Here is a 55,839-nt window from a genome sequence, read left to right as displayed (position 1 = left end):
GCGCGGCGCAGGCTGTCGGTGTAAGTCAGCAGGTCGTTGTAGCAAGGCGTCAGGTCCGCCTGGGCATTACTCTGATAACCCAGATCGCTCATCCGCAGGCTGGTGGCGTATGGCAGATACAGCGTTTCGGCGTCGAATTGCTCAAGCTGATGGGAGCGGCCCCGCAGGAAGCTGGCGTCAAGCGCCGGCGACGCGCCGAACAGGTACATCAGCAGCCAGCTGTAACGACGGAAGTTGCGAATCAGGCCGATGTAGCTCTCGGACTGAAAATCACGGTCATCGCCTTCGAATTTCGCGTCCTGCTTGAGCACGGGCCAGATGGCCTCGGGCAACGAGAAGTTGTAATGAATGCCGGCGATGCACTGCATGGTTTTGCCGTAACGCAGGGCCAGGCCCTGACGATAGACGTACTTGAGCTTGCCGATATTGGACGTGCCGAAATAGGCGATCGGGATATCCGCTTCGGCCGGCAGCGGGCACGGCATCGACGGGCTCCAGATGTATTCGCTGCCCAGTTTGCTGTACGCGAAGCGATGGATCTTATCCAGGCTTTCCAGCGTTTCAGCAGGGTTGGCCAGGGCCGGAGTGATGAACTCCAGCAGCGACTCGGAGTAATCGGTGGTGATTTGCTCGTTGGTCAGCGCCGCGCCCAAGGCTTCCGGGTGCGGTGTTTGCGCCAGACGGCCTTCGCCCGTAACGCGCAGGCATTCACGCTCGATGCCGTGCAAGCACTTCTCCAGCAGGGAGAGGTTGGAGTGCTCGCCAAGCAGAGTCAGGCGGCGGTTGAGAAGTTCGCTCAAGTTGGAATCCTTCACGCGTCAGTCGGCCCTATATGGGGGCGATATGGCGGTCTACAAGGGTGAAGAAAGGAACTGGCGTTTTCGCCTCGTCGATGGCCCTAACGCCGATGCCCGTCGCTGATCGTTCCTACAAGGAAATCAGATAATTTCGACACTGCTGAACAGTGCCGAAATTAACTCATAACGCTATCTGACAGCTAGACGATCGCGAACGTGCCCTGCGCTTTGGCCACCAGCTTGTCGTTCTGGCGAACGTCGGCTTCGACCACCAGCGTTCGGCGTCCGGCATGCAGCACCGTGCTGGTGCAGATGACCTCGCCCTCCGCCACGGCGCGCATGTAATTGATTTTGCATTCCACGGTGACACTTTGTTTGTCGAAGCCGTGGGCGCTGGAGCAGGCCAGCCCCATGGTGATGTCGACCAGACTGAACAGCGCGCCGCCATGCATGACATTGCCGCGATTGCGCAGGTGCGGCTCAAGCGGCAGGGCCACGACGGCGACACCCTCGTCCAGTTGCACCACCCGGCAGCCGAGCGTCTTGAAGTAGGCGCTCTGGGTCAGTTCATCAGGGATATCCATCAGCGCTTCTTCAATTGCTTGGCGTTGGCGAACAGCGACGCCATCGGATTGTTGCTTGGCGCCGGGGTGGCGGCTTCCTTGCGAGGGGCGTTGCCTTGCTGCTGACGCGGCGCCGAACCAGGACGGGCACCGCGAGCGCCGTCGACTTTCTCGCCCGGCGTGTCGCTCATGCGCATTGACAGACCGACGCGCTTACGCGGGATGTCCACCTCCATCACCTTGACCTTCACCACATCGCCAGCTTTGACCGCTTCGCGAGGGTCCTTGATGAACTTCTCCGAAAGCGCAGAGATATGCACCAGACCGTCCTGATGCACGCCGATATCAACGAACGCACCGAAGTTGGTGACGTTGGTGACCACGCCTTCGAGAATCATGCCCGGCTGAAGATCCTTCAAGTCTTCAACACCGTCCTGGAACTCGGCGGTCTTGAACCCCGGACGCGGATCGCGGCCCGGTTTTTCCAGCTCTTGAAGGATGTCGGTGACGGTAGGCAGGCCGAAGGTTTCGTCGGTGAATTTCTTCGGGTCCAGACGCTTCAGGAAGCCTGCGTCGCCGATCAGCGAACGAATATCACGATCGGTCTGGGCGGCAATGCGCTGCACCAGGGGATACGCCTCAGGGTGAACGGCTGACGAATCCAGCGGGTTGTCACCGTTCATGACGCGCAGAAAGCCTGCGGCCTGTTCGAAGGTTTTCTCGCCCAGACGCGGGACTTTCTTCAGCGCCGCACGGGTCTTGAACGCGCCGTTCTGGTCGCGATGGGAAACGATGTTCTGCGCCAACGTGGTGTTCAGGCCGGAAATCCGCGCCAGCAGGGCCACGGAAGCCGTGTTCACATCCACACCCACGGCGTTCACGCAGTCTTCTACCACCGCGTCGAGGCCGCGGGCCAGTTTGAGCTGCGAGACGTCATGCTGATATTGGCCGACGCCGATGGACTTCGGGTCGATTTTTACCAGTTCGGCGAGCGGATCCTGCAAGCGGCGGGCGATGGAAACAGCGCCGCGGATCGAAACATCGAGGTCCGGGAATTCCTTGGCGGCGAGTTCCGACGCCGAGTACACCGAGGCGCCGGCTTCAGAGACCATGACCTTGGTCATCTTCAGGCCTGGATACTTTTTGATCAGATCGCCGGCCAGCTTGTCGGTTTCGCGGCTGGCAGTGCCGTTGCCGATCGCGATCAGGTCAACCGAATGCTTGGCGCAGAGGGCTGCCAGCACGGCGATGGTCTGATCCCACTGGTTTTTCGGTACGTGGGGGTAAACCGTGGCGTAGTCCAGCAGCTTGCCGGTGCTGTCGACGACGGCGACCTTGCAGCCCGTGCGCAGGCCCGGGTCGAGGCCCAGCGTGGCGCGTGGCCCCGCGGGTGCGGCCAGCAACAGGTCGTGCAGGTTGTGAGCAAATACGTTGATCGCTTCGGTTTCGGCACCTTCGCGCAGCTCGCCGAACAGGTCGGTTTCGAGGCTGGAGTACAGCTTGACCTTCCAGGTCCAGCGCACGACTTCGGCCAGCCACTTGTCCGCAGGTCGGTTCTGATTCTGCAGGCCGAAGCGCTCGCTGATCATCATTTCGCAGGGGTGCAGAGTGCCGGGCAGCTCTTCGCCGACTTTCAGCGCCGAGCTCAGCACGCCCTCGTTGCGACCCCGGAAGATCGCCAGCGCACGGTGCGACGGCATGCTCTTGAGCGGCTCGTTGTGTTCGAAGTAATCGCGGAACTTGGCGCCTTCTTCCTCTTTACCCGGCACTACACGGGCACTGATCACGGCTTCGTGCTTGAGGAAGCTGCGCAGCTTCTCCAGCAGCGTCGCGTCTTCAGCGAAGCGCTCCATCAAAATGTATTTGGCGCCTTCGAGCACGGCCTTGACGTCGGCGAAGCCTTTTTCGGCATCGACGAAGCGCGCGGCTTCGGTTTCCGGGGCCAGGGTCGGATCGTTGAAGATGCCGTCGGCCAGCTCGCCCAGGCCGGCTTCCAGCGCGATCTGGCCTTTAGTGCGGCGCTTCTGCTTATACGGCAGGTACAAGTCTTCCAGGCGGGTCTTGGTGTCGGCGAGCTTGATGTCGCGCGCCAGTTCAGGGGTCAGCTTGCCTTGCTCTTCGATGCTGGCGAGGATGCTGATGCGGCGCTCGTCGAGTTCGCGCAGGTAGCGCAGGCGCTCTTCCAGATGACGCAGTTGCGTGTCATCGAGGCTGCCAGTGACTTCCTTGCGGTAGCGAGCGATGAACGGCACGGTTGAGCCTTCATCCAGTAGCGCGACGGCCGCTTCGACCTGTTGCGGGCGGACGCCGAGTTCCTCGGCGATGCGGCTGTTGATACTGTCCATAAAACCACCTGGCAAATGTGTGTGCATAAAATCAGCGGCTGGCGAGCCGCCTTGAACGAGCGTTGCCTGACCTTGAAGGCGGCGCATTATACCCAGTGAGCCCTCAATAGGGGATCGGCCCGTCGACACGCCGGTTTCAGCCCGCGCAGCCGCTGTGAATCGCCTTCAAGTGACTGAGCGAGAGCACCCATGTAGATTCAGGAAAAATCTGCTAACAATGCACACGGTGCGCATAACTGCAGCTACGCCATAATGCGCGCCGAGATCAAAGGAGCTTCCAATGAGCAGCACTGCACAAACGGCTGAAGGCGAAAAAATCCTCATCGTTGACGATGACCCGGGCTTGAGCAGCCTGCTAGAACGCTTTTTCAACAGCAAGGGCTATCGCGCCCGGGCTGTGCCCAACGTGGAGCAAATGGATCGGCTGCTGGCGCGCGAAGTGTTCCACCTCGTGGTGCTGGACCTGATGCTGCCGGGCGAAGACGGCCTGTCCGCCTGCCGCCGTCTGCGCGCCGCGAACAATCAAGTCCCCATCATCATGCTCACCGCCAAGGGCGACGAGCTCAGCCGCATCAAGGGCCTTGAGCTCGGCGCTGATGACTACCTCGCAAAACCTTTCAACCCTGACGAACTGATGGCCCGCGTCCGCGCCGTGCTGCGTCGTCAATCCGCACCCGTCCCTGGCGCGCCTGCCACGGAAGACGAAACCGTCACCTTCGGCGATTACGCTCTTTCGCTCGCCACGCGCGAGCTCAAGCGTGGCGATGAAGTGCACATGCTCACCACCGGTGAATTCGCCGTGTTGAAGGCGCTGGTCATGCACGCCCGTGAGCCGCTGACGCGGGACAAACTGATGAACCTGGCCCGTGGCCGCGAGTGGGACGCGCTGGAGCGCTCCATCGACGTCCAGATATCCCGTCTGCGTCGTCTGATTGAAGTGGACGCTGCCAAGCCGCGTTACATTCAGACGGTCTGGGGAGTGGGTTATGTTTTCGTGCCGGACGGCGCCAACAAGCAGTAACAGCAAGTTCGACGGTAACCTGCCGGGCCTGTTTTACGCCCGCCTCCGTTAGCCAGTCACCTCGATGTTCGCGAAAGCGGCCATTGGCGTGACTGGTTTTTGCTGTGTCATGTGTTCCGCAAATTCGCGAGCCCGGCTCGCTTCCGCAAAGTGTGTAGCTGCTGTTATGAAGACACCGCTCTGGTTCCCGCAAAGTTTTTTCTCCCGCACCCTGTGGCTGGTGCTCATTGTCGTGCTGTTTTCGAAGGCGCTGACCCTCGTCTATCTGCTGATGAACGAGGATGTTCTGGTTGATCGCCAATACAGCCACGGCGTTGCACTCACTTTGCGGGCTTACTGGGCGGCCGATGAGAGTGACCGGCAGACCATCGCCGACGCCGCCGGGCTGATCCGCGTGGTGGGCGGCGGTGTGCCGGAAGGCGAGCAGCACTGGCCATACTCCGAAATCTATCAGCGGCAAATGCAGGATGAGCTGGGCGCGGACACTGAAGTGCGCCTGCGTGTCCACGCGCCCCCGGCGTTGTGGGTGAGGGCGCCGAGTCTCGGCGATGGCTGGCTGAAGGTGCCGCTGTACCCGCATCCGTTGCGCGGGCAGAAAATCTGGAGCGTGTTGGGCTGGTTCCTGGCGATCGGATTGCTGTCGACGGCCTCGGCATGGATCTTCGTCAGCCAGCTCAATCAGCCGCTCAAACGGCTGGTTTTTGCCGCCCGCCAGCTAGGTCAGGGACGTAGTGTTCGCTTGCCGGTGGGCGACACGCCCAGCGAAATGACCGAGGTGTACCGCGCGTTCAACCAGATGGCCGAAGACGTTGAGCAGGCAGGGCAGGAGCGTGAGCTGATGCTGGCCGGGGTGTCCCACGATTTGCGGACGCCGCTGACCCGGCTGCGTCTGTCGCTGGAATTGATGCCGGCCAACAATGAGTTCATGGAAGGCATGGTCCGCGACATCGAAGACATGGATGCCATCCTCGATCAATTCCTGGCATTTATCCGGGACGGGCGCGATGAAGAGGTCGAAGAAGTCGATCTGGTCGAACTGGTCCACGAGGTCGTCGCGCCGTACAACAACCCGGTGGAGCAGGTCCGGCTATGCCTGGAGTCGATTCCGCCTTTCCCGCTGCGACGGGTTTCCATGAAGCGGCTGCTCAATAACCTCATCGGCAATGCCATGCACCATGCCGGTGACGGCGTTGAAGTGGCGGCCTATGTTTCTGGCGACAGCGGTGCGCCCTACGTGGTGCTGAGCGTGCTGGATCGCGGTATGGGGATTGATCCGTCGGAGCTGGAGGGCATTTTCAATCCCTTCATCCGTGGTGATCGTGCCAGAAGTGGCAAGGGGACAGGGCTTGGCCTGGCGATCGTCAAACGCATTGCGGCAATGCACGGTGGCAATGTCGAGTTGCGTAATCGTTCGGGAGGCGGGCTGGAGGCCAGGGTTCGGTTGCCGTTGGGGTTGCTGCTGCCACGAGACGCCGATTGATTCGTTACTGATTCTGCCTGGAGGCCACAGCCGAGCGACTTGCTCGCAGCGACGACCTCCTTGCAGAAACCCGCTTGCGCGTTAGCCCTTGCCCTTGGTGCGGGTCATGTGCGGGCCGCCGTTTTTCTCGATGTACTCGATTATTATCCCCGCGACATCCTTGCCGGTGGTGGTTTCAATGCCTTCAAGACCGGGCGATGAGTTCACCTCCATCACCAGAGGCCCGTGGTTGGAACGCAGGATATCGACGCCCGCGACACTCAGGCCCATGACCTTGGCCGCGCGAATGGCCGTCATGCGCTCTTCCGGGGTGATCTTGATCAGGCTGGCGGTGCCGCCGCGATGCAGGTTGGAGCGGAATTCCCCGGGCTTCGCCTGACGCTTCATCGACGCAATGACCTTGTCACCCACCACGAAACAGCGGATATCGGCGCCACCGGCTTCCTTGATGTACTCCTGCACCATGATGTCCTGCTTGAGCCCCATGAAGGCCTCGATCACGGATTCAGCCGCGGTCGCGGTTTCGCACAGCACCACGCCGATACCTTGCGTGCCTTCGAGCACTTTGATCACCAGAGGTGCGCCGTTGACCATCTGGATCAGGTCAGGGATGTCGTCCGGTGAGTGAGCAAAGCCGGTGACGGGCAAGCCAATGCCTCGACGTGACAAAAGCTGGAGCGAGCGCAGCTTGTCACGGGAGCGCGCGATGGCGACCGATTCATTGAGCGGGAACACGCCCATCATTTCAAACTGACGCAGCACGGCACAGCCGTAGAAGGTCACGGAGGCGCCGATGCGGGGTATCACCGCATCAAAGCCTTCCAGGGGTTTACCTCGGTAGTGAATCTGCGGCTTATGACTGGCAATGTTCATATAGGCGCGCAGGGTATCGACCACCACGACCTCATGGCCGCGCTGAATCCCAGCTTCGACCAGACGACGAGTTGAATACAGACGCGGGTTTCGCGAAAGCACAGCGATCTTCATGCAGCACCTGTGACAGAGAGATTTGAAGCCGGGAACACCGGCTTGTCCTGAATATATGTAACACCCGGATTGACCACCAATTGGCCGTCAATCAGGGCTTTGGAACCCAGCAGCAAGCGGTAACGCATGGCCTTGCGGCAGGCCAGCGTGAATTCCACCGGCCAGACACGATCCCCCAGCGCCAGCGTCGTGCGAATGACGTAGCGAACCTGGGCGTGGCCGTTGGAGCTTTTAATGGTTTTCATCGCCACCAGTTGAGCCTCACAGCGACGGTGACGCAGCTGCACCACCGTGCCCAGATGAGCGTTGAAGCGCACCCATTTCTCACCGTCCCGTTCGAACGGCTCGATTTCAGTCGCGTGCAGGCTGGAAGTGCTGGCGCCGGTGTCGATTTTCGCGCGCAGACCGGCGACCCCTAAATGGGGCAGCGCCACCCATTCGCGAAGGCCGATGACTGTCAGATGATCAAATGTTTTCAAAGCATATCCATTGGTTTACACGTTCTGCCAGGCGCCGGCTTCAATGTGCGCCAGCGCCTGGAATGCAGGCTTGGCGAACCAGTAGCCTTGCATGAGGTAAATGCCGCAGTCGGCGAGGAAGTCTCGTTCGCCAGCATCTTCGATGCCTTCGGCGATCACTGTAACGTTCAGGTCCGTACACATTGTGACAATGCCGCGCACGATGGCCTGCCGTGCGGGATCCAGATGGACGTTGCGCACCAGCGCCATGTCGAGCTTTATCAAGTCAGGCTGAAAGTCGGCGAGCAAGGTCAGCCCCGAGTGCCCGGCGCCGAAGTCGTCGATGGCGGTCTTGAAGCCAAACTGGCGGTACTCGCGAAGAATGTTGGTCAGGTGGCTGTTGCTGCACACGTGCTCGGTTTCGACGGTCTCGAAGATCAGCCGGTCCAGCGGAAAGTTGTGAGCGCGGGCCGCTTCAAGGGTGCTGCGAATGCACAGTTCGGGGCGATACACCGCATTGGGCAGGAAGTTGATCGACAGGTATTCGTCCATTCCCAACCGGGCGGCGGTTGAAATCGCGCGGGTTCGGCACAATTGATCGAAACGGTAACGGTTGGTGTCGTCAACCCGGCTCAGGACGGACAGCGCCCCCTCGCCGTTGACCCCACGTACCAACGCTTCATGGGCAAACACCGAACGGTCGCGGATATCCACGATAGGCTGATAGGCGAATTCAAATTCGAGATCCAGCGCGGAGCTTTCTCTGCAGCCCTGGCACCCACCAGTCAATGACGTTGGGAAGTCTGTCACGTCGTTCTCCTGATACCGGTGCTTTAGTCTTGGTGGGCAGTGTAAACGAGGGTGGCGGTTACTGCGTCCCCGGCGTGACGTAGTACGATTCTGACCATCACACGATTGAGGAATTCAGATGACACAGAAGTCAGACGAGGACGACAAAGTCCGTCTGGACAAATGGCTTTGGGCGGCGCGCTTCTTCAAGACGCGTGCGCTGGCGAAAGCGGCCATTGAAAGCGGCAAGGTTCATTGCCGCGGCGAGCGTTGCAAGCCGGGAAAAGAGCCGCGCGTAGGGGATGAGTTGCAGATCAGGGCGGGCTTCGATGAGCGGACCGTGGTGGTTCAGGCGTTGTCGATTGTCCGCCGTGGTGCCCCCGAGGCTCAGTTGCTGTACAGCGAAACCCCGGAGAGCCTCGCCAAACGCGAGCAAGCCGCCGAGATGCGCAAGGCCGGTAGCCTTGGCGTCACCACCGACGGCAGGCCGACCAAAAAGCAGCGTCGGCAGTTGTTTCATTTTCGCTCGAGTGACGACTGACGATCTCGCCGTTTTCCAGGGTCGCGAATTCGTCGACCCCGGACTGCTCAGTCGCGACAGGCAGCTTACAAATGAGAGCCCTGCTTCATGATGCTCAGGCATTTGAGTAACGGTAGGCGGCCCAGCACATTGAAGACGGGTGCAGTCAGTCGAAACAGGAATCCGCTAGCGGTGGCCACGAACGGGGTGTAGCAGCTCCAGGCCAGCGCGAGCAACGCGATCATCACGCCGCCAATGTAATCGTCCTGACCCCAATGTGCGCCGGCGACCAGGCGCGGCATCATGAACAGGAACGCCAGCGCCCAGATGACCACGCGCTGGCCTGCTGTGCGGCTGTAGACGCTCATGAACATCGCCCAGATCAACAGCACCGAGGCGTGGTCGCCCGGAAAACTCTGGCTGGAACGGTCCTTGAGCTGCCACTTGTCTTCCAGCTCCGGGAATATCTCGCTGAGCTTGATGGCATCAGGGATCATCACCGACGCGCTGTCATGTTGCAGCGCGCTGTGGTCGATGATCTTGGAAAACACCGTCCGGATGACCAGCAGCAGGATCAGCGTCAGCACAAAGCCGATCAGTGCGGCACGCGTTTGTAAGGATTTGAACACCCAGTCGCCCTTTATAAGCAGCGTGAGTAGAACCAGGCCGACGACGATATCGAAGGGCCGCATACTGGCAATCGTCCAGATCCACAGCCACGCTTTGTTTTGCAGGAGCGGGCGGTTCAGGAGGTGAAACAGGCCCTCGTCGAAGTGAGTGAAAGCCGCGTGGCCCGTGGGCCAGATCCACAGCAGCAGCAGTGCCAGCGCCCCCAGATTACACAGCAAGAATTTTTTGGCGTTCCACCTGGGTTGGAACAATGCGGGATAGTCCATAAAATGCCCCCATCGGCATGACAGTGCACCAAGCGGTGCGAAACCGCGCTTTATAGGCGCTTGTCATCATTTTGTCATCTATTCAGATACCTTCTCCTATGCCTGATTTTCCGGACACCGATTACACCCAGCGCTTTATCTTTGACGAGAGCGACGTTCGCGGCGAGCTCGTGGCCCTTGAGCGCAGCTACGCCGAGGTGCTTGCCAAGCACCCGTATCCCGAGCCAGTCGCTCAGTTGCTCGGCGAAATGCTCGCCGCCGCTGCGCTGTTGGTGGGCACGCTGAAGTTCGACGGTCTTCTGGTCTTGCAGGCCCGCTCGCCTGGACCGGTGTCGCTGCTGATGGTCGAGTGCTCCAGCGAGCGTGAATTGCGCGGCATCGCGCGCTACGACGAAACCCTGGTCACGCCCGACGCCACGCTGCTCGACCTGATGCCCGAGGGTGACCTGACCATGACCATCGACCCGCGTCAGGGCAAACGCTATCAGGGCATCGTGGGCCTGGACGGCGTCGACCTGTCGGCGTGCCTGTCCGAGTATTTTGTGATGTCGGAGCAGTTGCCGACGCGCTTCTGGATCAAGGCCGACGGCAAGCGCGCGCGCGGGCTGCTGCTGCAACAGTTGCCGGCTGAGAAACTGAAAGATCAAGAAGAGCGCGACGCCAGCTGGCAGCATGTCAATGTGCTGGTCGACACCCTGACCGCCGAAGAGCTGCTCAGCCTGACCAACGAAACCGTGTTGAAACGGCTGTTCCACGAAGACGTCGTGCGCATGTTCGACGTCCAGCCGCTGGTGTTCCGTTGCAGCTGCTCGCGCGAACGTTCTGGCAATGCGTTGGTCAGTCTTGGTCTGGAAGATGCTCAGCAGTTGGTGATCGAGCATCACGGTGCGGTCGAGATCGACTGCCAGTTCTGCAATCAGCGCTATCTGTTCGATGCAACCGATGTAGCGCAGCTGTTTGCAGGGGGAGGGGTCGATACCCCTTCCGATACCCGCCATTAATGTAGTGCGGGCTCTGCGCTGAAAGCTTTCCGCCCGGCCCGCTTGACTCTTCTTCATGTAGTTCTGACAGGAGGGCCCTACCTTTTTTGGGCTTTTCTGGCATAATCCGGCCACTTTTTAGCTGTAGTAGTGTTGGTTTTTCTACTACAAAACGTTTGGAGCACTCGGCCATCGAGCCGACGGGGAATCTCATGACGCAAGCCAATAACGCCGTTCACACCGATCTCAGTGTCGACGATCTGGTTAAAGAAGCCCTCAAACGCGAAGAAGGCGTGCTGTCCGATACTGGCGCACTCGTCGTGGAAACAGGCCACCGTACAGGCCGCTCGCCTGTCGACCGCTTCATCGTTGATGAACCGACCACTCAGGCCGCGATCGCCTGGGGCCCGATCAACCGCAAGTTCCCGGCCGACAAGTTCGACGCCCTGTGGGCGCGTGTCGAGGCGTTCAACAACGCCCAGGAACACTTCGTTTCCCACGTTCACGTAGGCGCAGCCGAAGACCACTACCTCGCGGTCAAGATGACCACGCAGACTGCCTGGCAGAACCTTTTCGGTCTCTGCCTGTTCATCAATCCGGCCCAGTACAACCCGGCCGGTCGTGAAGAGTGGCAAGTGCTCAACGTGGCCAACTTCGAGTGCGTGCCTGAGCGTGACGGCACCAACTCCGACGGTTGCGTCATCATCAACTTCGCCCAGAAGAAGGTCCTCATTGCCGGTATGCGTTACGCCGGTGAAATGAAGAAAGCCATGTTCTCGGTGCAGAACTTCCTGCTGCCGGCCTCCGACGTGCTGCCAATGCACTGCGCGGCCAACATCGGTGAAGACGGTGACGTGACGCTGTTCTTCGGTCTGTCCGGCACGGGTAAAACCACGCTGTCCGCCGACGAGACCCGTTACCTGATCGGTGACGACGAGCACGGCTGGGGCGAAGGCGTTGTCTTCAACATCGAAGGCGGTTGCTATGCCAAGTGCATCGACCTCTCCGAGAAGAACGAGCCGGTTATCTGGAAGGCCATCAAGCACGGCGCCGTTCTGGAAAACGTGGTGCTGGACGCAGCCGGTCATGCCGACTATGCCGACAGCAGCCTGACCCAGAACAGCCGCGCCGCTTACCCGCTTGAGCACGTTGAAAAACGCTCCGAGAAGAACCTGGGCGGCGAGCCAAACGCGGTGATCTTCCTGACCTGTGACCTGACCGGCGTGCTGCCACCGGTGTCGATCCTCAGCGAAGAACAAGCGGCCTACCACTTCCTGTCGGGTTACACCGCACTGGTCGGCTCCACTGAAATGGGTTCGGGCTCTGGCATCAAGTCGACGTTCTCAACCTGCTTCGGCGCACCGTTCTTCCCGCGCCCTGCTGGCGAATACGCAGAGCTGCTGATCAAGCGCATCCGCGGTTTCGGCTCCAAGGTCTACCTGGTCAACACCGGCTGGACCGGCGGCGGCTACGGTGTCGGCAAGCGCTTCAACATTCCGACCACCCGTGGCGTCATCGCGGCCATTCAGAGCGGCGCGTTGATCGGTGCAGCAACCGAGCACCTCGACACCGTCAACCTGGATGTCCCGACTTCCGTGCCGGGTGTTGAAACCGTACTGCTCAACCCACGTAATACCTGGGCTGACAAGGCGGCGTACGACGAAGCAGCCAAAGCATTGGCCGGCCTGTTCATCGAGAACTTCAAGAAGTTCGAAGTGAGCGACGCGATCAAGGCAGCGGGTCCGAAGCTGTAAGATCGGAGCCTGCTTAAAAAAACCGCCCTTCGGGGCGGTTTTTTGTTGGCGGGTGTTTATGCCGTCAGAAGTTTGGGGCATATGCACGCGGCAGTCTTGACACCAATCCCTTGTAGGAGCGCGCTTGCCCGCGATCACGGTGTATTTGCGACGAAGATGGAAGCTGACAGATTGCTATCGCGGGCAAGCGCGCTCCTACAGTAAATGCGGTTCAGTCAGCGAGTCGGGCTCTTGCCGTAGGCGAACAAGCACTGCGGACGGATAGATTTACCCTTCAGCCTTCGTGGTCACCGGAAAATCCTGGGTGATGTCGAAGCTGCCCTTCGCCACAACGCTCTTCGCATTACACAGCTTGGCGTCGAACCCCGGATGGCGTTCGCCGTGCTCGGCGGCGTACGCAGCGGCTTCCCGTGTGCATTCGTCGGTGGGTTGCTCAGGGGACAGCGCCGCGTTGAACTGAAACGTACCGATCAACCGGTAGCGGTCGAGCAGTTTGTTGGGGGAGCTGAGTTTCTCGATTTTGCTGAAGACGAGCTGGACGTTGCTGTTGTTGCCGCCCTTGTCCGCATCGAAATACTGATAGTACGAACCGGTGTCGTAGGAAGCGCTGTTTTCATCGTGGGCCACTTCGACGCGGCCACCCTGAAACATGATCGCTTTCTTCTCCTGATCAGGGTCGTCGAAAGAGAACCCAAGGATTGGCCCGATGCTGACTTCATTGCGGTCGCCTTCGGCTTCCTGGTCCGCGCTCAGGGTCAGCCAGTTGGAGCCGGGCAGTTTGCCGGGCAAGAAGCCAACGCCGACCTGATCCCCCGTCGCCTGGTAGTGCAGATTGAGCGCGCCGCTCACGTCCACCGTCATTGACTTCGACAAGCCACGCGCATCGGCAGTGGCCGGAGCGGGTTTGTCGGCGTCGTTGTCGCCGCACCCCGCAAGCGTGGCAATCGTGGCAGCGAGCAAAAACGGCAGGTAGCGGGTGTGAATCATGGGGTCTTCCTGAAGTGATCGGCGTGAAAGCCTCTGCTTGGCGAAGGGTATGACCATGAATTCGGAGGGAGGATCGCAACGTCGCATAAAAAGTTGCTAGCCCATGGGGTTGAAGCCGCTCGCTGCGCTGCAATAGCGCTGGTGGGAAGCGTCATCGCCGCCTTTGCGGCACTCATTCCGGAACCAGACCTTCGCGCCCTTGCGGCACTCACGGAACTCGATTGAGCCGCGCCTGAGGTTGGCGCAGACGCTGGTGCTGTCAATCTGATTATCCAGAACCAGCCATTGCGCGGTGTACCAGGCTTTGCCGTCCCACTGCTGGACAAGCCGTGTTTCGCTGACCTGCTCGTGCTGTCTGGCGACCCGCTGCTGGCCCGCTTTGAACTCTGCCATGTACGCCGCAGAAACCATTCCCTGCGCTTGCGGATTATCGCGGGGTTGAGGGTGTTGACCGAAGCGGCAGCGCACGACGGATTCGTCAATCACGTTGCCTTCCTTGATGCAATCCGCCAGAGGCTGCGGGACGTCCGCCCGGGATTGCGTGACAGGGCGGCGTGCTTCAAAGGTTGTTGGCGTGACCTCGATATCGCGAGGGGCCGGAGGCGCAGTCTGTTCGGGACGGCGCTCATGCAGGAAGAGGTAAACACAGCCGGCAAGGGCGGCCGTCAGCAGGAAAACATTGCGGTACAGCGTCGAGCCAGCAACGACGCGGCGGCGGGGCCGGAGATCGTCGTCAGCACTCAGACGCTCGCTGCGCGTCCAGTCGTCCGGGTCATGCTTCATCCGTTCTGGCCCCGTCAACCCAAAGACATGAGGTCACGGCTGATACGTCCGCGCGGCTTCGCAGTATTGCTCTTGGGCCAGTTTGTTCTTGTCACTCTTGTCTTTGGCGAGGCGTTTGCTCCAGTCGCTGCACATGTCTTTGAAGTACGGCGCAGCGGCGCGGCGGCATTCGCGGTGCTCCACGCTGTCGGCGAGAAAGTTCATGCACACGCTGCTGACCTCAACGTGGTTGTTGTAGATGCGATAGCGGGCTTCGTAGCGATTGCGGCCGTCGATTTCACGGATGAACACGCCTGCCACTTCATAGCGTCGCGCGGGCTCGGTTTTGGGCTTGGCGGCAACGGTCTTGTAGTTGGCAAGGTAGCGGTCTGAAACCATGCCTTGGGGGCGGGCGGCAGGGGCGTCGCTGGCCTGGGCGTCACCGAAGCGGCAGTTGATGACGTCCCGGTCGATGACGTTGCCGTCTTTCAGGCAGGTGTCGAGCGGCCGCGCGGTGGCGGGCTGCGAGACATCAGCCTTGGGGGCGATATAAACGACTTGTTCGACGTTACGCACTTGAGCAACAGGTTGTACCGGTTCGGGCTCACTGACGACTTCTGCGATGGGCGGCGCGGGAATGACCGTCGCTGCCGGCTTGGGTGTGCGAAACATCTGGGCGATAAGAAAGATAATTGCGATCAGCAACGCGAGGCAGATCAGAATGCTACTGAACGGCCAGTTGCCCTTGCCGGATGCGGCGGTTCGCCGGGCAGGATGAGAGCCAAGCACAACATCGAACTGACCGGGCGCCAGACGTTGCATGGTGAGCCCGTCATCCTCGGGCTGGGGTTTGGATTGCATAGCCTCTCCTTGGCGAATCTTGTGTTGTCGACCTGTTTGCAGTCGAACGGCGCTGCCTGGCGTGCAGCGGATTGATACGTCGCGCGAGATTAATCGTCGGAGTGCCGTTTTGCCAGCACTGCGCGCGGTGTTTGTGTCCGGGATGTATCCTGTCCGATATTTCTGTAATGGTTTAGGTGTATTGCGCCCAGACCCACCGCGCTATGGTTCACGCCCTTGCGACGGTCAAAGGAGTGGCAGCACATGCATCAAACCCTTGAGCAGGTTTTCGGTTATCGGCAGTTTCGCGACGGACAAGAGGCCGCCATCAGTGCGGTGTTGGCAGGGCGCTCCGCCGCTGCGATATTTCCCACCGGTTCCGGTAAGTCCCTCTGCTATCAGCTGCCGGCACTGCTGCTGCCGCACCTGACGTTGGTGGTGTCACCGCTGTTGGCGTTGATTCAGGACCAGCTGGCTTTCCTTCAGCGACATGGCATTGCGGCGGCGAGCATAGACTCCGCGCAAAGCCGCGACGACGTGGCGGATGTCATGGCCAGGGCCCGCTCCGGTGAGTTGAAAATCCTGATGATTTCCGTCGAGCGCCTGAAGAACGAGCGCTTCAGGCATTTCATCACGCAGGTGCCGATCTCCCTTCTGGTCGTAGACGAGGCGCACTGCATCTCCGAGTGGGGCCACAACTTCCGCCCCGACTACCTCAAGCTCCCAGACTATCAGCGCGAATTCAACATTCCCCAGGCACTGCTCCTGACGGCCACCGCGACACCTCAAGTCATCGACGACATGCAGAGCAAGTTCGGCATCGCGCCGGACGATGTGGTGACGACCGGTTTCTACCGGCCCAACCTTACCCTGCGGGTTGAACCGGTCCCGGGCCGAGACAAGCGCCGGCGTCTGGTGGAGTGGCTTGGCCAACGGGCCGGGCAGCCGAGCATTGTCTACGTCACGCTGCAGAAGACCGCCGAGTTTGTGGCGGCCCATCTGTCGCAGAACGGCATTCCGGCAAACGCCTACCATGCGGGCCTGCCCCACGATAAGCGCGAGTCGATCCAACGCCAGTTCATGGACGGGCGCCTGAACTGCATCGTCGCCACGATCGCTTTCGGCATGGGCATCGACAAGAGTGACATCCGCAACGTCGTGCATTTCGATTTGCCCAAATCCATCGAGAACTACAGCCAGGAGATCGGTCGTGCGGGTCGCGATGGGGCAACCTCGGAGTGCCTGGTCCTGGCCAATCGCGACAGCCTGAACGTGCTCGAGAACTTCGTGTACGGCGACACGCCGGAGCAGGAGGGCATCCTCCGGGTGCTGGAAGACCTGCAAAGCGCGCGAAACGACAGTCAGTGGGAGTTTCTGCTGGCGCCCTTGTCGGACCTCAGCAACATCCGCCAACTGCCGCTCAAAACGTTGCTGGTGCAGCTGGAATTGCGCGGGATCATTGCGCCGCGTTATTCGTATTTCGCGGAATACCGCTTCAAATACCTGATCGAGCCGCAGGTGCTGGTGCAACGCTTTCAGGGCGAACGACGTGAGTTCGTGCAGGCGCTGACCGAGACATCAAGCCGGGCGCGAACTTGGGCGACCGTAAACTTCGACGCGATGTATCAGCAGTATCAGGCCGAACGCGGGCGAGTGGTGACGGCGCTGGATTTCTTTCAGGAGAAAGGCTGGATCGAACTTGAAAGCAAGCAGATGACCGAGGTCTACAGCCTGATCGCAGCCGACTTCGACGCGCAGGCGCTGAGCGAGGCGTTGCATGACTACTTCGTCCATCACGAAAAGACCGAAGTCGCGCGTATCCACGCCATGCTCGAACTGTTCGCCAGTGATCAGTGCCTCAGTTATCGCCTGGCCCAATACTTCGGCGACGACCGTGCGCCTGAGCATTGCGGGCATTGTTCGGTGTGCGAGGGGCATGTGGCCGTGCTCCCCGAGCCGCCAGCCTTGACGCCTTGGAGCGAGCAGAACTTCCCGGACCTGTGCAGCGAGTTCGTCGGCAAGCACCTTGAGGCCCGAGGGCATGAGCCGGGTGCGGAGTGCCTCACGCGGTTTCTTTGCGGGATCAGCGTGCCGATGTTTACCAGGCTCAAGGCCCGGACCATCGGCGGGTTTGCGGCGCTGGAGGCGTATCCGTATGCGCAGGTGCGTGAATGGATTCAGCGCCAGATTCAATAGCTGTCGAAGACTTCATGAACGAAGAAACCCAACAGACACACCGGAGGGAGCCCCATGAACGACACCCCGCAGCGCGCCGACTACCGCCACTTCCAGCCGATCGTGACGCGCTGGCACGACAACGATGTGTACGGCCATATCAACAACGTCACGTACTACAGCTTTTTTGACAGCGCGGTGAATACCTACCTGATCGAGCAGGGCGGGCTGGATATCCATGACGGTGCCGCGGTGGGGTTTGTGGTGAGTTCGTCGTGCGACTATTTCGCGTCGATCGCCTATCCGGAGCTGATAGAAGTCGGGCTACGGGTTGGCAAGCTGGGCAACAGCTCGGTGCAATATGAGTTGGCGGTGTTCAAGGCGGGGGAAGACGAGGCGCGGGCGGCCGGGCGTTTCGTGCATGTGTTCGTGGATCGTGCGTCCAACCAGCCGGTGCCGATTCCGGCGGGGTTGCGGCAGGCGCTTGAGCGATTGCTGGTCTGAAAATGAAACCGGCCGCGTCATGGGCGGCCGGTGTTCATCGGGTCAGGTGCGCGAGTCGGACTCGACGGTGTCAGTCACGGTGCTTGCGATGACCGTACGCGTGGCCGCGACCGTGTTTGTAGTCGCGGCGATCGCCACGGTAGCCACGGCCTCGGTCGTCGTCACGGCGGCTTTCGTCGCCCATGTAGTTGCCGAGTGCGCCGCCTGCGCCGCCGCCTGCTGCAGCGCCGATCAGGCTGCCCGTGCTGCCGCCGACACTGCGGCCAATCACGTTGCCGCCAGCGGCACCCAGGCCGCCGCCGATTGCCGCTTCGGTACGGTTCCGGCGGTTGGCGCCCACTGCGCCACCGGCCGCGCCGCCAAGGCCGGCACCGATTGCCGAACCTGTGCTGCCGCCGACCTGTTGGCCAACGACGGAGCCGAGTACCCCACCCAATGCGCCGCCCACGCCGGCCGTCACGTTATCGCCTGCTGAGGCAAAACCGCTGACCAGTGAGAACGACAACAACAGAATCGAGGAATACTTCATGTAGGGATGCTCATAGGGATGACGCCGCGATCCTGCAAGTATGAAGAAAATGTCACAATCGAATTCCGACGAGTAACACGACCTGTATACAAAACGCTAACTTATTGTTTTGGCTTGGGAACCTAAGTCAGGTGGGTGAGTCATACGCTACTTGATAAAGGCCCGAATCTCGCGATTCGGGCCTTTTTTGTGCCTGACGAATACCTGAAATGCAGAAGCGCTTGCCCGATATATCGCCGTCGACTGCTAGCAACTCACACGTTTGAATCCATGGGGCTTGCTCGCGAACACAATCTTCGCAGCACCTTAACCTCGTCTGACCTACCGCGTTCGCCAGCAAGCCGGCTCCTATGGATCTTGGCACCACCTTCAACATAGATCTCGTGTGAAAGTGCGCTTGCCCGCGAGGGCGCTCGCTGCCAACAAATGGCAGCTGACACCCCTTGATCCGTAGGAGCCGGCTTGCTGGCGAACACAGTCTCCACAGCATCCAGAACGTTGCTTGACCAACTGCTTTCGCCAGCCCAGGCATGAATACCGTATCTCAGGCTGCACTGAAGTTGATCTGCCGACGTCTTCGCGGGCAAGCGCGCTCCTACAAGGGTTTTCAGCTCAGGATCAAAGGATCCGCGCCTTCTCCACATGCCGTTCCAGCTTGATCGCGACGAACTTGGACGTTGGCGTGCTGCTGCCGTCGCCCACGCTTTCCAGCGGTACCAGCGGGTTCACTTCCGGGTAATACGCAGCGGCCTGGCCGGCCGGGATGTCGAACGGCAGCAGGGTGAAGCCCTTCACGCGACGCTCGATGTCATCGCCCCAGATCGACACGATGTCCACTTTCTGACCCGGTACGAAGCCCAGACGAATGATGTCGGCCTCGTTCACGAACATCACGTCACGCTGACCTTTGACGCCGCGATAACGGTCGTCCAGTCCATAGATAGTGGTGTTGTACTGATCGTGAGAACGCATCGACTGCATGATCAGGTCCGGCACGATGCCTGTCCCGCGCACGCTTTCGTGCACCAGATCGCTCGGCAGTACGTTCGCCTTGAAGTTGGCCCGCGCACTTGGCGTGTTCCACCGACGGGAGCCTGCGGCGTTACCCAGATAGAAACCGCCCGGGTTCTTGATCTTCTCGTTGAAGTCCTGGAACGACGGAATGGTGTCGGCGATCAGGTCGCGAATGCGGCGGTAGTCCGCCACCAGCCACAGCCAGTCCACCGGCTGCTTGCCCAGCGTTGCGTTGGCGATGCCCGCCAGGATCGAAGGCTCGGAACGCATCAGCGGCGACAGCGGTTTGAGCTGACCGTTGGACGCGTGGACCATGCTGAACGAGTCTTCAACCGTCACCGCTTGCGGGCCTTCGGCCTGGATGTCGATGTCGGTACGGCCGAAGCACGGCAGAATCAGCGCTTCCTTACCGTGGGCCAGATGGCTGCGGTTGAGCTTGGTGCTGATCTGCACGGTGAGGTCGCAGTTGCTCAGGGCTTCGAAGGTGCGCGGGCTGTCCGGGGTTGCCTGGGCAAAGTTGCCGCCCAGACCGATAAAGACCTTTGCGCGGCCTTCGAGCATCGCGTGAATCGCTTCGACGACGTTATGGCCGTTTTCACGCGGCACCTTGAACTGGAAACGTTTCTCCAGCGCATCGAGGAAGAACGCCGGCGGACGCTCGTTGATGCCCATCGTGCGGTCACCCTGCACGTTACTGTGGCCGCGCACCGGGCAAAGGCCTGCGCCTGGGCGGCCGATGTTGCCGCGCAGCAGCATCAGGTTGGAGACTTCCTGGATGGTCGGCACCGAATGGCGATGCTGAGTGATGCCCATCGCCCAGCACATGATCACGTTCTTGCCCTTGGCGTACATGCGCGCGGCGAGTTCGATGTCAGTCAATGGCAGCCCTGACTGCTCGACGATGAACTCCCACGAGGTGTCGTCGATGGCGGCCAGGTATTCCAGTACGCCATTGGTGTGTTCGTTGAGGAAGGTGTGGTCGAACACCGACGGCGCGTTGTTCGCCTGGGCTTCACGTTCCCACTGCAGCAAGAACTTGGCCATGCCGCGCAGCAGGGCCATGTCGCCGCCCAGTGCCGGACGGAAATACGCCGTGTTGGTCGGCTCGGAGCCGTTGCTGAGCATTTCCAGCGGATGCTGCGGGTGCTGGAAACGTTCCAGGCCACGCTCTTTCAGCGGGTTCACGCAGACCACTTGCGCGCCACGCTGGACCGCTTCACGCAGCGGCTCGAGCATGCGCGGGTGGTTGGTGCCCGGGTTCTGGCCGAGGACGAAAATCGCGTCCGCGTGTTCGAAGTCCTCGAACGTCACGGTGCCTTTGCCGACGCCTACGCTTTGCGAAAGCGCAACGCCGCTGGCTTCGTGGCACATGTTCGAGCAGTCAGGGAAGTTGTTGGTGCCGTAGGCACGCACGAACAGCTGATACAAATACGCTGCTTCGTTGCTGGCACGGCCCGAGGTGTAGAACTCGGCCATGTTCGGGCTTGGCAGGTTGTTCAGGTGCTTGGCGATCAGCGCAAAGGCATCTTCCCAGGCGATCGGCTTGTAGCGATCGGTCTGGGCGTCGTAGACCATTGGCTCGGTCAGGCGGCCCTGGTATTCCAGCCAGTAATCACTTTGTTCGAGCAGCGAGCTGACGCTGTAGCGAGCGAAGAACGATGCATCGACGCGGCGCTTGGTCGCTTCCCAGTTCACTGCCTTGGCGCCGTTTTCGCAGAACTTGACCATGCCGCTTTCCGGCGAATCGCCCCACGCGCAACCCGGGCAGTCGAAGCCGCCGTTCTGGTTGGTCTTGAGCATCGTGCGGATGTTCTTCAGCGCGTTGTCGCTGGTCAGCCAGAAGTGGGCGACGCTGATCAATGCGCCCCATCCGCCGGCCGGGCCTTTGTAGGGCTTGTAGCGGGGGGTCGATACCTTGTCGGCTTCTTTATGCATGCTCACGCTTGATTCTCCAACGCAGGACTGTAAACCCGCGGCGCACTGTGTTTAGGCAGATGAATGAGGTTTAGGTTGTGGCGGCGAGCCCATTGCAGCGCCAGGCCAGTCGGCGATGACAGGCTGACAAGGGTCTGAATGCCGGCACGTAATACTTTTTGAATGAGTTCGAGACTGCAGCGGCTGGTGACGATGGCCAGACCGCCCGTGGTCGGAATGTCCTGGCGAATCAGCGCGCCGATCAGCTTGTCCAGAGCGTTATGTCGGCCGATGTCTTCGCGACCTAAAAGAATTTCGCCGCGAGCGTCCATGAACATCGCCGCGTGAACCGCGCCGCAGTGTTCGCCCAACGGCTGAAATGCGCCCATGCGCTCACGCAGACCTTTCAGCCATTCGGCGGGGGGAAGGGGCGCGCCGGGCAGCACGTTGAGCTCGGGCAAGGCCTGTTCGACGGCTTCGACGCCACACAGGCCGCAGCCGCTGGTGCCGGCCATTTGCCGACGCTGGGTCTTCAGGTTCCAGAAGGCACGGCTGGCGATTTCGACTTCGGCGGTCTGCGCAGAGCCACAGCCACCGAGCTTGATATCGTAGATCTCATCCGGTGATTCGATGAGGCCGCTGCCGATGCTGAAGCCGACGATAAAGTCTTCCAGATCGGTGGGCGTGACCAGCATGACCGCCTGACTGATGCCGTTGTAGGCAATCGCCAGCGCGACTTCTTCGGCAAGCACATTGGGCTCGCTGAGGTCGTGTTCGAGGTTCGAATAGCTGTAGGACTGGCTTGCGGCGGGCGCGGGCAATTGTTGTGCGGGCGCCGTGATATCCATGTGCTTGGCGTGCATCGAGAGTAACCGGCAGAGTAATTAGGCTTAAGCCTAGGCCTCCGGTCGGATTACGTCTAATCGCTAGTACTGATGCACCGATAGATGATGTCGATCAAGCCTCTTGCATCATGGTGTGATAGAGCGCCAGGCAGGCTTCAGCCAGTGCCGAACGCGGCGCTGAGCGACGCATGATCAAGCCGAGTCGGGCCAGGGTCTGCGCCTCTTCGATGGGTTGCAGCCGCAGGTGCTCGGTGAGTGATTCGAGGCCACCGTCCAACGGCATGATCGCGCAGCAGAAACCGCCATGAACCGCCTGCAGCAGCTGATGTACGGCGTCCGTCTGAATGATCGGCTGCGGATGAAGGCCGCGGCTGTGGAAATTGTGATCGATGGACTGCCGAAAGTGCATGCCGCTGGTGAGCAGGCCCAAGGGCAGTTCGGTCAGGCTTTCCCAGCTCGAAGTGGCTTCGGCAAAACTGAAATAACGCTTGTCGTACATCACGCCCATGCGGGTTTCGGCCAGTTGCAACGAGTCGAAGCGCTCGGAGTCCAGTCGGTCCAGATACGAAACCCCGAGGTCCAGGCGGTTGCTGGCGAGTTGATCGAGGATCTGCTCGGAGCTCAGCGATGAAAGCTCGAAGCGCATGTTCGGGTGCAGGGAATGCAGGCGTTGCAGCAAGGGCAGCGGATCGAAGTTGGACAGCGGCACCACGCCCAGCCGTAATGTGCCGACCAGATGCCCGCGACAGGCGGCCGCTTCAGCCTGCAAACCGTCGTAGGCCGCCAGCACCGTGCGCGCCCACGCCAGCACGCGCTCGCCCGGCGCGGTAAACCCTTCGAAGCGTTGGCCGCGATTGACCAGCGGCAGATCCAGCTCTTCTTCAAGGCTGCGCAAGCGCATCGACAGTGTCGGTTGCGTGATGTGGCAGCGCGCAGCCGCCTGCCCGAAGTGACGGGTTTCGTCGAGGGCGATCAGAAATTTCAGCTGTTTAATGTCCATCTTCATTCCTTGAGGCACAGGCTGGCCCGGCGAAGTCTATCGCGACCGAACGTCGAATGGCTTGAAACCTTGAGGCGCGGCATCGGGTCGGAGTTTTGTCGGGCAATGTCAGCGGATCCGATGTTGCGCGGGAAACCAAAACGACACTACAACGACACCAAGGAGAAACCCATGAGTCTGTTCAGTTTTGTGAAGGAAGCGGGCGAGAAGCTCATCGACCTGCTCACCCCAGGAAACGCCAACGCCAGCGATGAGCTGAAAAAGCACATCGAGTCTGTCGGGTTGGGCAATCCCAACGTTCATGCAACGGTCGAAGGCGACAAAATTACCTTGACGGGCGAAGTTGCCAGTCAGGAAGAGAAAGAGAAGATCGTACTGGCGGCCGGTAACATCGCCGGTGTTGGCAGCGTTGATGATCAACTGACCATCGCGGCTGGTGCACCTGCCGTCGTTGCTGCGACATTCGTCACTGTGCAGAAGGGCGATACCCTCAGCGCCATCTCGTTGCGCGTGTACCACGATGCCAACAAGTACCAGAAAATCTTCGACGCCAACAAGCCGATGCTGAAGGACGTGAACAAGATATATCCAGGTCAGTCTCTGCGTATTCCTGAATAAGGGCAGTCGCGCTGGTCGTACGGCAATCACCGTTCGCACTGGCCGTACGGTGAATTGTAGGAGCGCGCTTGCCCGCGAAAGATTCGTACATCCAACGCAGATGAGTCGGATGTGCCATTTTTTCGCGGGCAAGCGCGCTCCTACAGTTGTTTTGTGGTGCTCATAAACCTTGTATCAAAGTACGGTAGTCTTCGACCGCCTCGAATTCTTCGGTGTCTTTAGGCCCTTTGCGACTGTCCGGCTCACGCACTGCCAGCAAATGGCCGATCCCGTATCGCCCTGCACTGCGCAAGATCGGCAAGGTGTCGTCGATGAACAGACTGCGCGCCGGATCGAACTGGATGTCGTCCTGCAACGCGTCCCAGAACTGCGGGTTTTCCTTGGGATAGCCGTAGTCGTGGGAGCTGATCAAACGCTCGAAGTAAGGCGCCAGTTCCAGTCTTTCCATCTTCAGTGACAGCGAGTCGCGGTGAGCGTTGGTGATCATGATCACCCGTTTCCCGGCCTGCTTGATGGCGGCCAGAAAGGTCTCGGCGTCGGGGCGCAGGGCGATGAGGTGGGCGATTTCGACTTTCAAGTCTTTCACCGGCAGGTTCAGCTCCGAACTCCAGAAGTCGGTGCAGTACCAGTTGAGGGTGCCGGCGTTTTTTTCGAAGAGCGGCATCAGCTCCAGTTGCGCCATCGCCAGGCTGACCCCGTGCACTTCGGCATAGCGCTTGGGCAGATGCTCCAGCCAGAAGTGATTGTCGAAATGCAGGTCGAGCAGCGTGCCGTCCATATCCAGCAGAACGGTGTCGATATCGCGCCAGGGCAAAGAAGGCATACAGGTCTCTCGGCGTGGGATGAGTCGCGTGGGTTTGCGGCGAAGACATCCGCAAAAGCCACGGTATAGTAACCCGTCTACGCCAAGGAGCTCGTCATGCAGCAGAAACCTACCGTCCTCTCTCGCGAAATCGTCGCGAGCAGCCGTTTGTTCCGCGTTGAAGAAGTGCAGTTGCGCTTTTCCAACGGCGTCGAGCGTACCTATGAGCGGCTGGTCGGCAGCGGCAGCGGCAGTGGCTATGGCGCGGTGATGATCGTGGCCATGCTTGATGCCGATCACGCCGTACTGATCGAGGAATACTGCGGCGGCACGGATCAGTACGAGCTGTCGCTGCCCAAAGGTCTGATTGAGCCGGGCGAAGACGTGCTGGCCGCCGCTAATCGCGAGCTCAAGGAAGAGGCCGGTTATGGCGCACGGACCTTGGTGCACCTGACCGAACTGTCGCTTTCGCCCGGCTACATGAGCCAGAAAATACAGGTCGTGCTGGCCACCGATTTGTACGAGGAAACCCTGCCCGGCGACGAGCCTGAGCCGATGCGTGTGGACAAGGTCAATCTGCGTGAGCTTTCCAGTCTTGTTCAGAATCCGCAGTTCACTGAAGGGCGCGCGCTGGCTGCGTTATACCTTGCCCGCGATCTGCTGGCCGAGCGTGGGGACTTCCTGCCATGAACCCGACATTCGCCCAATTGCCGCACCCGTTGCTTGCCCCCGTCATCGAGCTTTGCCGCCAGGCTGGGGAAGTCACTCTGCCGTTCTGGCGCTCCGGCGTGGAGGTCACGGTCAAGTCGGATGACTCGCCTGTCACGGCCGCTGACTTGGCCGCCCATGAGCTGTTGGTGGCGGGCCTCCAGGCGCTGGACCCGAGCATTCATATCCTGTCCGAAGAGGACGCGAGCATCCCGTTGAGCGAACGCAGCCAGTGGCAACGCTGGTGGCTGGTGGACCCGCTGGATGGCACCAAGGAATTCATTGCCGGCAGCGAAGAGTTCACCGTCAACGTGGCGCTGATCGAGAACGGTCGCGTGGTATTTGGCGTGGTGTCGATGCCGACCAACAACCGCTGCTATTTCGGTGGCGCCGGGCTGGGTGCGTGGCGCAGTGATGATCCGCAGCATCTGGCGCCGATCAGCGTGCGCAATGAACCGGGGGCGGGGGAAGCGTTCATCGTGGTCGCCAGCCGTCGTCACTCCAGCCCCGAGCAACAGCGGTTGCTGGCCGGTTTGTCGGATGTGGTGGGTGAGCTGCAACTGACCAGTATTGGCAGCTCGCTGAAGTTTTGCCTGCTGGCCGAAGGGGCCGCCGATTGCTACCCGCGTCTGGCGCCAACCTCTCAGTGGGACACGGCGGCTGCCCAGGGCGTGGTGGAAGGCGCGGGCGGCGTGGTGTTGAACCTGGACGGCACGACGTTTGATTATCCGGCGCGCGAGACGCTGCTGAATTCGTACTTCCTGGCGCTGCCGGGGGAAGCCACGTGGCGTGCCGCGTTGTTGGCGCTGGCGCTGACCTGAAGCTTTCGGTTCCCTCGTAGGAGCGTGGCTTGTCCCGCGATCGGCGACGCAGTCGTCGCAGATGCAGCGCTAGGTTTTCCAGAGCGAATTGCACCGATCGGATTTGCGACCGCTTCGCGATCGATCGCGGGACAAGCCACGCTCCTACAGGTGGAAGGATGTGTTCAGCGATGCAGCACGAACTGCCCGACGAACTGCACTGCCGTTTCTTCTGATCCTTCCGCCACGATCCGGGTCTGCAGCGCCAGTCGTGCGCGGCCGCGGCGTTGGTAGAGCTTCACGAACTTCTCCCAGCTCGCTTCATCCGGGGCGTCGCAAATGGCGACGCCGTCGCGGGTGACCGGCGAGGGATAGCTGATCTGGCCGTCCTGAATCACGATGTGCCCGTCGTTGATCCCGGCTTCCTTGAGCCGCAGGTACAGCCAGCCCCAGCCCGCCAGTACCGCGCCGCAGTACAGGCTGCCACCGAACAAGGTGTTCTTGTGATTCACGTTGGGAGCCAATGGCAGGTGTAGACGCAGTTGGTGATCTCGCCAGCCCAGCACCTTGATGCCCATCTCCCGGGTGAGCGGAATGTCCCGGTGCAGCACCGCTTCCAGGTCTTCAGCGGACAAGCAATCCCGATCAGTCATTGTCGTCGGACCCCGCGCCGTTGAAGGTCAGCCCGTGCTTGCGCAGTTTGTCATGCAGGGTTTTGCGTGGCAGGCCCAGGGCTTCGGCGAGGCTGCGGACCGAGCTGTGCGGGCGGGTCAGTTCGGCGGCGATCAACGCCCGCTCGAACGCTTCGACCTGTTCGCTTAGCCCGCCATTGGACGCCACCAGATCCGGCTGCGCGTCACCTTCCAGTTCTAGCTCAAGACCCAAGGCGAAACGCTCGGCTGCGTTCTGCAGTTCACGCACGTTGCCCGGCCAGGTGTGACGCAGCAACAGCGCCCGATGCCCCGGCTGCAATTCGTGGCGTGGCAGGCCGTGGCGCAAACTGGCGGTGTCGGCGAAATGCTGGAACAGCACCAGCGCGTCTTCGCCACGCTCGCGCAGCGGCGGAATGCGCAATGGGGCAACGTTGAGGCGGTAATACAAGTCGGCGCGGAAACGCCCCTGATCTGCCGCTTGGCGCAGGTCCTCCTTGGTGGCGGCGATCACCCGGATGTCCAGCGGGATCTGCTGATTCCCGCCCAGGCGCTCAACCACGCGCTCTTGCAGCAAGCGCAGCAACTTGACCTGAACGTCCATGCTCATGCTTTCGATTTCATCCAGAAACAACGTGCCGCCGTTGGCGAATTCGAACTTGCCGATGCGACGCTTTTGCGCGCCGGTAAAGGCGCCCGACTCATGGCCGAACAGTTCGCTCTCGACCACCGACTCAGCCAGCGCCCCTGCGTTGATCGCCACGAACGGACCGTTACGGCGATTGGACAAATCATGCAGCGCGCGGGCAACCACTTCCTTGCCAGCGCCGGTTTCGCCAAGAATCAGCACGTCGGCCTTGGTCGCCGCCAGCGCGCCGATTTGATCGCGCAGGCGCTGAATGGGAGCGGACAACCCCACCAGTCGCGCGCTCAGTTGCTGACGATCGCTGAGCTCGAGCCGCAGGCTGCGGTTGTCCAGCACCAGCCGGCGCAGCGCCAATGCGCGCCGCACGCTGTCGAGCAGTGCGTCGCTGGCGAAGGGTTTTTCCAGAAAATCGTAGGCGCCCGCGCGCATGGCCTGCACCGCCAGCGGCACGTCGCCGTGGCCGGTGATCAGCAGCACCGGCAGGTCAGGATCCTGGGCGTGCAGCTGATTGAGCAATTCGAGACCATCGATGCCCGGCATGCGAATGTCGCTGACGATTACGCCCGGCCAATCCCGTTCGATGCGCGCTTGCAGGCCCTTGGCGTCGCTCAGCGGCAGGATCTTCAGGCCGGCGAGGTCGAGGGTCTGGCTCAGGGCCTGGCGCAGGTGCGGGTCGTCGTCGATCAGCACCACCTGAATCCGGCTGTCGATGGCGTCGGTGCTCATGGGGAGAGGTCCTCAGACGGTTGAAGGTTGACGCCCGAGGCGCCGGTGCGCATGCGCAACGTCAGCAGCGCGCCGCCTTCCGGGTGATTGGCAAACAGCAGCTCGCCGCCCAGTGCGCGCATCAGCGTATCGCAGATCGCCAAGCCCAGGCCGAGCCCTTGTGTGCGCGTCTTGGTCGTGAAAAACGGCTCGCGGGCATGCTCCAGCGCCTCTTTGGAAAACCCCGGGCCGTTGTCGCGGATGAACAGATTGACGCCCTCGGTGTTGTACTCGGCACTGATCCACAACTTGCGCGGCGGGCCTTTCTCGGTCAGTGCGTCCAGCGCATTCGCCAGCAGATTGCCCAGCACCTGACGCAGGCGCGTCTCTCCGGCCTGCACCCACAAGGTCGCGGCGGGCAAGTCACGGATCAGCTCCACTTCCATCCCGCGTCGACGCTTGGCGAGCAGGGCCAGCGCATCGTCCAGCGCCGGCTGCAACGCCACGCTTTCAGGCGCATGGCGGTCGCGTCGGGCGAAGGCGCGCAGGTGCGCAATGATCGACGCCATGCGCCCGGTGAGTTCGCTGATCAGCTTGAGATTGCCGCGCGCGTCTTCGGTGCGCTGGTGATCGAGCAGCACCTCGGCGTTCTCGGCGTAACTGCGAATGGCCGCGAGTGGCTGGTTGAGTTCATGGCTGATGCTCGCCGACATCGTGCCCAGCGCTGACAGCTTGCCGGCCTGAACCAGTTCGTCCTGGGCGCGAAACAGTTCTTGCTGCGCCTGCTCGCGTTCGAGCACTTCCTGGCGCAGTCGCTGGTTGACGCCTTCCAGATCGCAGGTCCGCTCGGCGACTCGCACCTCCAGTTCACGGCGCGCCTTGGCCTCGAAATTGATGCGATCCAGATAATGCCGCCGCCTCTGAATCATCAGGCCCAGCAGCAGCATCAACACCAGCAACGCCGCGCCGCCAATCGCCACGACCGTTCGCACCGGCCTCGACACGAGCACCTTGGGCGCAAGGATGTTGACGCTCCAGCCGGTTTCGTCGATTTGCTGGGTCTGCTTGAGCCAACCCTTTTCATCCAGCTGCAACGGGCGCGGATCGCGGGTCGGGTAGGGCTGGATAGCGACGATGGCCTGCTTTTCCTCCTCACTCAGCGGTCGCGTGGCGCGGAAACGCCAGGCCGGGTTGGAGGTGAGGATCACCACGCCGTTGTGGTCGGTGACGACCAACTGCTCCGGCGTCTTGCCCCACAAGGTCTCAGTGAGGTCCAGGTCGACTTTGACCACCAGCACGCCAATCACGGTGTCGCCATCGCGCACGGCGGCGGCGAAGAAGTAGCCGCGTTTGGCCGACGTCGTGCCCAGTCCGAAGAAGCGGCCGAGATTGCCGGCCATGGCGTTGCTGAAATACGGGCGGAAGGCGAAATTGCGGCCGACGAAGCTGTCGCGCTTGTCCCAGTTCGACGCAGCGAGGGTGTCGCCGTTGGGCGCCATCAGGTAGATCACCTCGGCACCGGTTTGCCTGGCGGTGTTCATCAGCAGCACGTTCGCCTGGGCTTGGGCGTGTTTGTCCTGCGGGTTCGCCAGCATGGCGCGCAGACCGGGCAGGTCGCCGAGAATCTGCGGCAGGACTTCATAGCGGTGCAACGTGCCCAGCAGGTTGGCGACGTACAGGTCCAGGGTCTGGCGATTCTGGCTCAGCAGCTCATTGCGGTAATAATGTTCGGCCAGGCGTTCGAGAGGCCACAACAGCGGGGCGAGGATCAGCGCCAGCAGGGCAAGGCTGCGCCAGCGAGGACGGCGGGGAAGGGCGTTAGTGCTGATCATGGAATCGCCGGTGGGTTCGTTGCGATGCGGGGCGGCTGCGGATGAATCAGTATTGCGCAGCCGCTCAACATCGAGTCGCCCATTATGCCTACCGCTGCTGCGCTAAGCACTCCAGCAACGCATCGTGCCAGTCGGGCTGGCTGACGCCCCACTCGCGCTGCAACAGGCTGCAATCCAGACGCGAATTGAGCGGGCGTGCAGCCGGCGTCGGGTACGCGCTGGAGGCAATCGGTTCTAGCGCCGCGCAGGGCTTGCCGCTGTTGATCAATTGCTGACCAATCGCTTCAGCGAACCCGAACCACGACGTCTCGCCGCTGGCCGTCAGGTGATAAATACCCCAAGCGCCCGGAGCCCCGTCGCGCCAGCGTTCAATCAGCGCGCCGGTGCTGGCGGCGATAGTGCCTGCCCAGGTAGGCGCGCCGATCTGGTCCCCCACGATCAACAGCTTCTCGCGCTCTTGCAACAAGCGCTGCATGGTCAGCAAAAAGTTGCGCCCGGTCAGGGAATAAACCCAGCTGGTGCGCAAAATCAGGTGCTGGCCGCCCGCTTCGGCGATGGCTCGCTCGCCTGCCAGCTTGCTGCTGCCGTAGACGCCCAGCGGATTGGGCGCGTCGGACTCAATCCAGGCGCCAGCCTTGCTGCCGTCGAACACGTAATCGGTGGAGTAGTGAATCAGCGGAATGCCCAAGGCCGCGGCTTCTTCAGCGAATACCCCAGGAGCCAGCGCGTTGATCGCAAAGGCCAGGTCCGGCTCGTTTTCGGCCTGATCCACTGCCGTATGCGCGGCGGCGTTGATGATCAGGTCCGGCTTGATGTCGCGAACCACTGGACGGATGGATTCCGGCTGACTCAAGTCCAGCTGATCGCGGCCCAGCACGATAAGCTCGCCCATGTTCTGCAAGTGTTGCTGCAGCGCCTGGGATACCTGCCCCTGTTGCCCGCTGATCAGAATCCGCAGCGGCACATTCACGGGAACAGGTCCGCTTCTTTCAGGAGCTTGCCGACCTGATCCTTGGCCGACAGTTGAGGTGCTTCGCTCAAGCCCCAGTCGATGGCCAGCTCAGGATCATCCCAGCGAATGCAACGCTCGGCCGATGGCGTGTAGTAGTCGGTGGTCTTGTAGAGAAACTCTGCGTAATCGCTCAATACCACGAAGCCGTGGGCGAAACCCTTCGGAATCCACAGCTGGCGAGCGTTCTCGGCAGACAGCTCCAGACCGAACCATTGGCCGAACTGCGGCGAGCTGCGACGGATGTCGACAGCGATGTCCAGCACGCGGCCAGCGGTCACGCGGACCAGTTTGCCCTGCGGGTTGTCGATCTGGTAATGCAAGCCGCGCAGCACGCCTTTTTGCGAGCGCGAGTGATTGTCCTGCACGAACTGATCGGCGACCCCGGTGGCCTCGGCAAAGGCCCGGGCGTTGAAACTTTCGTAGAAGAAGCCACGCTCATCGCCGAACACCTTAGGTTCGATGATGAGGACTTCAGGCAACTTGCTGGCAACCACTTTCACTGACTTTCCCCTGCGATCTTGAACAGGTACTGACCGTAGCCGGTCTTGCCGAAATAGTCAGCCCGCTTCAGCAGATGAGCGCGGTCGATCCAGCCGTTCTGGTAGGCGATTTCTTCCAGGCACGCGACTTTCAGGCCCTGACGGTGCTCGATGGTCTGCACGTATTGCGATGCGTCCAGCAGGCTGTCATGAGTGCCAGTGTCGAGCCAGGCGAAGCCGCGGCCAAAGCGCTCGACGCGCAGGTCGCCGCGCTTGAGATAGGCGTTGTTGACGTCGGTGATCTCCAGCTCGCCGCGTGGGGACGGTTTGACGTCCTTGGCGATTTGAATGACTTCGTTGTCGTAGAAATACAAACCGGTCACGGCGTAGCTGGATTTCGGCACCTTGGGCTTCTCTTCGATGGACAGCGCATGGCCGTGCTCATCGAAGTCGATTACGCCGAAACGCTCCGGATCTTTCACCCAGTAGCCAAACACGGTCGCGCCGGAGGTGTTGTCCGCCGCGCGCTTGAGCTGCTCGCTGAAGTGCTGACCGTGGAAGATGTTGTCGCCCAGAATCAGGCACACCGAGTCATCGCCGATGAACGCTTCGCCAATCAGGAATGCTTGCGCGAGGCCGTCCGGCTTGGGTTGCTCCTCGTAATGAAAGCGCACGCCGAACTGACTGCCGTCCCCCAGCAGGGCCCGGTATTGCGGCAGGTCCAGCGGCGTCGAGATGACCAGGATGTCTTTGATCCCGGCCAGCATCAGCACCGAGATCGGGTAATAGATCATCGGCTTGTCGTAGATCGGCAACAGCTGTTTGGAGACCCCGAGGGTGATCGGGTGCAGGCGCGTGCCCGAGCCGCCGGCCAGTACAATTCCTTTAGTCATGCGATCAGTTCCTTCACGTTGGTACCCAGGCGTTCGCCCTGATAACTGCCGTCTTGCACGTTGCGGCACCATTCAAGATTGTCGAGATACCACTGCACGGTTCTGCGCAGGCCGGACTCGAAAGTCTCTTGCGGCGTCCAGCCCAGTTCGCGTTCGATTTTGCTGGCGTCGATGGCGTAGCGCATGTCATGGCCCGGGCGGTCGGTCACGTAGGTGATCAGGTCTGCGTAGTGGGCCACGCCTTTGCGCTGTTCAGGCGCCAGCTCTTCGAGCAGCGCACAGATGCCGCGCACGACGTCGATGTTTTTTTGTTCGTTGTGGCCGCCGATGTTGTAGGTCTCGCCGACCTTGCCCTCGGTCACCACCTTGAGCAGTGCGCGGGCGTGGTCTTCGACGAACAGCCAGTCGCGTACCTGCAAGCCATTGCCGTACACCGGCAGGGGTTTCCCGGCCAAGGCGTTGAGAATCACCAGTGGGATGAGCTTCTCGGGGAAATGGAACGGGCCGTAGTTGTTCGAGCAGTTGGTGACAACCACTGGCAGCCCGTAGGTGCGCTGCCAGGCGCGAACCAGATGGTCCGACGCCGCTTTGCTGGCCGAGTACGGCGAGCTTGGCGCGTAGGGCGTGGTTTCGGTGAACAGATCGTCCACGCCGTGCAGGTCGCCATACACCTCGTCAGTGGAGATGTGATGGAAGCGGAAGGCTGCGCGCTCGGCTTCTGGCAAGGTCAGCCAATAGCTGCGGGTCGCTTCCAGCAGGCTGTAGGTGCCGACGATGTTGGTCTGAATGAACTCCGACGGGCCGTCAATCGAACGGTCAACGTGGGATTCAGCCGCCAGGTGCATGATCGCGTCGGGCTTGAAGCGTGCGAGGACTTTGCTCACCTCAGCCTGATCAACGATGTCCTGTTGCACGAACTCATACCGGGTGTTCGTGGCAATGCCCTGCAGCGACTCAAGATTACCGGCGTAGGTCAGCTTGTCGAAGTTGAGGACGTCATGATCGGTGTTGTTGATCAGGTGACGGATCAGCGCAGAGCCGATGAAGCCGGCGCCACCGGTAACAAGTATTCGCATGGATAAACCTTCTTCCCTGGAAAGACGTAAGACGATGGAGCATAGCTTGTGGGGCGTTGATGACTGGCGCAAGAAGCAATCCACTGACAAGCGATGATATTAATTGATGGCCCATCGCAATTAGCGCCATTAAACCGCCGCGGCTGTTTCACGGCCTTAACGCACGGTTTATCTACAAGTTCTCTAAAGCATTTATTGGCTGGCAAACGGCGCGGGGTTGATTAACAGTCGCGCTACTGGCGATATTGTTTGCGCGCTTTTATCTCTCAGGACTTCCTTCATGTCGCTCGACACTTTGAATCGCCGCTCCAGCTTGCCATGCCCGGACATCGACGCCGCGCAGGCCGGCGAATGGCTGGCGACGTATTACGGGCTGTCGGGGACGTTGAAGGAGCTGGGCAGTCACCAGGACCGAAACTTCCTGCTGGACTGCGGTGACGGGCGACGTTTCGTCCTGAAGATCTGCCACGGTGCTTATTCAACCACCGAGCTTGCCGCGCAGCATTCAGCGTTGCGGCATTTGATCGGCGAACCGCAGGTGCGCGTTCCGGCAGTGATGCCGGCGCTGAAGGGTGAAGACTTGCTGTCCGTCGATCACAACGGCAACGCTGTGCACCTGCGTGTTCTGGAGTTTATCGACGGGCAGTCACTGGCCCATGTCGCGCATTTGAACCGGCACATCGTGACCGGATTGGCGCAGCTCTGTGCCCGTGTCGACGTGGCGCTGGCCGGGTTCGAGCACCCAGGCCTGGACCGTGTGTTGCAGTGGGATCCGCGCCACGCCTTCGCGTTGATCGAGCACCTGCTCCCGGTCATCGCCGATGCCGACAAGCGCGCCTGCATCGCCGAGGCTGCCGAGCAGGCCCAGGCCTATTTGCTGCCGCTGGTGGCGTCGCTGCCGGCGCAGGCCATTCACATGGACATCACCGAGTACAACGTGGTCTGGGCCCGGGATGCCCATCGCCAGTGGCAGCTTCAAGGGCTGATCGACTTTGGAGATCTGGTTCGCACGTGGCGCATCGCCGACCTCTCGGTAACCTGCGCCGCGCTGCTGCACCACGCCGAGGGCGATCCGTTTTTCATCCTGCCCGCGATTCAGGCTTACCACCAAATCAACCCGCTTCAGAGCGAGGAGCTGCTGGCGCTCTGGCCGTTGATCGTTGCGCGCTCGGCCGTGCTGGTTTTGAGCAGCGAGCAACAGGCGAGCATCGAGCCGGACAACGGTTACATCCAGGCCAATCTGGCCAGCGAGTTGAACATCTTCGACGTCGCCACCTCGGTGCCGATTGCGCTAATGGAAGCGGCGATTCTCGACGCGGTGGGTGAATGGGCAGCGGACGACGAGGCCGAGCCGTTTTCGCCGCTGTTGCCGAGCTTGAGCGAGCAGACCTTTACCCTCGTGGATCTGGGTGTGCTCAGCGAGCATTTCGTCGCGGGCAACTGGGAACAAAGCGGCATCGACGAACAACTGCTGAAAGACGCAGCTCAACACCACGGTCTGGCCGCCAGTCGCTATGGCGAATATCGGCTGTCCCGCACACTGCCCGACAGCGCGAAAGAGCCGGACACCTTCGCGCTGCATACCGAATTGCACATCCCCCACGGCGCCGCTGTTCATGCGCCATTTGCCGGCAGCCTGCGTCACACTGCCGACGGTGCGCTGCAATTGGTAGGCGCCGAAGTGAGCCTGCGCTTGTGGGGCGTGCGTTCTGATTTTGACTCTGGCGTTGAGTTCGGCGCGGGGGACGTGATCGGTCAGGGCGGCGGCGCGTTGATCGTGCAGCTGTGTTCGGAGCGGGACGTGAGCCCGCCGCTGTTCACCACGCCTTCGCGTGCAGCCGCTTGGCGTGCGCTGTGTCCGTCACCCAAAGGGTTACTGGGTTTCGATTGCGATGCGCCTGCGTTGGCAGATTCCGCCGCGTTGCTCGCCCGTCGCGACGCCAGTTTCGCCCGTTCGCAAAAGCATTATTACCAAGCCCCACCGCAGATCGAGCGCGGCTGGCGCAACCACCTGATCGACCTGCAGGGCCGGTCCTATCTGGACATGCTCAACAACGTCGCGGTGCTCGGTCATGGCCATCCGCGCATGGCCCACGTCGCCGCGAGGCAGTGGTCGCTGCTCAACACCAATTCACGCTTCCATTACGCGGCGATCGCCGAGTTTTCCGAGCGGCTGCTGAAGCTGGCGCCTGCCGGCATGGATCGGGTGTTTCTGGTGAACAGCGGCACCGAGGCGAATGATCTGGCGATTCGTCTGGCGTGGGCCTACAGCGGCGGGCGCGATGTCCTGAGCGTGCTGGAGGCTTATCACGGCTGGTCAGTGGCGACCGATGCCATTTCAACGTCCATCGCCGATAACCCGCAAGCGTTAAGCACGCGGCCGGACTGGGTGCATCCCGTGGTGGCGCCCAACGCCTACCGAGGCGAGTTTCGCGGCGCGGAAAGCACGTCGTTCTACCTGCGCAGCGTGGACGCGCACCTGAAGGCGCTGGCGGAGCAAGGGCGGCAAGTGGCGGGCTTCATCTGCGAACCGGTGTACGGCAACGCCGGCGGAATCTCGCTGCCGCCGGGTTACTTGCAGCAGGTGTACGACAAAGTCCGCGCCCAGGGCGGCGTATGCATCGCCGATGAAGTGCAGGTGGGTTACGGCCGTCTCGGTCATCACTTCTGGGGCTTCGAAGAGCAGGGCGTGGTGCCCGACATCATCAGCATGGCCAAAGGCATGGGCAACGGTCATCCCCTCGGCGCCGTCATCACACGTCGCGAAATCGCCGAAGCGCTGGAGGCTGAGGGCTATTTCTTTTCGTCGTCCGGCGGCAGCCCGGTGAGTTGCCGCATCGGCATGGCAGTGCTCGACGTCATGGAGGAAGAAAAGCTGTGGGAAAACGCCCGCGTGGTGGGCGGCTATTTCAAGGAGCGTCTGCTGGCGTTGATCGACAAACATCCGCTGGCCGGGGCCGTCCATGGTTCGGGGTTCTATCTGGGGCTTGAGCTGGTTCGCGACCCTGAGATGCTGGAACCCGCGACCGAGGAAACGACCTACCTGTGCGATCGGCTCCGTGAGCTGGGGATCTTCATGCAACCTACGGGGGATTATCTGAATATTCTCAAGATCAAACCGCCCATGGTCACCACCCGTCGAAGCGTGGACTTCTTTGTCGACAGCGTGTCGAAGGTGCTGAGTGAACTGGAGAGCTGAGCGGGGCCTTATCAGGCACGCTTTGGCTTATTTCGATATATATCGACGTTAGATGCCCGGATCTTCGCCTACTGCTTGATTAGTGTTTTTAAATCCGATTTTTATCGTCTATAACGTCTGTCTTCTTTTGCCGCAGACGCCCTCGTCGTTTCATGGAGTTCTGATTACTGTGACCACTCTCAACAGCACCCCCCGCGCCGATGGCTTCTACATGCCTGCCGAGTGGGCGCCGCAGACGCAAACCTGGATGATCTGGCCCGAGCGCCCTGACAACTGGCGTCTGGGCGGCAAGCCGGTGCAGAACGATCACGTTGCCGTGGCCAAAGCCATCGCCCGTTTCGAGCCTGTCACCGTCGGCGTCTCGGCTGCACAGTACGACAACGCCCGCGCACGGCTGAATGTGCCCAACATTCGCGTCGTCGAGATCAGCAGCAACGACGCCTGGGTGCGTGATAGCGGCCCGACCTTCGTCATCAACGACGCGGGCGAGGTCCGTGGTGTCAATTGGGGCTTCAATGCCTGGGGCGGTTTCGACGGTGGGTTGTACGCGCCGTGGAACCTGGATGAACAGGTCGCCAGCAAAGTCTTGGAAATCGAGCGCTGCCCGCGCTACGTCACCGAAGGGTTTGTGCTGGAAGGCGGCTCGATCCACGTAGACGGCGAGGGCACACTAATCACCACCGAGGAGTGCCTGCTCAATCGCAACCGCAACCCGCACCTGTCTCGCGAAGACATCGAAGCCGTGCTGCGCGATCACCTGTCTGTCGAAAAAATCATCTGGCTGCCGGACGGTCTGTTCAACGACGAGACCGACGGCCATGTGGATAACTTCTGCTGCTACGTACGCCCCGGTGAAGTGTTACTCGCCTGGACAGATGATCCGAAAGATCCCAACTTCCCGCGTTGCCAGGCGGCCATGAGAGTGTTGGAAAACACCCGCGACGCCAAGGGACGCCCGTTCGTCGTGCACAAGATGCCGATCCCGGGTCCGTTGTTTGCCACCGAAGAAGAGTGCGCCGGCGTGGATCAGGTGCATGGCAGTCAGGAGCGCAACCCATCGGTGCGTCTGGCCGGTTCGTACGTGAATTTTCTGATCGTCAACGGCGGCATCATTGCCCCGTGTTTCGACGATCCGATGGATGACACGGCCCGCCAGATCCTCCAGCAGTTGTTCCCTGAACACGAGGTGGTTATGGTCCCGGGCCGCGAAATGCTGCTGGGCGGAGGTAACATTCACTGCCTTACACAGCAGCAACCGGCCCCCCACCGCGGCTGAGTTGGTTCACTTCTTGCTGCTATCAAGCCCATCAGACGATGGGCTTTTTTATGGGCGGACAGTTTTCGGTCAGCCGTAGGAAGATGGGATCCCAGCGGCGCGTAAATGCTTCCCGGGGTAGTCCGTCTGTAACAAAAGCTCCGTAGATTTCGCAGTCCACGACATAAGAGGTTGTCCTTATGAACGCAGGTCATGAGTTGCGAGTGACTCGAGGTTTTTCTGCGAGTAGTGAAGCACGGCAGATGATGGCGGACTGGTTACGGACGACCCGGATCCCGATGGTGCGCCTGCACGACGAGCAGGCGCTGAAGCAACGCGGTGATTTTCGCAAGATGCTGTCGAAGCGTTATCCGTGCGGGCTGATAAACGATGCAGAGATCGAGGCTATGCTGGGCCTGCTTCACAGCTGACAAAGGTGTTGTGGATGCGATCACAGAAACGGCCTGCCTCGGTTTGACTTCCATCAAATTGACACCTCGGTAGGCCGGGGATAGCATTCGCGCCTCCACCGCCTGTGGCCTAGCGCCATGTACGTGCATCAGTCGTCCACTGCGATGATTTCGTGCGGGCTTCCGGGACTTTTTCAGTGCCGGAAGACGCAACTGCCCACTCCGGGCATTTGCCACAGCGCGCGATTAATCCGCTCACAAGGACAACAAGATGAACCAGCGTATCGGCCTGCTCGCTCTGGGCATTCTCGCCGCCACTCACGCCATGGCGGACGGTCAGGCAGATTCCAAAGGCTTCGTTGAAGACAGCAGCCTGAAGATCAACCTGCGCAACGCCTACATCAATCGCGACTATAAAAACGGACCGCAGGACCGCTCGGAGTGGGGTCAGGCGTTCATGGCCGGCTACACATCCGGTTTCACCCAAGGCGTGGTGGGCGTGGGCGTTGACGCTTTCGGTCTGTATGCAGCGCGTCTGGACGGAGGCAAGGGCAAGAGCGGCGCGGGCGGTATCGACTTCTTCAAGCAGGGCGACAGCGGCAACGCGGCGGATGACCTGTCGCGCTTTGGCGGCGCGGTCAAATTCCGGGTTTCCAATACCGAATTGAAATACGGCGACATGATGCCGGAGCTGCCCGTGCTGACGTACGACGGCTCGCGCCTGCTGCCTGAGTCCTACACCGGCACCATGATCACCTCCAAAGAGATCAAGGGCCTCACGCTGGTGGCTGGCCGCTTCACCGCCGAAACCCGCAAGAGCGCCGAAGGCCGCGACAGCGGTGATCTGAAGAGCATCAACGTCTACGGCGGCAGCTACAAATTCACCGAAGCGCTCAGCGCCGCGTTTTACGCCTCCGACGACGAAGACGTGCTGAAAAAGCAGTACGTGAACCTGAACTACGTCTGGGCGATGCCGAAAGATCAGTCGCTGACCTTCGACTTCAACGGCTACAAGACCAGGCTGGACAAGGACTTCGCCGTCGACGACGCCCGCGACAACAAGATCTGGAGCCTGGCAGCGACCTGGGCGGTGGGCATCCACTCGTTCACCCTCGCGCATCAGCGCAGCACCGGCGAGACCGGTTACAGCTACGGCGGCTACCGCAACGCAGGCGGCACCGGCGATGGCGGCAACACCATCTATCTGGCGAACTCCTACTGGTCGGACTTCAACGGCAAGGACGAACGTTCTTGGCAGTTGGGCTACGGCGTGAACTTGGCCACCGTGGTGACCCCTGGCCTGAGCTACCGCTTGGCGTACGTGCGCGGCGACAACATCGACGACGGCAGTGATCGTGGTCGTGGCGAAGAGCGCGAACTGTTCAGCCAGTTGACCTACGTGGTCCAGAGCGGCCCGGTCAAAGACCTCTCGGTGCGTCTGCGTAACTCGTTCCTGCGCGTCTCCAACGATGTGGACCAGTACAACGTTGGCGGTAACGAAACGCGGATCTTCGTCGATTACCCCATCAACGTGTTCTGATGTTTGAAGTCTTCTGACATGAGTTTGTAAGAGCCGGCTTGCTGGCGAACCGTGCACGTCATTCACCACTACGGTGGCTGAACAAATGCATTCGCCAGCAAGCCGGCTCCTACGGATTTGCACACAACCCAGACGTAAGGTTTGACGCCGACCCAGTGTAGGAGCGCGCTTGCCCGCGAATGCGTCGGCTCAGACGACGCGGCTGTCGCTGACCCATCGCGTTCGCCAGCAAGCCGGCTCCTACGGATTTGCACACAACCCAGACGTGGGGTTTGACGCCGACCCAGTGTAGGAGCGCGCTTGCCCGCGAATTCGCCGGCTCAGACAACGCGCCGTCGCTGACCCATCGCGTTCGCCAGCAAGCCGGCTCCTACGGATTTGCACACAACCCAGACGTAAGGTTTGACGCCGACCCACTGTAGGAGCGCGCTTGCCCGCGAATTCGCCGGCTCAGACGACGCGCCGTCGCTGACCCATCGCGTTCGCCAGCAAGCCGGCTCCTACGGATTTGCACACAACCTAGACGTGGGGTTTGACGCCGACCCACTGTAGGAGCGCGCTTGCCCGCGAATGCGTCGGCTCAGACAACGCGCCGTCGCTGACCCACCGCGTTCGCCAGCAAGCCGGCCCCTATGGATTGAGCCAATCCCATCATCAACTGCCATGGTCGGTGCTTCACTGCACTGGCGATCCCTCCCGCTCTCCCGCTAACATCGCCGCATCCCCACTCCCACCGGTTTCACCATGGCAATCGCCGCGCCGCCCGACCTCTCCAATACCGCCGTCCCCGTGCGGCCTTTGTCACGGACGTATCCGCGCGGGTTGTACATCGAGCCCCACGAGCATGAGTGGGGGCAGGTGCTCTACGCGATGTCGGGCGTGATGTGGGTCGAGACGCCCAACGAAGCGCTGGTCGTGCCGCCGCAGCGCGCGGTCTGGTTGCCGCCCGGCGTCCCCCACGGCATCCGCGTGGTGTCGGATCTGGAAATGCGCAATATCTACCTGCGCCCGGCGCTCGCCCGAACCCTCGACAACACCGTTCAGGTGCTGGAAGTCGGTCGCTTAATGCGCGAGCTGATCGTCGGTCTGGTGACCGAGCAGGACAAGGAATCGGATTACTACGATGCCGTAGTCAACCTGGCCTTGCTAGAACTCAAACGCGCCCGGCGTTCGCTGCTGAAAGTGCCGATGCCCGATGACAGCGACCGCAGGCTGATGAGCGTCTGCCAGGCGGTGATGATCGAGCCGTCCATCGACGTGTCATTCGAGCAGCACGCGGAAAACGCCGGTGCCAGTGTGCGAACGTTGTCCCGGCTGTTTCAGTCAGTGCTTGGCATGGGCTTCGCCGAATGGCGGCGACAGGTGCAACTGGCGACCTCGGTGGCGGAGATCATTCAGGGCGTGCCGGTCAACGCCATTGCTCGGTCGATGGGGTATTCGCCGAGCAGCTTCAGCGACATGTTCCGCCGCGAGCTCGGCATGTCCCCCTCTCAGTACCCAGCCGTTGATCCGTCCCACTGACGCCTGCGCCGCTTCTGTCCGAAATTCAGAAGCTCTTGGCCGGTAGCGCTTGCCGTCCCTCCTTACACTCTGGTCATCGCTTAACGCAGTCGCGCCGCCATCGAGCCGCGCGTCCCACGCACCGGAGTTGTCATGAGCTACGTCATTTCCCTCGCCATCGGTATCGCCGTCGGTTTGCTGTACGGCCTGCTGGATTTCCGTTCACCCGCACCGCCTCTGGTCGCACTGGTTGGCCTGCTCGGCATGCAAGCCGGTGAATGGCTGTGGCCGGTGGGCAAGCAGTTCTTGTCCAATCTGGCGTCCTGAATCGACGACTTCCCTTTCCCCACTCTGGATGAATCCATATGAAAGCTCTGCAATTCTCCCGCACCGGCGACCTGGCTGCGCTGGAAGTCGTCGATCTGCCCACGCCTGTCCCGGCGGCTGGCGAAGTTCTGGTGCAGATAAAAGCCGCAGGCCTGAACCCCAGCGACGTCAAAAACGTCCTGGGCCGCTTCCCCTACACCACGATGCCGCGCATTCCGGGTCGCGATTTTGCGGGCGTGGTCGTCGAAGGCCCGCAGGAACTGATCGGCAAAGAGGTGTGGGGCACCGGCAAAGAAATCGGCTTTGTCCGCGACGGCTCCCATGCCGGCTACATCACGCTGTCGGCCAAGGGCGTGGCGATCAAACCTGCATCGCTGAGCTTTACTCAGGCCGCCAGTCTGGGCGTTCCCTACACCACCGCTTGGGACGCGCTTGAGCGCAGCCTCGTGCAGAGCGGCACCCGGTTGTTGGTCATCGGTGCCAATGGCGCAGTCGGTAGCGCCGCCATTGCACTGGCGAAAGTGCGCGGCGCCCAGGTGCTGGCAGCGGTGCGTAAACCGGACCAGTTGAAAGCGCTGCAAGAGCAAGGCTTCGATGCGATCCAGCTCGACAGGCCAGAAGACCTCGGCGCTCAAGTGAACGCCGTTTTTCCAGGCGGCGCCGATGTGATCTTCGACACCACCGGCTTTTGGCTGCCGTCTTCTGTGCCTGCGTTGGCTCAATTCGGACGCATCGCAATCATCGCCGCGCCGGTGGACGGCCACGTGCAGCTGCCCGCACTAGCGCTGTACCGCAAAGGCGGTTCGGTGGTGGGGATCAACTCCCTGCTGTACGGCGTGGAAGCCTGCGCGCGGATGCTGGAGCAGTTCGGCAAACAGTTCGACGACGGCACCTTGCCGCTGCCAACCGGGCTGATCGAGTCGCCGCTGGAAGAAGGCCTGGCACGCTACGCCGAAGTGAATCAGGGCGGCGCCGACAAGGTGATTCTGCTGCCGTGACCGGCAAGCACGAGCCACGGAGCTAGGCTGGCCTACTGGACGGGCAGCCCTTTCAAGTAGTCATGCTGGGCGCGTTTGATCGCGCCGTTTGACTGTAGCGTATCGATCGCGGTCTTCAGCTTCTCGACCATCTGAGGGTCGCAGTCCTTCGAGCACGCCAGATACAGATCGGCGGTCATTAATGCCCGACTCATCATCAGCGGGCGATCGCTGATCTGCTTCCAGATATAAAGCGTCTCCGGCACGCCGTTGAACCACGCATCCACCCGGCCCTTGAGCAACATCAGCGCCGGGTTCTCACCAATCTTCAGCGGATAAATCTGAGCGGCGGAAAAACCTTCCTCACGCAACCGCACTTCCTGCGCCGAGCCACTGCCCACAGCGATCATCTTGAAGGTCCTGCGCGCCTCTTCAAAACTGTCGACGTGACGATCGAGGCTGAAAAACGCCCGGTCCATCGTCATCAGCGGAGCGATCCAGGTGAAGTTTTTTTCCCGGCTTTGAGTGCGAGTCAGCGGCGCGATGAGTTTGTTCGACCCAAGCGCCACATCGCGTTGCGCGCGCGGCCACGGCGGCGACAGCAGGTGGGCGGAATACCCGGCCATCGCCATGGCCTGAAGGCTGATGTCGCCCGCGATGCCATGCTGGTCGCCTTGACTGGCCATGGTCAGCGGTGGCGCTTCGGCCACATACAAGTCGACGACCGGCAGCGCAAACGCCGCTGACGACCACGCCAACAGCGCGCTGGCCGCGTAACGGGTACAACAGGAAATCCATTTCATGGCAGTCATGCTCAAAGGGAATAGGGCGCCGGGACAGTCCTTGTGCCTGGTCTGCTATCCAGTCTGGCACCTGTTCGGGATATCTGCCGGGCACAGCGCGCATCCTGCGTCAATTCCGGGGGAATATTTGAGCGAAGGCGAATCAGGTCTTGTTGTGCTCATTGGTGTAGCGCCCGCTCAGCACCCAGCCACACTCCAGCAACGTCTCGATCCAGTCCTCGTACGAGTCGTCCACGTCCAGCAGGTTCATGAACTGATCCTCGATATGGCAGCGGAAGGTCTGCTCCTCGACGTTCCACTCAACGTCCCGAATCCGCCAGACGCGCTGCATCGGCAGCTGAATGTTCAAGCCATGGAAAGGGACGAACGGCAGCTCCACTTCGTAGAGCAGCTTGGACCATTCAGACGAAATCTCCGGGGTCTGGTGGGTCCAGACGTACTTGATCAATCGGACTTTGTGCACGGTTGGGCCTTCTATAGTGATTCTGATGGCGGGTCGCTGTCCTGACGCAGACGCGAGGGCCCGTTGGATGGGTATACGTTACTCGAAGGGGGCGGGATGGGGGAGGGGGCGCTTCGAATCTAAGGGCGCCGTTTGAACCTGATGGCAAGGTTCTCTCTGGGAGGCAGCCGTTTAGGCGTGATCCTGGTGAATGACTACGTTGAGCCCCTCTTCCTTATCTGGGGCCACAAAGTAGCTGGTGATCAAATCGAACTCTGCGTCAGTCGCTGCGAAGTCATGCTCGCCACGCTCGTTTCTGAGGTGCAGCCGGGCTCGGCAGGTTTCGTCGTCGATATCGATGAAGTGAAGGCTGTGAGAGGCCTGTGCGGTAGCAGCCAGACTGCGTAACCAGTGGCGGTCTGAGGGGGTGTTGGCGGGGAAATCGAGAACCACATTGATCTTGGCCTTCAGCATGTCGATGACTAGAGGGCCTACGACATCTCGGAGTCTTTTTGAGAGTGTTACGTAGTCTGCGACCGAGTGGATCTGGTCTGGGTAGAGTCTTGAGAGCCAATGGTCTTCGGTCAGCAGGATCGCTGCGTGGTCACGCTTTAGAGAGTTCGCCAGCGTTGATTTCCCGGATGCGATTTTGCCGCAGAGGAGGTGGAGTGTGGGGTTAGCCATGGAGACGCTTCCTTGTGTCGAGCCAACGATGATGCCCGTGGATCGCTGTCGGCACAATAAGCCGCTGTGACGAGTGGACGGTGTCAGTTTAATAACTAAATGCGTTGCTTGAGTTCTTTTACTCTTTTTATGACAAATTGCTCGAAGAGTTCATGTTCAAGGACGCCCCTGAGGTTTTCTTTGTTGGTAAACGCGCGAATGATTGCGCCGCATATCTCAGGTTCGCTGAGAGCTTTATCTCTACCGTAAGCAGCAGCCAAGACTCCGTTGATGCTTTGCAAATACTGGTGTGCTGCGGTCTCCTCCATGATTTGTGCGAGAACCACCCGCCACGGCCTATGGTCTACTTCCTTGATGTCACGACCAACAAATGTCCAGCTCATGTACAGCTGGCTGTCAATTTCGAACTGTTCGAAATTGTTGTCTGCCCCGAATGACCCGTTGTTGACAATAGTGCCTTGAATAGGCAAATGCGGCGCCGACGTGGATTTACGAGCGCTCAGTATTCTGTATGCACTATCTACATGTATGCAGATCACGGGGCACGGAAGAGGGCGTAATATTTTATTAAGCGTTGCCTCTCTGGAGGCGCCTGACTGCGCAAGCACAGAGCGAAAATATTGCTCCAGGTTAGCTGAACGTTGGAATTCTGCGACAAGCCACTGGGAGGGCATCAGTAATTCAGCGGCGAAGCGATTGGCCTCGGATTCCATCTGGCTATACGCAGCATCGACCTTGCCGTTTTCTAAATGAGACACGATGGTGCCTGTATGCCAAGGAATGACAACGTGACCAATTTCGTGCGCGAGGGTAAATTTTCGCCGAGTGGCAGGTGCGGATGAGTTGACTAGAATCAGAGGCTTGGTCGATTCGCCGATTCCGATTGTTATGCCGTCTACACCAAAAGGCAGCTCAAGATATTCAAGATTTCCGTATGCAGAAGCGAGTTGCTCAAGGTCGTAAGGTGGGGCCAGTCGGCGAATGGCCAACACGCGATTGGCCATCTTTTCCTCGGGAGTCACTCTATTTTGCCTATGCTGCGCAGCCACGCCTCGACTTTGGTTGCTTCAGACACTGAGCGCGCTCGCGCCGCAATAGCAAATTTGTCTTGGGCAAGCTGATCCTCAAGGGATGTACCGAACTTATGGGCGGCCAATACAAAAGGCAGTACTGATGGCGTCGTCGACCATAACTGGTACTCCTCCCAACGCATGCCCAAGTACTCGTGCAACTCAAGGTCTACACCTTCATGGCCTTCGTGCCACGCCTCGATAAACTGGTCGATTTCTTCTTCCAGCACGTCACCTTTGAGGCAGAGCTCTACAAAATTCATATGAACCTCTCAGTTCGTTTTGATTCTTCGTCCGCGGACAGGAGGTTTCAAGGCAAGCCCGGTTACAGGGCAAACCGAACCCAAGTGAAATCCACGCCGGTCGAAGACTTCAAATTCGCCGTGGAGCGAGTCCCAGGAGTAATACCGCTGCTCTACCCCATCAAAATAATATTTACGCCCGCCATCTACATACGCGACCCTGAAGCCACTGACTATAGAGGGATCAGGTCTCGGCTTGCCACCCATCCACTATTCCTCACGCCGACCCAAGTCGGCATCGTCTTCGATGGGCAGCACTGTATCTTGCTTCTTCTCGCGTGGATGGCAGCGCTTGGCGCGGCCTCTTATCAGATGCTGCCGGAAATGCTGTGGGAAGTTTCGCTGACGGCGAAACGAAAAAACCCGCCAAAAGGCGGGTTTTTCTGAAGTTTCAGAGACGTTAATAGCCTTCTCAGAAACCTTGTATGGTGCCGGCACCAGGAGTCGAACCCGGGACCTACTGATTACAAGTCAGTTGCTCTACCAACTGAGCTATACCGGCGTTGTGGGCGCTGATTATAGGGATTTGATCTGGCGAGTAAAGCCCTAATTTCAGTTTTTTCGCCGCCCTTATGCCCGAAGGTGATTACCGTTATTCACAATCCGCACAAACCTAAGGCGACGATCGGTCAGATTCAGGAACCATTCTCAATCGTTCGCAAGCTACTGTTTTAGCGCCAATTTTGTGCTGCCTAAAAAATGAACAAATGGTTACATCCCCTCCAAAGCAGGATTTCCGGGCGTTCGCTGGAATTTCATCAACAGAGTTATCCACAGGTGCCCGCGTCAAAAAACGCTCACAGTCGCTCTGCAAGAATGAGCAGATTGCGCGGAGTGACTTTGCTGTCGCAGAAGGTGCCGATGTGCACGTCGTACCAGCACTCAGTCAGATAAAGCGCGCGGTCGAGGATGAGCCAAATTTCCAGCGGCCGGCGGAAGAGGTTGCGCAGCAGTTCGAGGTTGCGCACTTCGGCCAGACGCGCCCAACCCGCTGCTTCAAGGGCGGTCCAGTCCTGAATGCCGGGGGAGGGGAGTTGCTTGAGTTCGGCGAGGTCGCGGCAGTAGTCGGCGAATGGTTTGTCGAGCCAGGCGCTGGGCAGCGACGGCGTTGGCAGGTAGTCGTCGACGCCGCGTAGCTGTCGCTGCAGCAGGTCGAATCCGAGGCGTCTGGCCATGGAGGTGTCGCGCTGGCGGCGCACGCGGGCGCCAGCGGTGACGGTTTCGGTTAGGGGCAGGCCGAGGTCATCGATGGAGAGCGTGAGCGTGGACGCTTTGCCCTGCCGGGATATCGGGCGGTAGTGCTCGCCGGTGATGCGGTTGTAGCAGCAGGGCGCGATGGCCAGTTGTTGGCAGTGGGCGTCGCTGGCCAGATGCATGAGGCGCACATGAAGGTCGCCGCAGGCGTGGAGGGCGACGGGTGTGTGATGCGCTTCGAGGCGCCCGGCTGCATCGTCGGCCATGACGTCTTGATGCAGATGGTTCGCGTGGATGCCCAGTTTTTCGCTGAGTTGCCGTCCTGCTTCCACCAGTTGCGCATCGTATTCCAGGCAGGTGAGCGCTTGGCCGCCATGGGCGAGGCGTCGACCGAGATGGCCTTTGCCCGAGCACCAGTCCAGCCAGTGGGTTGGCTGTCGCTGAAAGGTCAAGCGGCTGGCGAAGGCTTCGATCTGCTGCCACTTGCGGCCGGGTACGTCGACGCTCATGCGCGCTGACACAGTCTCCAGGCTCATGGGTGGCAGCGGGTCGATCTCGCTTAATGCCTTCGACTGTAAGGCTAGCTGCGTAAACGGCTGTGGCGCATCGAGCTGTTCGGGATGGTTGTGCGCAGCTTCCGCCTTTTCGAGCGAACGTTGTCGCAGCCAGCTCGCCAGCTCCGGGTGCTGCGATTCCCACGGCAGGTGGCGATGGGTGAAGGGGCGCGGGCGCCACAGTGCCTGATGCTCTAGGAGGAAGACATCGAGCGCGGCGAATCGGGATTGGAGTTGCGCAGGTGTGAGTGGCATTGGGTTCTGGCAGTTGAGCTGTGCCGTGCAGCATACGGTGAATCAGGGGCAGGGGGCGCTCTTCAGCCATGGCGATCTTTGGCGGTTGAAGTGCCGCTTTCGCGAGCAAGCTCACTCCTACAGGGACCGTATTCTCTGCGGGAATGCGCAGTAGCCTCACCGCCCTTGGCTGGCGTCCACCCGCAAATAGCGCTCCAGCAGTTTGAAGCCTTGCACCAGCACGAACGACATCACCAGATAGATTAACCCGGCGATGAGGAAAGTCTGCTCCGGCATGTAGGTCCGCGCGTTGATGGTGCGGGCCATGCCGGTGATGTCGAGCAGGGTCACGGTGCTCGCCAGCGCGCTGGCCTTGAGCATCAGAATGACTTCGTTGCTGTACGCCGTCAGGCCGATGCGTGCGGCGCGGGGCAGGATGATGTACAGCAGCGCTTTGCCTCTGGACATGCCCAGTGCGCGAGCCGCTTCGATTTCGCCGGGCGGCACGGCCTGAATGGCGCCGCGCAGGATCTCCGCGATGTAGGCGGTGGTGTGCAGCGTCATGGTCAGCGCCGCGCAGAAGAACGGGTCGCGCAGGTAAGGCCACAAGGGGCCTTTGGTGACGACGTCGAATTGCGCCAGGCCGTAATAGACCAGAAACAGCTGCACCAGCAGCGGCGTGCCACGAAAGAAGAAGATGTAAGCGTAGGGCAGCGCCCGGACATAGGCGTTACGCGAGGCGCGAGCGATGCCCAGCGGTATGGCGAGAATGAGGCCGGCAATCACCGCGACGGCGACCAGCTCCAGCGTCACGGTGGCGCCGTGCAGCAGTTTCGGCAGCCATTTGAGGACGAATTCCCAACTCATGACGCGCTCCTCACAAAACCCACCGAAGCGCGTTTCTCCAGCCATGCCAGGCCGATCATCGACACCGCGGTCATGCACAGGTACATCAGCGCCGCGACCATATAGAAGGTGAAGGGCTGCTTGGTGGACGTGACCGCGATCTGCGCGTGGCGCATGACTTCCTCAAGGCCAATGACCGAAACCAGCGCGGTGTCCTTCATCAGGATCATGAACAGGTTGCCGAGCCCCGGCAGCGCAATGCGCCACATCTGCGGCATCACCAGTTTGAAGAAGATGCGCGAGCGCGACATGCCCAGCGCGAGCCCCGCCTCGCGATGGCCTTTCGGGATCGACAGTATGGCGCCCCGAAACACTTCGGTTGCGTAGGCGCCGAAGCACAGGCCCAACGCGATAACGCCAGCCGCGAAAGCACTCAGCGACAGGTTCGGAATGTCGAACAGCTTGCCGATCGCCCGCATCGAGCTGACCGTGCCGAAGTAGATCAGCAACACCCACAGCAATTCGGGGATGCCGCGCACCAGCGTGGAGTAGGTGCCGCCGAGCCACTGCAAGGCACGATTTGGCGAGGTCTTCGCCAGCGCCCCGTGCAGGCCGAGGACCAGCCCCAGGCAGAGGGCCGACAGCGCAAGTTGAAGGGTCATCAGCATGCCGGCGGCCAGGGCCGGGCCGAATCCATAGAGATCGAAGTTCATGGCGTTGTTTGTCTAGAGGGCAGACGCCGCCGTCTGCGCGAGCAAACGGCGGCGATGGTCAGGCAGGTCAGAGGATGCTGAACGGGAAATACTTGTCGTTGATCTTCTTATAGGTGCCGTCGGCGATGATTTCTTTCAGCGCTTCGCTCAGCTTGTCGCGCAGCGGGTCGTCTTTACGCACCGCGATGCCGATCTTGTCGTCAACCGGCAGCGCATCACCTTTGAACTCGAAGCTCTGGCCTTCCTTGCCTTTCAGCCACTCGTAGCTGGCGTATTTGTCGCCGAGCACTGCGTCGAGGCGGCCCGACGCCAGGTCGAGAAAGGCGTTTTCCTGGGAGTCGTACAGCTTGACGGTCACGTCGTCGCCCCAGTTGTCTTCCAGCCACGAGCCGGACAGGGTCGCGCGTTGGGCACCGATGGTCTTGCCCTTCAGCGTTTCCTTGATGGCGGCCAGGTCGCCGCTCAGGTTCGTGGTTTTTGGCGCGACGAACTGCAGCTTGTTGGAGTAGTACGGAATGGTGAAATCCACGGCCTGCATGCGTTCTTCGGTGATCGACATCGAAGAAATCAGGAAATCGAACTTCTGCGCGTTCAGCGCCGGAATGATGCCGTCCCAATCGGACGTGACGGTTTCGCAGGTCACTTTCATCTTGGCGCACAGTGCGTTGCCAATCTCCACATCAAAGCCCACCACCTGACCGCTGGCGTCCTTGTTGTTGAACGGCGGGTAGGCGCCCTCGATGCCCATTTTCAGGGTGTCGGCAGCAAAGGCGCTGGAGGCCATGGCCAGGGTGGCGGCAGCGGCCAACAGAATGTTTCTCAGGGTCTGCATCGATGTTGCTCCGTTAGCGATTGCTGGACATGAATTGTTTGCAGCGCGCCGACCGTGGGTCATCGAAGACCTGGTCTGGCGATCCTTGTTCTTCTATCAGCCCTTGGTGCAGGAAGATTACTTCGCTGGACACCTGGCGGGCGAAATTCATTTCGTGGGTCACCATCAGCATGGTCCGGCCTTCTTCGGCCAGGCCACGAATAACACTAAGCACTTCCTGCACCATCTCGGGATCGAGGGCAGATGTAGGCTCATCGAACAGAATGACCTTGGGCTGCATCGCCAGCGTGCGCGCAATGGCGGCACGTTGCTGCTGACCGCCCGACAACTGTGCAGGATAGGCATGACGTTTGTCGGCGATTCCCACTTTGGCCAGCAACGCTTCGGCGACTTCGGTGGCTTCAGCTTTGCTCTGCCCCAGCACTCGGCGCGGCGCCTCGGTGATGTTATCGAGGACGGTCATGTGCGGCCAGAGATTGAAATTCTGAAAGACAAAGCCGATCTCGCTGCGCAGGCGGTTGATCTGACGGTTGTCGGCGGCGATCAGTTCACCCTTGCGGGTAGCTTTCAGCTTGAGTTCTTCGCCGGCGACTAGAATCTGCCCCTGATGTGGGTTCTCCAGCAAATTGATGCAGCGCAGCAGCGTCGACTTGCCTGAGCCGGAGGAACCCAGAATCGAGATCACATCGCCATCGCGGGCACTCAGCGAAATGCCCTTGAGCACGTCGAGTTCGCCATAGCGCTTGTGCAGATTGCGGATTTCCAGGGCGGGCGTGGCCTCGGCCATGTTCAGTCCTCGTGTGTTCGGTGGGCTCATCGGGTTGGCCAGTTGGATGACGCCTGGCGGTCGCAACAGGCGTGCTGCGCGAAGCCTTAATGGGATGAGCTTGATGGGCGCCGGCGTAGAATGCCGTTGCGCAAAAAGGGCGCGATGGTGCCAGCTTTACCCGCCGTGGGGAAGGGTGTTTCGGCCACGAGCGCGATCGGCAGGCATTCTTGTGCGCTTATTTGGTGCCATTTCGTCGTGAGTGTGTATTTTCGGTGCGGCCAATCGTCTCACTCCTGTTGCGCTCGGTAACGTTTCCTACACGACTGGCGAATTGCTATTGCATTCATGGACTTGCGGAAATCGTCTGGAGCGGGCGTATCCCGCTGCGACGTCGTATTTGAAACATCTTGGCGTAATTCTTGCGTAAAAAATAAATAACAGAGCTGTTGTGTTCTCTTTACGAAGAGCCGCCACGCGTCCTGATCCGTACAAAAATCCTTCTAAGGTGGGTTTCATGAGCAGTACACCCAACGCTTCAAACCTTGAACAAGGGCTCAAGCCGCGCCACATCACCATGCTCTCGATCGCGGGCGTAATCGGCGCCGGCCTCTTCGTTGGCTCCGGCCACGCGATTGCCGAAGCCGGGCCGGCCGTACTTCTGGCCTACGGCGCCGCCGGTACGCTGGTGGTGCTGGTGATGCGCATGCTGGCGGAAATGGCCGTCGCTTCGCCGGACACCGGTTCTTTCTCGACTTACGCCGACCGTGCGATCGGGCACTGGGCCGGCTTCACCATCGGCTGGTTGTACTGGTGGTTCTGGGTGTTGGTCATTCCACTGGAAGCCAATGCCGCCGCGACGATTCTGCACGCGTGGTTTCCGAACGTGGCGATCTGGGCGTTCACGCTGGTGATCACCCTGCTGCTCACCGCGACCAACCTGTTCAGCGTGAAGAACTACGGAGAGTTCGAGTTCTGGTTCGCCCTGATCAAGGTCATCGCGATCATTGGTTTCGTGCTGCTGGGCATTGCGGCGGTGTTGGGTCTGCTGCCGAATAGCCAGGTCAGTGGCGTCAGTCACTTGTACGACACACAGGGTTTCCTGCCTAACGGCATGGGCGCGGTGCTCGCAGCGATGCTGACCACCATGTTCTCGTTCATGGGGACTGAAATCGTCACCATCGCGGCGGCAGAATCCAAGAATCCCGGCCAACAAATCACCAAGGCCACCAACTCGGTGATCTGGCGGATCTGCCTGTTCTATCTGCTCTCGATCTTCCTCGTCGTCGCGCTGGTGCCTTGGAACGACAGCCGTCTGGCTGAAGTGGGTTCGTACCAGACCGTGCTCGATCTGATGGGCATTCCGAACGCCAAGCTGATCGTCGACATCGTCGTGCTGGTCGCAGTGACCAGCTGCCTGAACTCGGCGCTGTACACGGCTTCACGCATGCTCTTTTCCCTCGGCAAACGTGGCGACGCGCCTGCTGTTTCCCAGCGCACCACCAAAGCCGGCACGCCTTACTGGGCGGTCCTGCTGTCGACCGGCGCTGCGTTTGCCGCCGTGTTCGCCAACTACGTCGCACCTGCGGCGGTGTTTGACTTCCTGCTGGCTAGCTCGGGCGCCATCGCGCTGCTGGTGTATCTGGTAATCGCCGTGTCCCAACTGCGTATGCGCCGCAAGCGTGAAGCAGCAGGCCAGGCCATCGACTTCCGCATGTGGCTGTTCCCTGGCCTGACCTGGGCGGTGATCGTGTTTATCGTCGCCGTGCTGACCATCATGCTGTTCCAGGAAGGCCACCGCATGGAGATCATTGCCACCGGGCTGTTGAGCCTGATGGTCGTGGCAGCAGGCCTGCTCGTTTCGAGCCGTCGCAAGGCGGGGAAGGCAGGCAAGGTTGTGATGAACTGATGGGGGAGTGAGTCGGTTGTAAACGACCGCTTTCGAGAAGCCGCTATCAGGGATGATGGCGGCTTTTTTTGTGCTGATGATTGGGTCCTGAGGAGCGCGGGGATTGCTCGCGATAGTGGCCTCGCAGGCCCATCTCTATTGAATTTGGATAAGTCATCGCGGGCAAGCGCGCTCCTACACTGTTCTGCGCATTCTTCCTAACACCGACTTGCCACGCACTTGGTGCAGCACCACCGCCGCCAGGTGCAGCGCCACCAACCCTGCCAGCGCCGCGCACAGGACGTGATGCACCTGATGCAGCTCCAGCAGCGCGATCTTCGAGTGAATGAGCTGTGGCAGCGGCACCAGCGCCAGGAGCATGACAGGGTGGCTCATCATCAGCACCCCGGTAATCAAAACGCCGGCCACTGCCCCATAGATCGCCTTGTGTGCAGCGCTCGCCAGTCGCGCCTGAGCGTTTTTAGCGGAGTGCCGCGCAGGGGCTTTGACCGCCAGCCACAAACGCCAGACGAAGAACGGAATGAACAGGCTGGTCAGTTGGGGATTGAACGACTCGACCCACTGCCGAAATGGGTCGCTCTCATCGAGCAATGCCACGCCGAAGCCGCTGAACGTCGCCCACAGGATGACGGCGGCGGACAGCCAATGCAGGAAAATTCGGGTTCGGGAATAAGCGCTCGTTTCGCCTGAAGCCGGTTCAGGCAAAGGAGTGTTTGGGAGTGTCAAAACGGCCAGCCTTTAGTTGAGAAGGAGTTGCATTCTCGTAATGGCGCAAAGCTACCGTTTTGACGGGGGTCATGTAAATCAAAAAACGTTTTAAGAACGCCCGCCTGCACCTTGTGCGTTCTTTTTCTGCAGGATCACGGACGCTTCGTTGTAGGCGGTCTGAAAGGCGTCGCTGCCGATCCATTCAACGGCCGAGTCTTCGTCTTCTTCATGGAAGAGCCCGCGGTAGGTGATCAGCAGGCCCATCATGAAATCGGTCGCCGGCTCTTCGTCTTCTTCGGCAATCACCAACTCCAGCACCGGGTACTGCAGGAAGACCACGCACAGCGCCAGCAGGCTTATCGCTTCGGCCTGCTTCATTGCTTCGAACAGGTCGTCGAAATCCGCCGGATCGAAGCCGTTTTCTTCGATGTCTTTGAAATCGAACGTGCTCAGGTCGATCTCGACGTCATCGAAAGGCTCGTTGACGAAGGCATGGTTGAGCACCGGGTGAATGACGCTCGGCCGGGCCTTGCCTGAACGGTTCTGCTTGGCTTTGGCCTTTGCACGCTGGGCGCGTTTTTGCTGTTTGTCGGGGGAGGCCATGACGGCGGTTCCTTGTGCGGTGCAGCCATTCGCATGGCCCAGGATCATCGGGCGCGTATTGTATTCAGTCTTGAGCCGGTTCGTCGTGCTTGTTGCGGTCGACCCCCAGCATCTCCAGTGTGGACTCCATCTCGATCTCGTCGAGAACCGCACGGAAGGCCTCGTAGAAATCATCATCGTGGATGCGCGCACGAACGGCCGCCTCGTCCATTCCGTGGGCCCACATCCAGTAGGCGCCAAGCGTGTTCACCAGGACATCGAGGTAGTCGTCGAAGTTGATGTCGTAGAAAGCGTGGGCAGCTATGGGACCTCTGGCGAAGGCATCGAGCAAGTCCAGGAACCCTTGCTCCTCGGCACGCTTGAGCACTTCGTAATGCGCGAGGCGTTGCTCCTGAGACGGCTCTGGCGCAGGGGACTGGTAAACCTCCATCAGCAGCATTTCGTCTTCAGTGAGCGACATCTCGATGTCCTCGCCCCTGATCACCGCCGCCATCGCCTCCCGCGCTTCTTCGTCCATGGTTTCAAGGAAGTCGGGCTCTACGAAATTCTCTAGCAGGGTGTCGTCGTCCAGGAGCGCTACTTCGTCGTCCGAGAAGAAATCAGGCATGAAGTAATCCGGCACGATCGGGCTGACGGTCTGCGGATGCTGGCGGGCGACACGCTGCGCCTTGGCTTTGGTCTTGGCGCGCTTGGCGCGTTTCTGTTGCTTGCTGACAGATGCCATCACGGACTCCTTGGTCGGCTTGGGTCAACGATGTTAATAAATCGCGCCCAATAAAAAACCCCTGAATCTTTCGATGCAGGGGTTTTTCGGTATTTATGGTGCCCAGAGACGTAATCGTAAGCCTAACGCGGGACTACATTTTTAATTGCTCAAACTTCCCGGGCGCTGAAAATCTCCAGACCACCTTGAATGCCGCACCGCCCGATATCAGTTCCGCCTGCCGAATGATGGCAGGCCACCATCGGACAAGATTTTCAGCCTTACTCCAGTAGGTTGTCTGGCCCCATTGCTTGGCAAGACAGAAGACCGGCAGGCCGCACTCCCTGAAGGCCTGCCGCTCGGCGTTTCCCTTGGAAAACTTGTCTTGTGACACCACAGCCCACCCGCCTTCGGCAGTGAGGTCGGTAATCCAGTGGATGTCACTTGTGTCCGCTGGGAACCTGTCCCTAAGCGGGACTACGACATGGCCTTCGCCGCTGCATAGCTCGTGCAAGGCTCTGGCAATGGACGGTGGAAGATTGTTATCGATCAGAAAATTCAAGCAGCGATCCTATGCTCAAAGGTCACCGCAGCGTCCACTGCCGCGGTCGGAATTTCGAAAATCACAGACACACGTTTTGCGTCCTGGCCTTCAGCCAGATAAGCGTGGTAAATCGACGCTGTATCGACACCAGTGGAAGAGAGAACCGGTTTTCCGAAGTTGCGGTTCGGGTCCAGCACGATTGCCTTGCTGCGCTTGACTGGATACCAACGCTGCGCCTTTCCCTCACCCGTATAGTCAATGCCTTCATACAGCGCAGGCGCGATGACTTGCCTGAATGCGTACTGACGTTTCGCCAGATCCAGGATCGCCTCGTCGCCAGTCT

General features: G+C 60.5%; 56 protein-coding genes and 1 tRNA gene (2 of these 57 only partly in view). 18 read left to right on the top strand and 39 right to left on the bottom strand.

Annotation, left to right across the window (positions count from 1 at the left end; translation table 11 throughout):
* From gshA to OKW98_RS00755, 3 genes are all read right to left on the bottom strand, one after another.
* Positions 1-800, bottom strand: partial view of a glutamate--cysteine ligase gene (gene gshA, locus OKW98_RS00765; RefSeq protein WP_265387579.1) — the 5' portion only. The gene continues 787 nt to the left of window position 1, outside the view; only the first 800 of its 1,587 coding nucleotides appear in the window; it begins with the start codon at positions 798-800; its stop codon lies off the left edge, out of view.
* Between the two features lie 197 nt (positions 801-997).
* A complete protein-coding gene (locus OKW98_RS00760; RefSeq protein ID WP_122623487.1) occupies positions 998-1,381 on the bottom strand; it encodes a PaaI family thioesterase in 384 nt (127 codons plus the stop codon).
* Positions 1,381-3,705, bottom strand: a complete 2,325-nt coding sequence (locus OKW98_RS00755) for a Tex family protein (RefSeq protein ID WP_265387578.1) — start codon at positions 3,703-3,705, stop codon at positions 1,381-1,383. Before OKW98_RS00755 ends, OKW98_RS00760 begins: the two co-directional genes overlap by 1 nt.
* A 280-nt stretch (positions 3,706-3,985) precedes the next feature.
* Between OKW98_RS00755 and ompR the strand changes: the two genes are divergently transcribed.
* Together ompR and OKW98_RS00745 are read left to right on the top strand one after the other, a co-directional pair.
* Positions 3,986-4,726, top strand: coding sequence for a two-component system response regulator OmpR (gene ompR, locus OKW98_RS00750; RefSeq protein WP_065987440.1), 741 nt, complete (start codon positions 3,986-3,988; stop codon positions 4,724-4,726).
* Between the two features lie 166 nt (positions 4,727-4,892).
* Positions 4,893-6,206, top strand: coding sequence for an ATP-binding protein (locus tag OKW98_RS00745; RefSeq protein WP_265387577.1), 1,314 nt, complete (start codon positions 4,893-4,895; stop codon positions 6,204-6,206).
* Between the two features lie 81 nt (positions 6,207-6,287).
* Here the strand turns inward: OKW98_RS00745 and rimK are convergent, their stop codons facing one another.
* The 3 genes from rimK to OKW98_RS00730 all read right to left on the bottom strand — a co-directional run bounded on the left by rimK (position 6,288) and on the right by OKW98_RS00730 (position 8,461).
* Positions 6,288-7,193, bottom strand: a complete 906-nt coding sequence (gene rimK / locus OKW98_RS00740) for a 30S ribosomal protein S6--L-glutamate ligase (RefSeq protein WP_065987438.1) — start codon at positions 7,191-7,193, stop codon at positions 6,288-6,290.
* Positions 7,190-7,621: an ATP-dependent zinc protease gene (locus OKW98_RS00735; RefSeq protein ID WP_416148565.1), complete on the bottom strand. Its 432-nt coding sequence runs from the start codon at positions 7,619-7,621 to the stop codon at positions 7,190-7,192. The genes rimK and OKW98_RS00735 overlap by 4 nt, the downstream gene beginning before the upstream one ends.
* 66 nt (positions 7,622-7,687) lie before the next feature.
* Positions 7,688-8,461: an EAL domain-containing protein gene (locus tag OKW98_RS00730; protein ID WP_265387576.1), complete on the bottom strand. Its 774-nt coding sequence runs from the start codon at positions 8,459-8,461 to the stop codon at positions 7,688-7,690.
* Positions 8,462-8,579: 118 nt separating this feature from the next.
* Between OKW98_RS00730 and OKW98_RS00725 the strand changes: the two genes are divergently transcribed.
* The gene (locus OKW98_RS00725; protein WP_265387575.1) at positions 8,580-8,981 is read left to right on the top strand and encodes an RNA-binding S4 domain-containing protein; all 402 of its coding nucleotides are present in this window, start codon (positions 8,580-8,582) and stop codon (positions 8,979-8,981) included.
* Between the two features lie 65 nt (positions 8,982-9,046).
* Here the strand turns inward: OKW98_RS00725 and OKW98_RS00720 are convergent, their stop codons facing one another.
* The gene (locus OKW98_RS00720; protein ID WP_265387574.1) at positions 9,047-9,856 is read right to left on the bottom strand and encodes a phosphatase PAP2 family protein; all 810 of its coding nucleotides are present in this window, start codon (positions 9,854-9,856) and stop codon (positions 9,047-9,049) included.
* A gap of 98 nt (positions 9,857-9,954) precedes the next feature.
* Here OKW98_RS00720 and hslO point away from each other — a divergent pair, with 98 nt between their 5' ends.
* A complete protein-coding gene (gene hslO, locus OKW98_RS00715) occupies positions 9,955-10,857 on the top strand; it encodes an Hsp33 family molecular chaperone HslO (protein ID WP_265387573.1) in 903 nt (300 codons plus the stop codon).
* Positions 10,858-11,048: 191 nt separating this feature from the next.
* On the top strand, positions 11,049-12,590 hold the full coding sequence (locus OKW98_RS00710; protein WP_265387572.1) for a phosphoenolpyruvate carboxykinase: 1,542 nt from the start codon (positions 11,049-11,051) through the stop codon (positions 12,588-12,590).
* A 267-nt stretch (positions 12,591-12,857) separates the two neighbouring features.
* Here the strand turns inward: OKW98_RS00710 and OKW98_RS00705 are convergent, their stop codons facing one another.
* From OKW98_RS00705 to OKW98_RS00695, 3 genes are all read right to left on the bottom strand, one after another.
* On the bottom strand, positions 12,858-13,577 hold the full coding sequence (locus tag OKW98_RS00705; RefSeq protein WP_265387571.1) for a hypothetical protein: 720 nt from the start codon (positions 13,575-13,577) through the stop codon (positions 12,858-12,860).
* Between the two features lie 96 nt (positions 13,578-13,673).
* On the bottom strand, positions 13,674-14,360 hold the full coding sequence (locus OKW98_RS00700) for a hypothetical protein (protein ID WP_265387570.1): 687 nt from the start codon (positions 14,358-14,360) through the stop codon (positions 13,674-13,676).
* Positions 14,361-14,393: 33 nt separating this feature from the next.
* Positions 14,394-15,200 carry a hypothetical protein gene (locus tag OKW98_RS00695; protein ID WP_265387569.1) on the bottom strand — a complete coding sequence of 269 codons (807 nt, stop codon included), beginning with the start codon at positions 15,198-15,200 and terminating at the stop codon, positions 14,394-14,396.
* 243 nt (positions 15,201-15,443) lie between these two features.
* Between OKW98_RS00695 and OKW98_RS00690 the strand changes: the two genes are divergently transcribed.
* On the top strand, positions 15,444-17,375 hold the full coding sequence (locus tag OKW98_RS00690) for a RecQ family ATP-dependent DNA helicase (protein WP_265387568.1): 1,932 nt from the start codon (positions 15,444-15,446) through the stop codon (positions 17,373-17,375).
* A 54-nt stretch (positions 17,376-17,429) separates the two neighbouring features.
* Positions 17,430-17,858, top strand: a complete 429-nt coding sequence (locus tag OKW98_RS00685; protein WP_265387567.1) for an acyl-CoA thioesterase — start codon at positions 17,430-17,432, stop codon at positions 17,856-17,858.
* 70 nt (positions 17,859-17,928) lie between these two features.
* On the opposite strand, the gene OKW98_RS00680 is transcribed toward OKW98_RS00685, so the two are convergent.
* From OKW98_RS00680 to OKW98_RS00665, 4 genes are all read right to left on the bottom strand, one after another.
* Positions 17,929-18,387 (bottom strand): glycine zipper domain-containing protein, encoded by a 459-nt coding sequence (locus tag OKW98_RS00680; protein WP_265387566.1) that lies wholly within the window; start codon positions 18,385-18,387, stop codon positions 17,929-17,931.
* A gap of 618 nt (positions 18,388-19,005) precedes the next feature.
* On the bottom strand, positions 19,006-21,336 hold the full coding sequence (locus tag OKW98_RS00675; protein ID WP_265389859.1) for an FdhF/YdeP family oxidoreductase: 2,331 nt from the start codon (positions 21,334-21,336) through the stop codon (positions 19,006-19,008).
* 2 nt (positions 21,337-21,338) lie between these two features.
* Entirely contained in the window at positions 21,339-22,178 is an 840-nt protein-coding gene (fdhD, locus tag OKW98_RS00670) for a formate dehydrogenase accessory sulfurtransferase FdhD (protein WP_265387565.1), read from the bottom strand.
* Positions 22,179-22,272: 94 nt separating this feature from the next.
* Entirely contained in the window at positions 22,273-23,160 is an 888-nt protein-coding gene (locus OKW98_RS00665; RefSeq protein ID WP_265387564.1) for a LysR family transcriptional regulator, read from the bottom strand.
* A 171-nt stretch (positions 23,161-23,331) separates the two neighbouring features.
* Here OKW98_RS00665 and lysM point away from each other — a divergent pair, with 171 nt between their 5' ends.
* A complete protein-coding gene (gene lysM / locus OKW98_RS00660) occupies positions 23,332-23,778 on the top strand; it encodes a peptidoglycan-binding protein LysM (protein WP_265387563.1) in 447 nt (148 codons plus the stop codon).
* 160 nt (positions 23,779-23,938) lie between these two features.
* Here the strand turns inward: lysM and yrfG are convergent, their stop codons facing one another.
* A complete protein-coding gene (gene yrfG, locus OKW98_RS00655; RefSeq protein ID WP_265387562.1) occupies positions 23,939-24,601 on the bottom strand; it encodes a GMP/IMP nucleotidase in 663 nt (220 codons plus the stop codon).
* A gap of 96 nt (positions 24,602-24,697) precedes the next feature.
* On the opposite strand from yrfG, the gene nudE reads away from it, so the two are divergent.
* Entirely contained in the window at positions 24,698-25,270 is a 573-nt protein-coding gene (gene nudE, locus OKW98_RS00650; protein ID WP_265387561.1) for an ADP compounds hydrolase NudE, read from the top strand.
* Complete coding sequence (gene cysQ, locus OKW98_RS00645) at positions 25,267-26,109, top strand: 3'(2'),5'-bisphosphate nucleotidase CysQ (protein ID WP_265387560.1); 843 nt, start codon at positions 25,267-25,269, stop codon at positions 26,107-26,109. Before nudE ends, cysQ begins: the two co-directional genes overlap by 4 nt.
* A gap of 164 nt (positions 26,110-26,273) precedes the next feature.
* Here the strand turns inward: cysQ and OKW98_RS00640 are convergent, their stop codons facing one another.
* From OKW98_RS00640 to rfbB, 7 genes are all read right to left on the bottom strand, one after another.
* Positions 26,274-26,741 carry a YiiD C-terminal domain-containing protein gene (locus OKW98_RS00640; protein WP_265387559.1) on the bottom strand — a complete coding sequence of 156 codons (468 nt, stop codon included), beginning with the start codon at positions 26,739-26,741 and terminating at the stop codon, positions 26,274-26,276.
* The gene (locus OKW98_RS00635) at positions 26,734-28,110 is read right to left on the bottom strand and encodes a sigma-54-dependent transcriptional regulator (RefSeq protein WP_265387558.1); all 1,377 of its coding nucleotides are present in this window, start codon (positions 28,108-28,110) and stop codon (positions 26,734-26,736) included. The genes OKW98_RS00640 and OKW98_RS00635 overlap by 8 nt, the downstream gene beginning before the upstream one ends.
* A complete protein-coding gene (locus tag OKW98_RS00630) occupies positions 28,107-29,921 on the bottom strand; it encodes a sensor histidine kinase (RefSeq protein ID WP_265387557.1) in 1,815 nt (604 codons plus the stop codon). Before OKW98_RS00630 ends, OKW98_RS00635 begins: the two co-directional genes overlap by 4 nt.
* A gap of 88 nt (positions 29,922-30,009) precedes the next feature.
* Positions 30,010-30,891, bottom strand: a complete 882-nt coding sequence (gene rfbD / locus OKW98_RS00625; protein ID WP_265387556.1) for a dTDP-4-dehydrorhamnose reductase — start codon at positions 30,889-30,891, stop codon at positions 30,010-30,012.
* The gene (gene rfbC / locus OKW98_RS00620) at positions 30,888-31,433 is read right to left on the bottom strand and encodes a dTDP-4-dehydrorhamnose 3,5-epimerase (RefSeq protein WP_265387555.1); all 546 of its coding nucleotides are present in this window, start codon (positions 31,431-31,433) and stop codon (positions 30,888-30,890) included. The genes rfbD and rfbC overlap by 4 nt, the downstream gene beginning before the upstream one ends.
* Positions 31,430-32,305: a glucose-1-phosphate thymidylyltransferase RfbA gene (rfbA, locus tag OKW98_RS00615; RefSeq protein WP_265387554.1), complete on the bottom strand. Its 876-nt coding sequence runs from the start codon at positions 32,303-32,305 to the stop codon at positions 31,430-31,432. The genes rfbC and rfbA overlap by 4 nt, the downstream gene beginning before the upstream one ends.
* Entirely contained in the window at positions 32,302-33,381 is a 1,080-nt protein-coding gene (rfbB, locus tag OKW98_RS00610; protein ID WP_265387553.1) for a dTDP-glucose 4,6-dehydratase, read from the bottom strand. The genes rfbA and rfbB overlap by 4 nt, the downstream gene beginning before the upstream one ends.
* Before the next feature lie 280 nt (positions 33,382-33,661).
* Here rfbB and OKW98_RS00605 point away from each other — a divergent pair, with 280 nt between their 5' ends.
* The 7 genes from OKW98_RS00605 (at position 33,662) to OKW98_RS00575 (ending at position 42,610) form a co-directional block, all read left to right on the top strand.
* Positions 33,662-36,580 (top strand): aminotransferase, encoded by a 2,919-nt coding sequence (locus OKW98_RS00605; RefSeq protein WP_265387552.1) that lies wholly within the window; start codon positions 33,662-33,664, stop codon positions 36,578-36,580.
* A 211-nt stretch (positions 36,581-36,791) separates the two neighbouring features.
* Positions 36,792-37,856, top strand: coding sequence for an agmatine deiminase (gene aguA / locus OKW98_RS00600; protein WP_416148563.1), 1,065 nt, complete (start codon positions 36,792-36,794; stop codon positions 37,854-37,856).
* A gap of 179 nt (positions 37,857-38,035) precedes the next feature.
* A complete protein-coding gene (locus OKW98_RS00595) occupies positions 38,036-38,266 on the top strand; it encodes a hypothetical protein (protein WP_265387550.1) in 231 nt (76 codons plus the stop codon).
* 250 nt (positions 38,267-38,516) lie between these two features.
* The gene (locus OKW98_RS00590; protein WP_265387549.1) at positions 38,517-39,785 is read left to right on the top strand and encodes an OprD family porin; all 1,269 of its coding nucleotides are present in this window, start codon (positions 38,517-38,519) and stop codon (positions 39,783-39,785) included.
* A 744-nt stretch (positions 39,786-40,529) separates the two neighbouring features.
* A complete protein-coding gene (locus tag OKW98_RS00585) occupies positions 40,530-41,306 on the top strand; it encodes an AraC family transcriptional regulator (protein ID WP_265387548.1) in 777 nt (258 codons plus the stop codon).
* Between the two features lie 132 nt (positions 41,307-41,438).
* Entirely contained in the window at positions 41,439-41,612 is a 174-nt protein-coding gene (locus OKW98_RS00580) for a DUF1427 family protein (protein ID WP_074889899.1), read from the top strand.
* A 38-nt stretch (positions 41,613-41,650) separates the two neighbouring features.
* On the top strand, positions 41,651-42,610 hold the full coding sequence (locus tag OKW98_RS00575) for a quinone oxidoreductase family protein (protein ID WP_265387547.1): 960 nt from the start codon (positions 41,651-41,653) through the stop codon (positions 42,608-42,610).
* 32 nt (positions 42,611-42,642) lie between these two features.
* Here the strand turns inward: OKW98_RS00575 and OKW98_RS00570 are convergent, their stop codons facing one another.
* The 12 genes from OKW98_RS00570 to OKW98_RS00515 form a co-directional block, all read right to left on the bottom strand.
* Positions 42,643-43,392 carry a substrate-binding periplasmic protein gene (locus tag OKW98_RS00570; RefSeq protein ID WP_265387546.1) on the bottom strand — a complete coding sequence of 250 codons (750 nt, stop codon included), beginning with the start codon at positions 43,390-43,392 and terminating at the stop codon, positions 42,643-42,645.
* 142 nt (positions 43,393-43,534) lie between these two features.
* A complete protein-coding gene (locus OKW98_RS00565; RefSeq protein ID WP_037016364.1) occupies positions 43,535-43,855 on the bottom strand; it encodes a hypothetical protein in 321 nt (106 codons plus the stop codon).
* A 171-nt stretch (positions 43,856-44,026) separates the two neighbouring features.
* Positions 44,027-44,518, bottom strand: a complete 492-nt coding sequence (locus OKW98_RS00560; protein WP_265387545.1) for an AAA family ATPase — start codon at positions 44,516-44,518, stop codon at positions 44,027-44,029.
* A gap of 95 nt (positions 44,519-44,613) precedes the next feature.
* Entirely contained in the window at positions 44,614-45,522 is a 909-nt protein-coding gene (locus OKW98_RS00555) for an ImmA/IrrE family metallo-endopeptidase (RefSeq protein ID WP_265387544.1), read from the bottom strand.
* 14 nt (positions 45,523-45,536) lie between these two features.
* On the bottom strand, positions 45,537-45,851 hold the full coding sequence (locus OKW98_RS00550) for a hypothetical protein (RefSeq protein ID WP_265387543.1): 315 nt from the start codon (positions 45,849-45,851) through the stop codon (positions 45,537-45,539).
* A gap of 9 nt (positions 45,852-45,860) precedes the next feature.
* The gene (locus tag OKW98_RS00545) at positions 45,861-46,097 is read right to left on the bottom strand and encodes a colicin E3/pyocin S6 family cytotoxin (RefSeq protein WP_265387542.1); all 237 of its coding nucleotides are present in this window, start codon (positions 46,095-46,097) and stop codon (positions 45,861-45,863) included.
* A 219-nt stretch (positions 46,098-46,316) separates the two neighbouring features.
* Positions 46,317-46,392 (bottom strand) — tRNA-Thr (locus OKW98_RS00540).
* Between the two features lie 295 nt (positions 46,393-46,687).
* Positions 46,688-47,893 (bottom strand): methyltransferase, encoded by a 1,206-nt coding sequence (locus OKW98_RS00535; RefSeq protein ID WP_265387541.1) that lies wholly within the window; start codon positions 47,891-47,893, stop codon positions 46,688-46,690.
* Positions 47,894-48,049: 156 nt separating this feature from the next.
* Positions 48,050-48,739 carry an ABC transporter permease gene (locus tag OKW98_RS00530; protein WP_265387540.1) on the bottom strand — a complete coding sequence of 230 codons (690 nt, stop codon included), beginning with the start codon at positions 48,737-48,739 and terminating at the stop codon, positions 48,050-48,052.
* Positions 48,736-49,431: an ABC transporter permease gene (locus OKW98_RS00525; protein ID WP_265387539.1), complete on the bottom strand. Its 696-nt coding sequence runs from the start codon at positions 49,429-49,431 to the stop codon at positions 48,736-48,738. Before OKW98_RS00525 ends, OKW98_RS00530 begins: the two co-directional genes overlap by 4 nt.
* Before the next feature lie 67 nt (positions 49,432-49,498).
* A complete protein-coding gene (locus OKW98_RS00520; protein WP_265387538.1) occupies positions 49,499-50,263 on the bottom strand; it encodes an ABC transporter substrate-binding protein in 765 nt (254 codons plus the stop codon).
* A gap of 13 nt (positions 50,264-50,276) precedes the next feature.
* Complete coding sequence (locus tag OKW98_RS00515) at positions 50,277-51,050, bottom strand: ABC transporter ATP-binding protein (RefSeq protein WP_065987398.1); 774 nt, start codon at positions 51,048-51,050, stop codon at positions 50,277-50,279.
* 496 nt (positions 51,051-51,546) lie between these two features.
* Here OKW98_RS00515 and gabP point away from each other — a divergent pair, with 496 nt between their 5' ends.
* Positions 51,547-52,938, top strand: coding sequence for a GABA permease (gabP, locus tag OKW98_RS00510; protein WP_265387537.1), 1,392 nt, complete (start codon positions 51,547-51,549; stop codon positions 52,936-52,938).
* A 174-nt stretch (positions 52,939-53,112) separates the two neighbouring features.
* On the opposite strand, the gene OKW98_RS00505 is transcribed toward gabP, so the two are convergent.
* The 5 genes from OKW98_RS00505 to OKW98_RS00485 all read right to left on the bottom strand — a co-directional run.
* Positions 53,113-53,664, bottom strand: coding sequence for a cytochrome b (locus tag OKW98_RS00505; protein ID WP_265387536.1), 552 nt, complete (start codon positions 53,662-53,664; stop codon positions 53,113-53,115).
* Between the two features lie 90 nt (positions 53,665-53,754).
* A complete protein-coding gene (locus OKW98_RS00500; RefSeq protein WP_265387535.1) occupies positions 53,755-54,249 on the bottom strand; it encodes a hypothetical protein in 495 nt (164 codons plus the stop codon).
* 64 nt (positions 54,250-54,313) lie between these two features.
* Complete coding sequence (locus OKW98_RS00495; protein WP_265387534.1) at positions 54,314-54,973, bottom strand: hypothetical protein; 660 nt, start codon at positions 54,971-54,973, stop codon at positions 54,314-54,316.
* A 133-nt stretch (positions 54,974-55,106) separates the two neighbouring features.
* Positions 55,107-55,514, bottom strand: coding sequence for a hypothetical protein (locus tag OKW98_RS00490; protein WP_265387533.1), 408 nt, complete (start codon positions 55,512-55,514; stop codon positions 55,107-55,109).
* Positions 55,511-55,839, bottom strand: the 3' portion of a protein-coding gene (locus tag OKW98_RS00485; RefSeq protein WP_265389858.1) for a DUF433 domain-containing protein. 259 nt of this gene lie beyond the right edge of the window; the window shows 329 of its 588 coding nt (coding positions 260-588); the start codon falls outside the window, past its right edge; its stop codon occupies positions 55,511-55,513. The genes OKW98_RS00490 and OKW98_RS00485 overlap by 4 nt, the downstream gene beginning before the upstream one ends.

It is taken from the genome of Pseudomonas sp. KU26590 (assembly GCF_026153515.1).
Taxonomy (GTDB): Bacteria; Pseudomonadota; Gammaproteobacteria; order Pseudomonadales; family Pseudomonadaceae; genus Aquipseudomonas.
The sequence above is the reverse complement of the archived record's forward strand: the minus strand, read 5'-3'. Positions and strand labels throughout refer to the sequence as shown.

What these genes read in the sequence shown, in the direction of transcription:
- OKW98_RS00760 (WP_122623487.1), bottom strand. Translation starts at nt 1,381, where the DNA reads ATGGATATCCCTGATGAACTGACCCAGAGCGCCTACTTCAAGACGCTC.
- OKW98_RS00755 (WP_265387578.1), bottom strand. Translation starts at nt 3,705, where the DNA reads ATGGACAGTATCAACAGCCGCATCGCCGAGGAACTCGGCGTCCGCCCG.
- ompR (WP_065987440.1), top strand. Translation starts at nt 3,986, where the DNA reads ATGAGCAGCACTGCACAAACGGCTGAAGGCGAAAAAATCCTCATCGTT.
- OKW98_RS00745 (WP_265387577.1), top strand. Translation starts at nt 4,893, where the DNA reads ATGAAGACACCGCTCTGGTTCCCGCAAAGTTTTTTCTCCCGCACCCTG.
- rimK (WP_065987438.1), bottom strand. Translation starts at nt 7,193, where the DNA reads ATGAAGATCGCTGTGCTTTCGCGAAACCCGCGTCTGTATTCAACTCGT.
- OKW98_RS00725 (WP_265387575.1), top strand. Translation starts at nt 8,580, where the DNA reads ATGACACAGAAGTCAGACGAGGACGACAAAGTCCGTCTGGACAAATGG.
- OKW98_RS00720 (WP_265387574.1), bottom strand. Translation starts at nt 9,856, where the DNA reads ATGGACTATCCCGCATTGTTCCAACCCAGGTGGAACGCCAAAAAATTC.
- hslO (WP_265387573.1), top strand. Translation starts at nt 9,955, where the DNA reads ATGCCTGATTTTCCGGACACCGATTACACCCAGCGCTTTATCTTTGAC.
- OKW98_RS00710 (WP_265387572.1), top strand. Translation starts at nt 11,049, where the DNA reads ATGACGCAAGCCAATAACGCCGTTCACACCGATCTCAGTGTCGACGAT.
- OKW98_RS00705 (WP_265387571.1), bottom strand. Translation starts at nt 13,577, where the DNA reads ATGATTCACACCCGCTACCTGCCGTTTTTGCTCGCTGCCACGATTGCC.
- OKW98_RS00700 (WP_265387570.1), bottom strand. Translation starts at nt 14,360, where the DNA reads ATGAAGCATGACCCGGACGACTGGACGCGCAGCGAGCGTCTGAGTGCT.
- OKW98_RS00695 (WP_265387569.1), bottom strand. Translation starts at nt 15,200, where the DNA reads ATGCAATCCAAACCCCAGCCCGAGGATGACGGGCTCACCATGCAACGT.
- OKW98_RS00690 (WP_265387568.1), top strand. Translation starts at nt 15,444, where the DNA reads ATGCATCAAACCCTTGAGCAGGTTTTCGGTTATCGGCAGTTTCGCGAC.
- OKW98_RS00685 (WP_265387567.1), top strand. Translation starts at nt 17,430, where the DNA reads ATGAACGACACCCCGCAGCGCGCCGACTACCGCCACTTCCAGCCGATC.
- OKW98_RS00680 (WP_265387566.1), bottom strand. Translation starts at nt 18,387, where the DNA reads ATGAAGTATTCCTCGATTCTGTTGTTGTCGTTCTCACTGGTCAGCGGT.
- OKW98_RS00675 (WP_265389859.1), bottom strand. Translation starts at nt 21,336, where the DNA reads ATGCATAAAGAAGCCGACAAGGTATCGACCCCCCGCTACAAGCCCTAC.
- fdhD (WP_265387565.1), bottom strand. Translation starts at nt 22,178, where the DNA reads ATGCACGCCAAGCACATGGATATCACGGCGCCCGCACAACAATTGCCC.
- OKW98_RS00665 (WP_265387564.1), bottom strand. Translation starts at nt 23,160, where the DNA reads ATGGACATTAAACAGCTGAAATTTCTGATCGCCCTCGACGAAACCCGT.
- lysM (WP_265387563.1), top strand. Translation starts at nt 23,332, where the DNA reads ATGAGTCTGTTCAGTTTTGTGAAGGAAGCGGGCGAGAAGCTCATCGAC.
- yrfG (WP_265387562.1), bottom strand. Translation starts at nt 24,601, where the DNA reads ATGCCTTCTTTGCCCTGGCGCGATATCGACACCGTTCTGCTGGATATG.
- nudE (WP_265387561.1), top strand. Translation starts at nt 24,698, where the DNA reads ATGCAGCAGAAACCTACCGTCCTCTCTCGCGAAATCGTCGCGAGCAGC.
- cysQ (WP_265387560.1), top strand. Translation starts at nt 25,267, where the DNA reads ATGAACCCGACATTCGCCCAATTGCCGCACCCGTTGCTTGCCCCCGTC.
- OKW98_RS00640 (WP_265387559.1), bottom strand. Translation starts at nt 26,741, where the DNA reads ATGACTGATCGGGATTGCTTGTCCGCTGAAGACCTGGAAGCGGTGCTG.
- OKW98_RS00635 (WP_265387558.1), bottom strand. Translation starts at nt 28,110, where the DNA reads ATGAGCACCGACGCCATCGACAGCCGGATTCAGGTGGTGCTGATCGAC.
- OKW98_RS00630 (WP_265387557.1), bottom strand. Translation starts at nt 29,921, where the DNA reads ATGATCAGCACTAACGCCCTTCCCCGCCGTCCTCGCTGGCGCAGCCTT.
- rfbA (WP_265387554.1), bottom strand. Translation starts at nt 32,305, where the DNA reads ATGACTAAAGGAATTGTACTGGCCGGCGGCTCGGGCACGCGCCTGCAC.
- rfbB (WP_265387553.1), bottom strand. Translation starts at nt 33,381, where the DNA reads ATGCGAATACTTGTTACCGGTGGCGCCGGCTTCATCGGCTCTGCGCTG.
- OKW98_RS00605 (WP_265387552.1), top strand. Translation starts at nt 33,662, where the DNA reads ATGTCGCTCGACACTTTGAATCGCCGCTCCAGCTTGCCATGCCCGGAC.
- aguA (WP_416148563.1), top strand. Translation starts at nt 36,792, where the DNA reads ATGCCTGCCGAGTGGGCGCCGCAGACGCAAACCTGGATGATCTGGCCC.
- OKW98_RS00595 (WP_265387550.1), top strand. Translation starts at nt 38,036, where the DNA reads ATGAACGCAGGTCATGAGTTGCGAGTGACTCGAGGTTTTTCTGCGAGT.
- OKW98_RS00590 (WP_265387549.1), top strand. Translation starts at nt 38,517, where the DNA reads ATGAACCAGCGTATCGGCCTGCTCGCTCTGGGCATTCTCGCCGCCACT.
- OKW98_RS00585 (WP_265387548.1), top strand. Translation starts at nt 40,530, where the DNA reads ATGGCAATCGCCGCGCCGCCCGACCTCTCCAATACCGCCGTCCCCGTG.
- OKW98_RS00580 (WP_074889899.1), top strand. Translation starts at nt 41,439, where the DNA reads ATGAGCTACGTCATTTCCCTCGCCATCGGTATCGCCGTCGGTTTGCTG.
- OKW98_RS00575 (WP_265387547.1), top strand. Translation starts at nt 41,651, where the DNA reads ATGAAAGCTCTGCAATTCTCCCGCACCGGCGACCTGGCTGCGCTGGAA.
- OKW98_RS00570 (WP_265387546.1), bottom strand. Translation starts at nt 43,392, where the DNA reads ATGAAATGGATTTCCTGTTGTACCCGTTACGCGGCCAGCGCGCTGTTG.
- OKW98_RS00560 (WP_265387545.1), bottom strand. Translation starts at nt 44,518, where the DNA reads ATGGCTAACCCCACACTCCACCTCCTCTGCGGCAAAATCGCATCCGGG.
- OKW98_RS00555 (WP_265387544.1), bottom strand. Translation starts at nt 45,522, where the DNA reads ATGGCCAATCGCGTGTTGGCCATTCGCCGACTGGCCCCACCTTACGAC.
- OKW98_RS00550 (WP_265387543.1), bottom strand. Translation starts at nt 45,851, where the DNA reads ATGAATTTTGTAGAGCTCTGCCTCAAAGGTGACGTGCTGGAAGAAGAA.
- OKW98_RS00545 (WP_265387542.1), bottom strand. Translation starts at nt 46,097, where the DNA reads ATGGGTGGCAAGCCGAGACCTGATCCCTCTATAGTCAGTGGCTTCAGG.
- OKW98_RS00535 (WP_265387541.1), bottom strand. Translation starts at nt 47,893, where the DNA reads ATGCCACTCACACCTGCGCAACTCCAATCCCGATTCGCCGCGCTCGAT.
- OKW98_RS00530 (WP_265387540.1), bottom strand. Translation starts at nt 48,739, where the DNA reads ATGAGTTGGGAATTCGTCCTCAAATGGCTGCCGAAACTGCTGCACGGC.
- OKW98_RS00525 (WP_265387539.1), bottom strand. Translation starts at nt 49,431, where the DNA reads ATGAACTTCGATCTCTATGGATTCGGCCCGGCCCTGGCCGCCGGCATG.
- OKW98_RS00520 (WP_265387538.1), bottom strand. Translation starts at nt 50,263, where the DNA reads ATGCAGACCCTGAGAAACATTCTGTTGGCCGCTGCCGCCACCCTGGCC.
- OKW98_RS00515 (WP_065987398.1), bottom strand. Translation starts at nt 51,050, where the DNA reads ATGGCCGAGGCCACGCCCGCCCTGGAAATCCGCAATCTGCACAAGCGC.
- gabP (WP_265387537.1), top strand. Translation starts at nt 51,547, where the DNA reads ATGAGCAGTACACCCAACGCTTCAAACCTTGAACAAGGGCTCAAGCCG.
- OKW98_RS00500 (WP_265387535.1), bottom strand. Translation starts at nt 54,249, where the DNA reads ATGGCCTCCCCCGACAAACAGCAAAAACGCGCCCAGCGTGCAAAGGCC.
- OKW98_RS00495 (WP_265387534.1), bottom strand. Translation starts at nt 54,973, where the DNA reads ATGGCATCTGTCAGCAAGCAACAGAAACGCGCCAAGCGCGCCAAGACC.